The sequence below is a fragment of the Rhodopirellula europaea 6C genome, assembly GCF_000338295.1.
GTDB lineage: Bacteria > Planctomycetota > Planctomycetia > Pirellulales > Pirellulaceae > Rhodopirellula > Rhodopirellula europaea.
The window spans coordinates 288,358-346,028 of sequence record NZ_ANMO01000216.1 but is presented as its reverse complement, the minus strand read 5'-3'; the positions used below and the strand labels follow the sequence as shown (position 1 = coordinate 346,028).

The 57,671-nt window shown below is 56.0% G+C and carries 46 protein-coding genes (2 of these 46 only partly in view); 26 read left to right on the top strand and 20 right to left on the bottom strand.

Going from position 1 to position 57,671, the window contains the following annotated elements:
* Window positions 1-325: the 5' end (the start) of an LPS-assembly protein LptD gene (locus RE6C_RS23595; protein ID WP_008660672.1), read on the bottom strand. It extends 2,981 nt beyond the left edge of the window; 325 of the gene's 3,306 nt are visible here — the first part of the coding sequence; it begins with the start codon at window positions 323-325; the stop codon falls past the left edge of the window.
* A 432-nt stretch (window positions 326-757) separates the two neighbouring features.
* Here RE6C_RS23595 and RE6C_RS23590 point away from each other — a divergent pair, with 432 nt between their 5' ends.
* Window positions 758-2,065, top strand: a complete 1,308-nt coding sequence (locus tag RE6C_RS23590; RefSeq protein ID WP_008660670.1) for a sulfatase-like hydrolase/transferase — start codon at window positions 758-760, stop codon at window positions 2,063-2,065.
* A gap of 107 nt (window positions 2,066-2,172) precedes the next feature.
* Here RE6C_RS23590 and RE6C_RS23585 read toward each other — a convergent pair whose 3' ends face one another.
* Window positions 2,173-2,730 (bottom strand): PH domain-containing protein, encoded by a 558-nt coding sequence (locus tag RE6C_RS23585; protein ID WP_039963204.1) that lies wholly within the window; start codon window positions 2,728-2,730, stop codon window positions 2,173-2,175.
* 140 nt (window positions 2,731-2,870) lie between these two features.
* The gene (gene ruvB, locus RE6C_RS23580) at window positions 2,871-3,968 is read right to left on the bottom strand and encodes a Holliday junction branch migration DNA helicase RuvB (RefSeq protein ID WP_008660667.1); all 1,098 of its coding nucleotides are present in this window, start codon (window positions 3,966-3,968) and stop codon (window positions 2,871-2,873) included.
* Between the two features lie 112 nt (window positions 3,969-4,080).
* Here ruvB and RE6C_RS23575 point away from each other — a divergent pair, with 112 nt between their 5' ends.
* Entirely contained in the window at window positions 4,081-4,677 is a 597-nt protein-coding gene (locus tag RE6C_RS23575; RefSeq protein ID WP_008660666.1) for a sigma-70 family RNA polymerase sigma factor, read from the top strand.
* Window positions 4,670-5,548: an SMC-Scp complex subunit ScpB gene (locus RE6C_RS23570; RefSeq protein WP_052035030.1), complete on the top strand. Its 879-nt coding sequence runs from the start codon at window positions 4,670-4,672 to the stop codon at window positions 5,546-5,548. Before RE6C_RS23575 ends, RE6C_RS23570 begins: the two co-directional genes overlap by 8 nt.
* Here the strand turns inward: RE6C_RS23570 and rlmN are convergent.
* Window positions 5,483-6,622 carry a 23S rRNA (adenine(2503)-C(2))-methyltransferase RlmN gene (gene rlmN, locus RE6C_RS23565; protein ID WP_008660665.1) on the bottom strand — a complete coding sequence of 380 codons (1,140 nt, stop codon included), beginning with the start codon at window positions 6,620-6,622 and terminating at the stop codon, window positions 5,483-5,485. The two genes, RE6C_RS23570 and rlmN, sit on opposite strands and share 66 nt — an antisense overlap.
* A 149-nt stretch (window positions 6,623-6,771) precedes the next feature.
* Here rlmN and RE6C_RS23560 point away from each other — a divergent pair, with 149 nt between their 5' ends.
* From RE6C_RS23560 to RE6C_RS23550, 3 genes are all read left to right on the top strand, one after another.
* A complete protein-coding gene (locus RE6C_RS23560; RefSeq protein ID WP_008660663.1) occupies window positions 6,772-10,341 on the top strand; it encodes a PVC-type heme-binding CxxCH protein in 3,570 nt (1,189 codons plus the stop codon).
* 10 nt (window positions 10,342-10,351) lie between these two features.
* On the top strand, window positions 10,352-12,289 hold the full coding sequence (locus tag RE6C_RS23555; RefSeq protein WP_008660662.1) for an AI-2E family transporter: 1,938 nt from the start codon (window positions 10,352-10,354) through the stop codon (window positions 12,287-12,289).
* A 70-nt stretch (window positions 12,290-12,359) separates the two neighbouring features.
* On the top strand, window positions 12,360-14,042 hold the full coding sequence (locus tag RE6C_RS23550; RefSeq protein WP_008660660.1) for a serine repeat-containing antigen: 1,683 nt from the start codon (window positions 12,360-12,362) through the stop codon (window positions 14,040-14,042).
* 16 nt (window positions 14,043-14,058) lie between these two features.
* Here the strand turns inward: RE6C_RS23550 and RE6C_RS23545 are convergent, their stop codons facing one another.
* Window positions 14,059-15,408, bottom strand: coding sequence for a DUF1501 domain-containing protein (locus tag RE6C_RS23545; protein WP_008660658.1), 1,350 nt, complete (start codon window positions 15,406-15,408; stop codon window positions 14,059-14,061).
* A gap of 36 nt (window positions 15,409-15,444) precedes the next feature.
* Window positions 15,445-17,607 (bottom strand): DUF1549 domain-containing protein, encoded by a 2,163-nt coding sequence (locus tag RE6C_RS23540; protein WP_008660657.1) that lies wholly within the window; start codon window positions 17,605-17,607, stop codon window positions 15,445-15,447.
* An 81-nt stretch (window positions 17,608-17,688) separates the two neighbouring features.
* On the opposite strand from RE6C_RS23540, the gene RE6C_RS23535 reads away from it, so the two are divergent.
* The 6 genes from RE6C_RS23535 (at window position 17,689) to RE6C_RS23510 (ending at window position 25,908) form a co-directional block, all read left to right on the top strand.
* Window positions 17,689-18,444, top strand: coding sequence for a class I SAM-dependent methyltransferase (locus tag RE6C_RS23535; RefSeq protein ID WP_008660656.1), 756 nt, complete (start codon window positions 17,689-17,691; stop codon window positions 18,442-18,444).
* Between the two features lie 128 nt (window positions 18,445-18,572).
* Window positions 18,573-20,024, top strand: a complete 1,452-nt coding sequence (locus tag RE6C_RS23530; RefSeq protein WP_008660655.1) for a UTP--glucose-1-phosphate uridylyltransferase — start codon at window positions 18,573-18,575, stop codon at window positions 20,022-20,024.
* Between the two features lie 157 nt (window positions 20,025-20,181).
* Window positions 20,182-22,020, top strand: a complete 1,839-nt coding sequence (locus tag RE6C_RS23525; RefSeq protein ID WP_008660653.1) for an HlyD family secretion protein — start codon at window positions 20,182-20,184, stop codon at window positions 22,018-22,020.
* A complete protein-coding gene (locus tag RE6C_RS23520; RefSeq protein WP_039963145.1) occupies window positions 22,017-22,877 on the top strand; it encodes an ABC transporter ATP-binding protein in 861 nt (286 codons plus the stop codon). Before RE6C_RS23525 ends, RE6C_RS23520 begins: the two co-directional genes overlap by 4 nt.
* Window positions 22,874-24,205 (top strand): ABC transporter permease, encoded by a 1,332-nt coding sequence (locus RE6C_RS23515; protein WP_008660651.1) that lies wholly within the window; start codon window positions 22,874-22,876, stop codon window positions 24,203-24,205. The genes RE6C_RS23520 and RE6C_RS23515 overlap by 4 nt, the downstream gene beginning before the upstream one ends.
* A gap of 236 nt (window positions 24,206-24,441) precedes the next feature.
* Window positions 24,442-25,908: a Gfo/Idh/MocA family protein gene (locus tag RE6C_RS23510; protein ID WP_008660649.1), complete on the top strand. Its 1,467-nt coding sequence runs from the start codon at window positions 24,442-24,444 to the stop codon at window positions 25,906-25,908.
* A 253-nt stretch (window positions 25,909-26,161) separates the two neighbouring features.
* Here the strand turns inward: RE6C_RS23510 and RE6C_RS23505 are convergent, their stop codons facing one another.
* Complete coding sequence (locus tag RE6C_RS23505) at window positions 26,162-27,292, bottom strand: HEAT repeat domain-containing protein (RefSeq protein ID WP_039963199.1); 1,131 nt, start codon at window positions 27,290-27,292, stop codon at window positions 26,162-26,164.
* A gap of 328 nt (window positions 27,293-27,620) precedes the next feature.
* Here RE6C_RS23505 and RE6C_RS23500 point away from each other — a divergent pair, with 328 nt between their 5' ends.
* On the top strand, window positions 27,621-28,538 hold the full coding sequence (locus tag RE6C_RS23500; RefSeq protein ID WP_008660644.1) for a phosphoadenylyl-sulfate reductase: 918 nt from the start codon (window positions 27,621-27,623) through the stop codon (window positions 28,536-28,538).
* Between the two features lie 36 nt (window positions 28,539-28,574).
* A complete protein-coding gene (locus RE6C_RS23495; RefSeq protein ID WP_008660643.1) occupies window positions 28,575-29,000 on the top strand; it encodes an Rrf2 family transcriptional regulator in 426 nt (141 codons plus the stop codon).
* 268 nt (window positions 29,001-29,268) lie between these two features.
* Here RE6C_RS23495 and RE6C_RS23490 read toward each other — a convergent pair whose 3' ends face one another.
* Window positions 29,269-31,326, bottom strand: a complete 2,058-nt coding sequence (locus RE6C_RS23490; protein WP_008660642.1) for a flagellin family protein — start codon at window positions 31,324-31,326, stop codon at window positions 29,269-29,271.
* A 197-nt stretch (window positions 31,327-31,523) separates the two neighbouring features.
* Here RE6C_RS23490 and RE6C_RS23480 point away from each other — a divergent pair, with 197 nt between their 5' ends.
* Together RE6C_RS23480 and RE6C_RS23475 are read left to right on the top strand one after the other, a co-directional pair.
* Window positions 31,524-32,570 carry a GIY-YIG nuclease family protein gene (locus RE6C_RS23480; protein WP_008660641.1) on the top strand — a complete coding sequence of 349 codons (1,047 nt, stop codon included), beginning with the start codon at window positions 31,524-31,526 and terminating at the stop codon, window positions 32,568-32,570.
* Between the two features lie 127 nt (window positions 32,571-32,697).
* Complete coding sequence (locus tag RE6C_RS23475; RefSeq protein ID WP_039963197.1) at window positions 32,698-33,381, top strand: hypothetical protein; 684 nt, start codon at window positions 32,698-32,700, stop codon at window positions 33,379-33,381.
* 155 nt (window positions 33,382-33,536) lie between these two features.
* Here RE6C_RS23475 and RE6C_RS23470 read toward each other — a convergent pair whose 3' ends face one another.
* The 5 genes from RE6C_RS23470 to RE6C_RS23450 all read right to left on the bottom strand — a co-directional run bounded on the left by RE6C_RS23470 (window position 33,537) and on the right by RE6C_RS23450 (window position 39,225).
* A complete protein-coding gene (locus tag RE6C_RS23470; RefSeq protein WP_008660638.1) occupies window positions 33,537-34,352 on the bottom strand; it encodes an SDR family NAD(P)-dependent oxidoreductase in 816 nt (271 codons plus the stop codon).
* Window positions 34,353-34,354: 2 nt separating this feature from the next.
* Window positions 34,355-35,734, bottom strand: coding sequence for a GTPase HflX (hflX, locus tag RE6C_RS23465; RefSeq protein WP_008660637.1), 1,380 nt, complete (start codon window positions 35,732-35,734; stop codon window positions 34,355-34,357).
* A gap of 90 nt (window positions 35,735-35,824) precedes the next feature.
* On the bottom strand, window positions 35,825-37,249 hold the full coding sequence (locus RE6C_RS23460; RefSeq protein WP_008660636.1) for an excinuclease ABC subunit UvrC: 1,425 nt from the start codon (window positions 37,247-37,249) through the stop codon (window positions 35,825-35,827).
* A 266-nt stretch (window positions 37,250-37,515) separates the two neighbouring features.
* Complete coding sequence (locus tag RE6C_RS23455; RefSeq protein ID WP_008660635.1) at window positions 37,516-38,646, bottom strand: hypothetical protein; 1,131 nt, start codon at window positions 38,644-38,646, stop codon at window positions 37,516-37,518.
* 12 nt (window positions 38,647-38,658) lie between these two features.
* Window positions 38,659-39,225: a hypothetical protein gene (locus RE6C_RS23450; RefSeq protein WP_008660634.1), complete on the bottom strand. Its 567-nt coding sequence runs from the start codon at window positions 39,223-39,225 to the stop codon at window positions 38,659-38,661.
* A 186-nt stretch (window positions 39,226-39,411) separates the two neighbouring features.
* On the opposite strand from RE6C_RS23450, the gene RE6C_RS23440 reads away from it, so the two are divergent.
* On the top strand, window positions 39,412-40,122 hold the full coding sequence (locus RE6C_RS23440; protein WP_008660633.1) for a response regulator: 711 nt from the start codon (window positions 39,412-39,414) through the stop codon (window positions 40,120-40,122).
* 134 nt (window positions 40,123-40,256) lie between these two features.
* Here RE6C_RS23440 and RE6C_RS23435 read toward each other — a convergent pair whose 3' ends face one another.
* Window positions 40,257-40,571, bottom strand: coding sequence for a carboxymuconolactone decarboxylase family protein (locus RE6C_RS23435; protein WP_008660632.1), 315 nt, complete (start codon window positions 40,569-40,571; stop codon window positions 40,257-40,259).
* Window positions 40,568-42,100 carry a uroporphyrinogen-III C-methyltransferase gene (cobA, locus tag RE6C_RS23430; RefSeq protein ID WP_008660631.1) on the bottom strand — a complete coding sequence of 511 codons (1,533 nt, stop codon included), beginning with the start codon at window positions 42,098-42,100 and terminating at the stop codon, window positions 40,568-40,570. The genes RE6C_RS23435 and cobA overlap by 4 nt, the downstream gene beginning before the upstream one ends.
* Before the next feature lie 165 nt (window positions 42,101-42,265).
* Here cobA and rpsT point away from each other — a divergent pair, with 165 nt between their 5' ends.
* A complete protein-coding gene (gene rpsT, locus RE6C_RS23425; RefSeq protein WP_008660630.1) occupies window positions 42,266-42,538 on the top strand; it encodes a 30S ribosomal protein S20 in 273 nt (90 codons plus the stop codon).
* A 139-nt stretch (window positions 42,539-42,677) separates the two neighbouring features.
* Here the strand turns inward: rpsT and RE6C_RS23420 are convergent, their stop codons facing one another.
* From RE6C_RS23420 to RE6C_RS23410, 3 genes are read right to left on the bottom strand one after another with little or no spacing between them, the layout of a single operon-like run.
* Window positions 42,678-43,409: a VTT domain-containing protein gene (locus tag RE6C_RS23420; RefSeq protein WP_008660627.1), complete on the bottom strand. Its 732-nt coding sequence runs from the start codon at window positions 43,407-43,409 to the stop codon at window positions 42,678-42,680.
* Between the two features lie 20 nt (window positions 43,410-43,429).
* Complete coding sequence (locus RE6C_RS23415; protein WP_008660626.1) at window positions 43,430-44,818, bottom strand: DUF1552 domain-containing protein; 1,389 nt, start codon at window positions 44,816-44,818, stop codon at window positions 43,430-43,432.
* Entirely contained in the window at window positions 44,815-47,196 is a 2,382-nt protein-coding gene (locus tag RE6C_RS23410; protein WP_236618465.1) for a DUF1592 domain-containing protein, read from the bottom strand. The genes RE6C_RS23415 and RE6C_RS23410 overlap by 4 nt, the downstream gene beginning before the upstream one ends.
* A gap of 680 nt (window positions 47,197-47,876) precedes the next feature.
* Here RE6C_RS23410 and RE6C_RS23400 point away from each other — a divergent pair.
* The 8 genes from RE6C_RS23400 to RE6C_RS23360 all read left to right on the top strand — a co-directional run bounded on the left by RE6C_RS23400 (window position 47,877) and on the right by RE6C_RS23360 (window position 56,105).
* Entirely contained in the window at window positions 47,877-48,578 is a 702-nt protein-coding gene (locus tag RE6C_RS23400) for an SGNH/GDSL hydrolase family protein (protein WP_008660623.1), read from the top strand.
* A gap of 209 nt (window positions 48,579-48,787) precedes the next feature.
* Window positions 48,788-50,023, top strand: coding sequence for an FG-GAP and VCBS repeat-containing protein (locus RE6C_RS23395; RefSeq protein WP_236618464.1), 1,236 nt, complete (start codon window positions 48,788-48,790; stop codon window positions 50,021-50,023).
* Window positions 50,024-50,464: 441 nt separating this feature from the next.
* Window positions 50,465-51,043 (top strand): hypothetical protein, encoded by a 579-nt coding sequence (locus tag RE6C_RS23385; protein ID WP_236618463.1) that lies wholly within the window; start codon window positions 50,465-50,467, stop codon window positions 51,041-51,043.
* 115 nt (window positions 51,044-51,158) lie between these two features.
* On the top strand, window positions 51,159-51,665 hold the full coding sequence (locus tag RE6C_RS23380) for a hypothetical protein (protein WP_008660618.1): 507 nt from the start codon (window positions 51,159-51,161) through the stop codon (window positions 51,663-51,665).
* 195 nt (window positions 51,666-51,860) lie between these two features.
* Window positions 51,861-52,361, top strand: a complete 501-nt coding sequence (locus RE6C_RS33070) for a hypothetical protein (protein ID WP_236618462.1) — start codon at window positions 51,861-51,863, stop codon at window positions 52,359-52,361.
* Window positions 52,362-52,586: 225 nt separating this feature from the next.
* Window positions 52,587-53,522 (top strand): DUF1559 family PulG-like putative transporter, encoded by a 936-nt coding sequence (locus tag RE6C_RS23370; RefSeq protein ID WP_236618461.1) that lies wholly within the window; start codon window positions 52,587-52,589, stop codon window positions 53,520-53,522.
* Between the two features lie 63 nt (window positions 53,523-53,585).
* On the top strand, window positions 53,586-53,810 hold the full coding sequence (locus RE6C_RS23365; protein WP_039963131.1) for a hypothetical protein: 225 nt from the start codon (window positions 53,586-53,588) through the stop codon (window positions 53,808-53,810).
* Between the two features lie 54 nt (window positions 53,811-53,864).
* Complete coding sequence (locus RE6C_RS23360) at window positions 53,865-56,105, top strand: serine/threonine protein kinase (protein ID WP_008660612.1); 2,241 nt, start codon at window positions 53,865-53,867, stop codon at window positions 56,103-56,105.
* Window positions 56,106-56,474: 369 nt separating this feature from the next.
* Here the strand turns inward: RE6C_RS23360 and RE6C_RS23350 are convergent, their stop codons facing one another.
* A complete protein-coding gene (locus RE6C_RS23350; RefSeq protein ID WP_039963128.1) occupies window positions 56,475-56,966 on the bottom strand; it encodes a hypothetical protein in 492 nt (163 codons plus the stop codon).
* Between the two features lie 2 nt (window positions 56,967-56,968).
* Window positions 56,969-57,671, bottom strand: the 3' portion of a protein-coding gene (locus RE6C_RS23345; protein ID WP_008660608.1) for a hypothetical protein. 383 nt of this gene lie beyond the right edge of the window; only the last 703 of its 1,086 coding nucleotides appear in the window; the start codon falls outside the window, past its right edge; it ends in the stop codon at window positions 56,969-56,971.

Sequence of the window (57,671 nt, the reverse complement as noted above, 5' to 3'; positions counted from 1 at the left end):
TGAACTCTCGATCACCTTGATGCCAACGGTTCACGACATCTCCGGACAACTGCAACGTCCGTGAAACATCGGTGACTTCGTACACCGAAGGTTCCGCAACTTGCTGGGCCGACGCCGGCGAAAGGCTCAGCAACACGCAAATCACCGCACCAATCCATGCGGTGAGCACCGACCAATTCAGTCGACATGGCGCAGCAGCCAACCTCGCCACGGGTGAATGTGTTTCACGCGAAGGACGAGGCAATGTGTCGAAAGGTTGGAACCGATCAGCCAAGCGGGTATCAGCTCGAGCGGGAAATGCGGGAGGAACGACTTCACAGACCAACGCAAAACGAATTGCGCGATCCTGCCGCGACCCTACGAAAGCCGATTGCCCACACACAAGCCAAATTCAGTTGGAATTCACCCAACCCAACTCGCCTCAACCATTTGCGTGCTCGCTCTCGATGCCGGCGCCTATGTTCCTCGCATCCAACCACGCCAAACGTTCCCCTCCCGCAGACGCCCAATCCGTCGCCGTCACTTCGTTTAAGATGCGTTGGATGACCTCGCCCGGCACACCACAAACTGCCGCGTCCCCGCCTTCCTCCTATCCCGCCCAACTGCCATGCCAAGCAACCCTCCCCATCTTCCAACGTTTCCACACCGGTCCGCCCAACGGTCTTGGTCCACTGGACTGTTGCTCATCACTTCGATCCTGACTTTCGGTCAGCTCTCAGGCGAAGCCCACGCCCAGGCCCCTCGGCCGAACGTCGTCATGCTGCTCGCCGATGACTTGGGGTATCGCGATGTGGGCTGCTACGGCGGTCCCGTCGAGACACCGACGATCGACCACCTGGCTGCCGGCGGAACCCGATTTCAACAGTTCTATTCGGGATGCGCAGTTTGCTCACCTTCGCGAGCCACACTGATTACCGGTCGCCATCACATTCGCGCCGGTGTCTACAGCTGGATTCAGGACGAATCACAAAACTCCCACCTGCGTCTGCGAGAAACCACGCTGGCGGAAGTCCTCCGAGGCGCCGGATACGCAACCGCTCATGTTGGCAAATGGCATCTGGGACTGCCCACGGAAGAACGCGACAAACCAACACCCGATCAACACGGGTTCGATCACTGGTTTGCTACCTGGAACAACGCCCAACCCAGCCACCACAACCCGGACAACTTCATTCGCAATGGTGAACCGGTCGGTCAATTAGAAGGCTACTCCTGCCAACTCGTCGCGGACGAAGCGATCGGTTGGATGGACCGCCATCGTGAATCCCAGCCGGAGCAGCCATTCTTTTTGAACGTTTGGTTTCACGAACCGCACGCACCAATCGCGGCACCTGATGAAGTCACGCAGAAATACGGGAAGGTGAACGACAAAGCCGCGATCTACTCGGGAACCATCGACAACACCGATCAAGCCATCCAACGGCTGCTCGCGAAATTGGATGCATTGGGTGTTCGCGAAAACACACTGATCATCTATGCATCGGACAATGGCAGCTATCGAACCGATCGGGTCGGCAATCTTCGCGGACGAAAGGGAGCCAACTGGGAAGGCGGTATTCGCGTGCCGGGCATTTTCCACTGGCCGGGACACATTCCCGCGGGAGTCGTCTTGGATCAGCCTGCCGGTTTGGTCGACGTGCTGCCCACAATCTGTGGGATGTTGAAAATCGCACCACCCCGGGTTCACCTTGACGGCAGCGACCTCACGCCGCTGTTGACCGGGCACGCCGATTCATTCGAGCGTCACCAACCTTTGTTTTGGCATTTGCAAAGATCTCAACCCATCGTTGCAATGCGAGACGGCGACTACTCTCTGGTCGGCTTTCGGGACTACGAGATGTCGAACAAAAACCTGTTCGAAGAGAAGTGGATTCCCGCGATCAAGACCGGCACGTATCACAATTTCGAGTTGTACAACTTGAAGGATGATCCTGGCCAAACAAGGAATTTGGCTGCGGAACAACCCGAGCGGGTCGAAGCGATGAAGCGACAAATGCTTCAGATCAACGCCAGCATCATGAAGGACGCAATGGACTGGCACCTCGGCCCCGACAACCAGAAGTAAACCTACAGCTCAACCAAAACCTGTAACTCGGTGCTCCTCCACCGAGAACTTGTTGCCGAAACCATGATCGTCTCGGTGGAGACCACCGAGCTACAGGATTACGTCGTTTACAGCGACGTTGATCGAGCTTCGATCCGTTTCAAGATATCGCGGATCTCGGTCAGTGTCGTTTGAACGTTGGCATCCCGCGACAGTTCGGACTGCGTGGTGGGAGCGGTCAAACGAGCGGGCTCGCCACCGGTGACCATGTCACGCTGCTTCAACACCGCATCGCGAAAAGCTCGGCCGTTTCGGATGCCGGTCAGACGAACCAACGAGCCCGGTCCTGACTGGCCCGCGGTCTCCACACTGACCGCTTCCAACTCCAACGACCGCATGATCGGTCCTTGAACCAAACCCAAGTCCGTGATGCGGTCCAATGGCACCGTTTTTTCCTGCCGCACCAAAACACCACGACTGACTTTCAGAGTTCGCTCGGTCAGCGTGCAACGATGACTCTTCAGATACAGTCCCGAAATGTACCAAGCCAGTGGCGCAATCAGCGGCAATAACGGGATCAGAAAGATTGTCAGAAAAGTAGTCAGCACGGCACTGATCAACCAATACACTTTGACTTTGGGATTGAACTCCGCTTCCCAAAGGACGGTTTCGTCGGTGTCATTCATCGTTGCTGTCACAAATTGAAAGGGGCTGGTGTGATCACAAACTTTCTTCGTTAGTTGAGCCCCCATCTTGGCAATCTCTCGCAAAATCTCCGAGGAATCGTTGAGTCTTCATTTCCTCGGAGCAAGAGATCAGTCAGCCTTCAAAGAGGCCGATCAGGCATTGGCCGTTTCATGTGCTCAAACGCTTTCGGAGTTGCCAAGCGTCCTCGTCGGGTTCGAACCAACAACTCACTTCGCAGCAGAAACGGCTCGACCTCGTCTTCGAGCGTGTCTGAGCTGACATTCATCGTGTGGGCGATCGCGTCCAACCCGGCCGGCCCACCGAGGAAAACTCGCATCAGCGTGTCCAAGTAGTTGCGGTCTTGTTTATCGAGTCCCAGATGATCGATCCCGATCATATCCAAAGCCGCTTCGCAGACACTCGCTTCCACGTTGCCTTTCGTTTTGCTTTGGGCGTAGTCGCGAACCCACAACAATCGGTTGTTGGCCAATCGAGGTGTACTGCGACTTCGATCCGCGATCACTCCGGCCGATGTTGGGTCCACGTCGATGTTCAGCTTCTTCGAATTGCGAAGCACGATCTCCGCCAACTCTTTTCGCGTGTACCACCCCAAGTGCTCACGGATCTGGAATCGGTCTCGCAGCGGAGCGGTTAACATGCCGGCTCGCGTGGTCGCGCCGATCAACGTGAACGGTTCCAAACTCAGGTTCAGCGTTCGCGCATTGACGCCTTCGCCCAGGACGATGTCGATTCGAAAATCTTCCATCGCCGTGTAAAGATACTCTTCGATTGCCCGCGGGACCCGGTGAATTTCATCGATGAACAGCACCGATCCTCGCGAGACGTTCGTCAGGTACGGCAGCAGATCCCGCGGCGCTTTCAGCCCAGCACCGTTGGCCATTTGGACCGTCGTTTTCATTTCCGAAGGAATGACCGTCGCGAAAGTGGTCTTTCCCAATCCGGGCGGTCCATCGAACAGAATATGCCCCAGTGGTTCGCCACGCACTTGAGCCGCGTCGATCGCAATTCGCAACCGTTCGATCACGTCCTGCTGACCCACCATTTCCGCCATGCGTTGCGGGCGCAGGGTGACATCCGGATCGGGACCGCGATCGGGCTCCTCCCCGCCATCCGCGACGCCTTTTTCACTCGGAGGACCATCTTCCGGTGGATCCCCGCCAGGGTCTGGATTCGATTGTTGGTAAATTGCTTCGCGAGCCATCAGGCGATCAATCAAACGGTTTCAGGCAATGAAATGTGTCCGGAACGTCTCCAATCCGCCCGGAAAGTTCTGCTACTGTAACGGTCCGCTGGCAACCCGCGAAGCGACAAACCCGATCGAACCAACGATGACGTCCAACGATCCCTCCGAACCCGCCCCCTCCGAGCCCCACGAATCGCCCGCCCGAGCCGAAGAAATCGCTCGGTACGAGCCGTATTTGAGAATGTTGGCTCGAATGCAAATGCGAGCGAGCTACAAAGCCAAACTGGGCGCATCCGACATCGTTCAACAAACGATGATGCAAGCCGTTGCCGCCATCGATCAATATCGCGGCACAACGGAAGCCGAATGGCGGGCTTGGTTGCGGAAAATTTTGGTGCGGCAAATGTGTCACCTGGATCGCGATCTGCACCGCGACAAACGCGACATTCGCCGCGAACGATCGATGGAACAGCGGGTGGCACAATCCTCCATGCGGTTGGAAGGATTGCTCGCCGGCGATGTCGGCACGCCCAGCCAACACGCGATGGTGGGCGAATCGCTGGTGTCATTGGCCGAGGCGATCGAATCGTTGCCGGAAGCCCAGCGAGACGCGATCGCGATGCATTACCTCGAAGGATTGAAATTGTCCGAAGTCGCGGAGCGGATGGACAAGACCACCGGATCGGTCGCGGGACTGCTGCACCGAGGCATGAAACAATTGCGGCAAAACTTCCATGAATGAACCAACCGACTCGCCCGAAGATGAGCACGCTGAAACCGGGCAACCAGAAAACGAATTGCCTGAGAACGAAGGCGAACTCGACAACGAGTTCGATGACGACGAAGAAGGTTTCTCGCTGGAGCAACTCGGGGCCGCATACGCCCGCGTTGCCGCAATGTCAGAAAGTGGTGACGAAGCCCCGGCCGATCTGGATCCCGCCGAGTTATTGCGTTCCGAACCGGATCCCAAACCAAGCGAAAACGAATCCGCCGAAGAGTTCATCGAAGAAGATCCGGACAGCGACGAAGCACTGGCAGTCGCAGCACAAAGCTCCGCCGAATTGGACGCCTCCGCCGATCAGGCCGCGACTCCCGAAGCCATCGTGGAAGCGGCATTGTTCGTCGGGCATCCAGACAACCTGCCTCTGACACCGCCGCGTCTGGCCTCGATCATGCGTGGCTTTTCACCGGAGGAGGTCGTCGACATCATCGACCAACTCAATGCGTCCTATCGTGCCGAGCGACAGGGAATACGAATCGTCGAACAAGACGGTGGGTACCGCATGGTGGTCGCCCCCGAAGTGGAATCAGTTCGCGCGGCTTTCACCGGCAAAATTCGCGAAACGCGGTTGAACCAATCCGCGGTCGAAGTGCTGTCCTTGGTCGCTTACCAACCCGGCATCACGTCGGCCCGCGTCACCGATTTGCGAGGCCGCGACAGCGGTTCGCTGCTCAACCAAATGGTTCGTCGTCGCCTCGTGGAAGTGAAACGGGAGCCCGGCGACGGCACTGACAAACTGGTTTCGCGGTTTTATCCCGCCGAGCGATTACTTGTTCTTCTGGGACTCGAGACCATCGACGACTTGCCGCACGTCGAGGAAGCCAACATGTGAGTCGGAATCCGACTCCGCCCGCCGAGCCTGCATGGCCCGCTGACGGTTCTCTTGGCGAATCAACTGTCCGCACGCGGCTTCGATGTCATTGCCCAAACTGTATCGCACCGTGGTCTTCAAACCGGATGCTTTCAAGATGTCAGCGAACGATTCGATGACCGGTCGCGGTGATGCGTGCAGATGAGGGGACGCTTCGATCGTGTTGTATGGAATCAAATTCACATGCACTCGCAGATCGCCAATCCAGTCGATCAATCGATTCGCATCTTCCGTGGAATCATTCACATCGCGAAGCATCAGGTATTCGATCATGAATTCGCGATCTTGGATCGATTGGATCTCATCAATCGTGTCATGCAATTGCGTCAGCGATGCCTTCTTGCCCAATGGGATGATCTTTTCACGAGTGGTTTGATCAGCGGAATGCAGACTGAGAGCCAGATTCAAATTCGGAAACCTCTTTGCCAAACGAAGCATCCCTGCGGGAACGCCGACCGTCGAAACCAATACCGTCGACGGCGAACGAGCAAAGTGATCTGGTGCCGTCAGCAACTCAATCGCTTCGGTCACGTTCACCTCGTTGTGCAACGGTTCGCCCATTCCCATGAAGACGATGTTGCTCAGCCTCCGGTCTTCACCTCGTAGAATCTGCCCGGCTTGAACGACTTGGTCCAGAATCTCTTCGGTCGCCAGGTTCTTCGCGATTCCCATTTTGCCGGTCGCACAAAAGTCACACGCTGCGGCACATCCGATCTGGCTTGAAACGCACAGCGTCGTGCGTCCCGTCGCGATGCGAAGGATCACTGATTCGATCAACATGCCCGACTCGGTTTCGAACAGCAGCTTGGTCGCTCCGTCGATCTCAGAATCCATTCGCTGATAGAGGTTCAACGAGTGAAGTTCGATCCCCTCGGCCACCGGATACTTCATTGAAACCGCTTCGTCGGATTCAAACTTCTTCAGCAGATCGTTTCGCAGTTTCCGAAACACCTGAGGGTCCAACCGACGATCACGGCGCAATGACTCCATCTCGTGAGTCTGAAAGAGTCGAACGGATTCGGGTGCGGCGGTCATTCCGGGCTTACGGGTTCGCTAGGTAGGGGCACGCCAGATGGAGTGTCGCAGCATGGCAGTTTCGGGACGAAAACCTGATAGATTGTTAGCGTTCGTGTGGAAACTAGAAGAGCCCATCCTGATTTTCTGTCAAGAATTGAATCCCAAGAATGAATCTCCGGCGCCCCCCTCTTTCGCTTTGTTTTGCGGTTTGTCTCAGCTGTTTTGCAACCGTTGCAAACGCTCAACGAGACCTGACCGACATCCCGGAACCTGATCCGAACGCTGAAGCGGCGGCGATGAAGTTGGATCCCAAAGCGGCGATCAATCTTTTCGCGGCGGATCCCGCGATTCGTAAACCGATCCAAATGAACTTTGACTGCACGGGGGCTCTTTGGGTGGCCAGCAGCGAGTCCTACCCGCAAGTCAAACCGGGTGAGATCCCCAACGACCAAATTGTCGTGCTACGAGATTTGGACAAAGACGGCGTCGCCGAATCCAGCACCGTTTTCGCGGACGGGTTGTTGATTCCCACGGGTGTGATCCCCGACGGGCCCCACGCCGCCTACGTCGCGGCCAGCACCGAACTGCTGTACTTCAAAGACACCGACCACGATGGCGTCGCCGACGAACGACGCGTCGTGATGAGCGGGTTCGGTACCGAGGACACACACCACTTGGTGCACACACTTCGTTGGGGTCCCGACGGATGCTTGTACTTCAACCAATCCATCTACATTCACTCGCACATCGACACGCCCGATGGAACCAAACGTCTGGACGGAGGCGGGATCTGGCGTTATCGCCCCAGCACCGGACAACTGGATATTTTCTGTAAAGGGTTCATCAATCCTTGGGGGCACATCGTCAACCGCTCCGGCGAATCCTTCGTGACCGATGGAGCCGCCTTTGATGGCATCACCCACGCCTTCCCCGATGCCGTGTTCAAAACCTCTCCCGGTGCGACCCGATGGTTGCTGGGACTGAACCCCGGCAGCCCCAAACATTGCGGTTTGGAAGTGCTCTCCGGAACACACATTCCACCAGAATGGCAAGGCGACCTGGTCACCAATGACTTCCGCAGCCACCGCGTGTGCCGGTTCAGCGTGCGTCCTAATGGGGCCGATTACATCAGCCGCCAACAACCCGAACTGGTAACGACCGAACACGTTGCATTCCGTCCCATCGATGCTCGCATGGCTCCCGACGGAACCATGCTGATTGCCGACTGGTACAACCCCATCATTCAACACGGCGAAGTCGACTTTCGCGATCCGCGTCGCGACACTGAACATGGTCGTATCTGGCGACTGTCCTTTCCCGATCGACCGCTCGATCCATGGCCGGACTTCTTGTCCGCGACCACATCCGAACTGCTGGGCTACCTCGAAGACGAATCGCTTGCGGTCCGTCAATTCGCTCGTCAAACGTTATGGGATCACCTGGAAGATCCGGGCTTCTTCGACACGGTGGACGAATGGGTTAACCAAGGTGGCGACCAACTGGCGACTCGCACGCTGGAAGCACAGTGGCTTCGTGAAGCGGCTCTCCAAACGGTCGCTATGCCACTCGCGATGGCACGAATTGAATCGTGGAAGTCCAATCCAAGTTCGGTTCCGGACAACGCCGCAGCTTGGCTAAGAAGCCAATTCCGATCAGCCAATCAACTCACGACGCTGAACGCCCCCACCGCCAAACAAGCCATGGCCGATGCGGCCAAACTGGTCGGTGCCGCGACGGAGATCACCGACCTCGCGTTGACCCTGGAAGTCATCGTGCAATGCGGCCAATTGGACACCGAAGAATCAGCGGTTTGGCTCCACCAAATTCTCTCGCGTTTGCTCGCCTCCGACCAACCATTGTCGTCACAAAAATCGATCGACTTCGCTTTGTGGCAATCCATTCGCGAAACGGCGGAGCACTGGCAAGATGGAAACGACACGCTGCAAGAGATTTGGGAAAAATCCCCGCAAACGCTGGCGTGGGCAGTCCGAGCCGTTGGCAATGCCGACGCCGCGAAGCTGTTGATCGACCGCATCGAATGGGAAGAAATCTCTTCGGACGAAGCCGATGATCAGTGGCTTCAAGCTGTTGGCGAAGTCGCGACCGCAGAACAACTCGGCGGCGTCCTCAAGCGGTTGTTGTCCGGAAATCCAACTCACGTCGAACGCCGCATCAGCACATTGCTGGATGCGACGGCACCACGCAAGAACGTTGCTCCTGCCAAAGCAAACGCCAGCGTGAATCAATGGCTAGCCAAACAAGACGCCGGCCAACTGAAGGTGTCCACGATGCGATGGATTTCGCGAGCGACCCAGCAATGGAAATTGCAATCCACAGAAGCAACCTTGTTGTCCGCCATTCAAACTCGCTCGGACGCGGCTGCAGAGGACCGGCAAATTTGGATCAACGCGTTGGCATCGCTCTCGTCTCCCAAGGCCAATCAACAATTGATGAGCATCGCCAAAGAAGGGTCGATCGCTGATCGAACTGCGGCGATCGATGGCTTGGTCAACTCGCGTCCCGGTGCGGCGGTTCCATTGGTCTTGGACGCTTTGACCGAAGCCGAACTATCAAAAGCCGCCGAAAACTGGTTGGTTAGCTCGCTTTCCCGCCCCGATTTGGTGAAACGATACGCCGCGAAAATGAGCGACATGGAATTGCCTTCCGATACCGCTCGGACATTGCTGCGATCGGTCCGCTCCGCCGGAGGAAACGCCGAACTCGAACAAGCAATCCGCAAGTCCGGCAAGCTCGACGATGCGACCTGGGTCTTGTCGCCGGAGCTGAAAGATCGGTTGCTCAAACGAGTGCGGGAAACAGGTTCGGCCTCGCGAGGCGAGCTGGTTTACCGCCGCAATGAATTGCAATGCATTTCCTGCCACGCCATCGGACAAGGCGGAGGACTCGTTGGCCCCAACTTGGTCTCATTGGGCGGCAGCTCGCAGCCGGACTATGTCCTGGAATCGCTGCTCGACCCAAGTGCTCGGCTGAAAGAAGGCTATTCCACTCGCAAGATTTTGACCGAAGACGGAGAAGTCATCAGCGGAATTTCCATCGGCGAAACCGACGATGCGATCCGTTTGCGGTTGGCCAACAGCACCGTGCGAGAAATTGAAATCGATGCGATCTTGGATGATGCACCGGGCAAATCGTTGATGCCCGAAGGTTTGCTCGACAATCTGACCGAAGCAGAGCTGGTCGACCTCACGACGTTCCTTGCGGCTCTCGGACGCGATCCGCAATTCACCGTTTCGACGGAGAATCTGGTTCGAAGCCTCGAGACGATGAACTACACGCCCGCCGCGAACGGTCGACTGAACCGAACCAGCGTCGACACGGCGGCTCAAGACGATCCCGCCATGACTTGGCGAGCCCTCACGACGATGGTGGACGGCAAAGTTCGATTGGAGGAACTCGACAAATTCAAACAGCATCGTCACACGCCGCCGACCAGCTTCATTCGTTTCGACATCGAAGTCACGCCGGCTGATTCCGATGCGACGACCACCGACATCCAATTGAAATTGCAGTCGAAAACAGACGCCGCCGGTAGCGACAACGAGTGGGACGGCATCGAAGCCTGGGTCGACGGGAAACCCATGCCGACCTGGCAATTGAAGAATCTCCCCTTGTCGCGAGGTCGCCACCGCATCACGTTGTCCATCAATCGCGATGCCGTGACGTCGAACATTGGGATCGCTTTGGAAGGCGAAGCGATCGCAGCGACTCAAAATTGAAAGGGAGTTTGTGGGACGACGAAAAAAGAACCAGCCGAGCCGCCGGAACGGCAGTGACTCTGATCCGCCTGTCGACTCGAGTTCCACAAACGCAAGCGAACCTGAGTCACCGACTCAGGATGGCGAAACCGAGGCGACTGACTCACCGGAGAAACTCACCGCGGTGATCGGCGACTCCACTGATGAGAGTTCCGAGACGCCGGTTCAACCCGGCACCCGCAAACAAATCCTCTTTCCACAACTGCCATCGCTTTCGCGGATCATGTCCGTGGTGATGCTGGTGATCGGCATCTTGGCGGTCGGGGTATTGTTCTACCGATTGATGATCGGTTTCTTCGTCCCGCTCTTTTTGGCAGCCCTTTTGGTTGTCATTTTCCGCCCTGTCCATTTGTGGATTTTCGAAAAAGTCGGACGACGTCGTCGGTTGGCCGCGGGAACAACGACCGCGTTGATCCTGTTCATCGTCTTGCTGCCGCTGGGAGTTCTGGTCTCCGTCGCGACGACCCAGTTCACGATCCTGCTCAGCAAAATGAACCTGAGCAACATGTCAGTCGCGATGGAACGAGTCCGCTCGCAAGTCGGATTGTCTCTCCCACACCCCGAACACTTTCGGGAACTGGACCGAATCGTTGGCGACATCAACGTGCCAAGAGCGGATGATCCGCAAGCCGTCCGGGCCAAGATCAACGAGCTTCAGCAGGCTGCCGCGATCATCAACTACCTGCAATCCGAAGTTCCCAACGCTGGTATCGCCGAGACCGCCTCAGAAATCGCCATCAACAATTTGAACGAGTACGCGGAACTGCTGATTCTTTCCATCGACTCAGAAAACATTGATCGAGACATCGACATTTCGATCAGTGACAACCTTGTTCCCAAACCCTCCGGACCAGCGACATCATCGCTTGGCCAAATTGATCCCGATCAACTGGACGCCGATGCCGATCTAGTGAATGACGTTGAAGAATCAGCGGCCGCGGAAATGCCGGATCCACCTTTAACGGCCATCACGGTTGAACCCAGCGAGGACGAAACCGATTCAATCAATGCTCCATCATCCGATGCTGACTCACCGAGCGCAGCATCCGAAAACCCGCAGCCTCAATTGTTGGTTCAACTGAACAAGAACGAACGCTTCGAACAACCAGCGGTCAAGACCGCCGCCGCGGTCCGAAGTTGGATGAATCAGCTGCTGGGCGGCTCTCTTCGCAGCCAGCTCAGCCTGATCGCGAACCCCGATGAAAAAGACTTTTCGTCGCTCATTCGAATGGCCCGCGAATCTTTGCAGCCCAGGTTTGTGCGGCTGACAAGCGCGACCGGCAGCATTGTCGTTCAAGTCATCTTTGGTTTGGTGATCCTGGTCGTCTCGGTCTACTTCTTTTTGATCGATGGCCCGGTGATGATCCGAACGCTCATGCGTCTCTCACCGATGGACGATGCCTACGAACATCAACTGCTGATGGAGTTTGATCGCACCAGCCGAGCGGTGGTGTTGGCGAGTGTTGCCAGCGCCGTTGTCCAAGGGATCTTGGCAACCATTGGATTCTGGCTTTGCGGTTTCGATCAAATCGTGCTGCTGTTGTTCCTGACCAGTGTGATGGCCTTGGTTCCCTTTTTGGGAGCCGCGTCGGTTTGGGTTCCGTGTGCGTTGTGGTTGGGCTTGGTAGATCAACGCTGGATCGCCGCCGCGTTCCTTGCGGTCTATGGCGCAGCCGTCGTTTCATCGATTGATAATGTCATCAAGGTTTATGTGCTGCACGGTCGCAGCCAACTGCATCCACTGTTTGCTCTGCTCAGTGTGATCGGTGGAGTGTCCGTGTTTGGTCCGATCGGGATTTTAGTGGGCCCCATGGTGGTGGTGTTCCTGCAAACCCTGCTCGAGATCCTGAACCATGAACTGAAAACGAGCCACGCGGATGAAGAAATTGACCCGCAATCGGCGGGCTGAAATGCCCGCGAAGCGTAGTTACAATACCCGAGTCTCGTAACAAACAATTCCCGCCGGATTGGTCTCGCTCATGTTGGTCACCCCTTGTCCCCGTTGCCACGAATCAGTCCGGATCCCTGATCGTTTGCTTTCAGGACAGGTTGCAGCGACGGCTCAGGTTCAGTGCCCGTGGTGTTTGTCGACGCTAGATCAACAAGAAATTGAATCCGCGATGCCTCCCGCTTTGATCGTGGTGGGCGACGACCTGAACACCGGTGCAGACCCCCTCGCGGATTTGGAACCCGTCGATGGCGACGATGAAGAGCCTGCTGCGTCAGCTGGCTTTGCTCTCGCGGGTGCTGCTCCCGGTCTCGAAGCATCCAGCCTCGAAGCTCCCAGTCTCGCAACTCTCGAGCCAGAACCCGAGGCCGCTGACACGACCGAAGAAGTCGGCGAATTGGAAACGCTGGATTCGGATGTTTTCGAATCGCCGACCGACGAACCCGAACTCACATCGGTGGAACCATCTGCCGACGCCGACGATTTGGATGAGTTCACCATCCCAGAAGATCGAAGCGACTCAGCGGTCGAAGCCCAACCAGAAGTGGCTCCGATGGCGATCTACACCAGCGACAAAAAACGCCGCAAGAAAAAGTCGCTGATCAAAACCGTTGGATCACCCATTCTCGGTGCTCTGCTGGCGTTGCCCATCGGCGGTGGATTGCTGTGGTACCTCGACGCACTCCCCAACCTCGGGTTCTATCCGCTCGACGGAACCTACAGTTCATCCAACCAAGTCCAACGATCGGCCGCGGCACCAGTCAATCCCGGTGGATACGTTCCACCGATCATGGACGACGCGCCCGAAGGCCGTTCGCTCGGAGAAGAACTGAACAACGACTCGAGCGACGACACCTCAACACCGCCCCCCGTCGAACTCGACACATCGGAAGCGGACATGGTCCCCGCAACCGACCCCGCCACGGATGCTTTGGCTGAACTGAGCGACATGACGACGAGCAGCAACAAGCCTGCTGCGGAAGACGATCTTGAAACGCCGCCGGAAGATCTTCAGCCATTGCCCTCCGACGAACCATCGGTCACCGAAGTGGCAAAACCGCCTGTGGAATCGATCGCGACCTCCGAGGAGGAAGCTCCCATGGACGCGCCAGCAACAACCGATGAAGCTCCAACCGCCGAAGAGCCTCAGGATCGCCTGCCTGGATTGCCGCCAGCGATCGATGAAGTGGCCTCCGACGACACGGAAATGCCAGCCACTCCAGAAGCCACCGCGTCCGATGACAGCAATGCTGACATGACCGCTGCCATCGACGAGATCGACATGGTGCTGAATCAACTCGAGGGCATCGATGCAGCGGATCCCAAATACGGCCAAGCGGTGATCTTCGCCTATGGAATGCTCTCTCGTTTGTCTGCCGAAACTTCGCCCGGCAATTACGACCAATTGCAACCTTTGGTGGATCGCATCAAATCCAACAAGAACCTGTTCATTTCCTTTGCCAAGCAGGTACCAGCTTGGATCGACACACCGCAGGAAGATCGCCAAACCGACGGAGCGTTCATCCTCGGTAAATTTGTCGACGCGGAAGAATCCGACGGTTACCAAGTTCGACTTATGAACGGCAAAGCTTATCCGGTCACGTTCGCCGATTCAGTGGATGCCCAAACAGTCACCGCGGTTGCCTTTGGAAACCTCGATGTTGCCCAGGAACCCGCATCATTCGAAATCAACTGGATGCAACCCGCACAGTGACCTTGGTCACCTCGTTCTAGGCGATGATCGACTCGATGACTTCGCCTTCGCTGCGTTTCATTGGACGCCCAATCGGAGTGTCCAATTCTTCGGTCGGATCCAGCCCCAGAGTGGACAAGATCGTGGCATGCAGATCCGGGATTGTGACCGGACTTTCCACATGAGCATCTGGTTTGTCGGCGTTGGGCTCTGGTCCCGTCGCACCGTGAACATGCCCACGACGAATACCGCCACCGGCCAACAATGTGCTGAATCCGTGGATCCAATGATCACGTCCACCTGCCGGATTGATCTGTGGCGTGCGTCCAAACTCACCGCCGCAAACGACGAGCGTGGACTCCAACAAACCGCGTTCTTCCAATCGTTTCAACAGAGCAGCAATGCCTTCGTCCAAGGTTCCCGCCGCACTTGATTGCAAACTGTGATTGTTGATGTGGCTGTCCCATCCACTCAGTGTCACTTCGACGCAACGAACGCCGACCTCCACCAATCGAGACGCAGCCAAACAACTTCGGCCAAACGGGTGATCGCCGAACGCGTCTAACTCAGCTTGCGGTTCTTCTTTCACATCAAATGCCGTCAATTGGTCGCTCGACATCATCTTCCGAGCGGCTTGTGTGCCAGCCAAATGCAATGTTCGGTTCTCTTGCAAATTGCGAATGCGACCTCGTGTGAACTGAGGTTCCAGCACGTTGTTCAGCGCATCCAGCCGACGTTGATAACGCGACTCATCGACTCTTGCGCGAACATCAGGAACCGGTTCGAGCGGGTCCCCGGTCTTGAACGCATCGAACTGCGGCCCGAGATATCCGCCCGTCGCAGCGGTACGGCCAGCCAGGATCGCGATATGCCTCGGGATGTCAGCTCCCGCATCGTCGGCGTGACAAAGAATGCTGCCGATCGACGGATGCTCCAGCGTTGGATCGGGGCGATATCCTGACTTCATCGCATAGATCGCTCGCTCGTGATCGCCCTCCTTCCCAACCACGCTCCGTACCAGCGAACAAAGGTGCATCTGCTCGGCCAATCGCGGCATCGTGTCCGCGATTCGCACGTCCTTCAATGTGGTGGCGACATCGCCGACATCACCACCGAACTTTGTGCCCGGATGAGGATCGAAGGTTTCCAACTGACTCGGGCCGCCTTCCATCCACAGCAAAATCACACTCTTCGGTGGCTTGCCCGAATCCGCTTTTTGCTCCGCAGCCAACGTCAACCGACGTGCCAGTGAAGACATCATCAATGCGGAGCCTGCTCCCAACAGTCGTCGGCGAGACAGGTGAACCTGAGCACTACACAAACCGCTCCGCAGTCCCTCGCCCAGTCGACCGATGGATCCGTGGTGGTCGTTGAATGAGATGCTCATGAAAGGCTCCGGTTGGTTTCAAACAAGGTTCTGGCCTCAATGGTTCCAGGCAAACTCACTGCTGTTGAGCAGAATCCACGTCAGATCCGTGATCTCTTGTTTGCGTGATGTCGGCGGATCATTCTTCTCGCGACTCTCTTTGGTGAGACGTTCGACAAAGTGTTCCAGTTCCCGCTCACTGGGTTCACGATTCAACACTGTCAAATACAACGTTCGAACCACATCCTCATCGTCTCTCGCAAACATCTCGATATGCGAGGAGGCATTCAGGATGGGGTTGGGGCTCGCCGTTTCGTTGATCAGCTTTCCGTTCAACATCACCAATCGTTGGGTGATCGTGACGGGTTGTTGAGTGAACTCGTCTTCACCCAGATCGCCGTACCGTTTCAGGAAGTCATTCAAGTTTCCGAACTGCTGCAACTGAACAAAGAACGATGAATCACGATTGATTGTTTTGACACGTCCGGCCTGAATCGCCGCACCGGCAACCTGCTCGCTTCGCAGATGAGTCACCGGGAACACCGCCATCGCCAGCTCATGCTGCTCGGTCACATCGAAGTCCGCACGACTGCTGACGCGAAAAGCGGGGGAATCGGTGATGCAACGGATCAGTTTCCGAATATCGAAACCACTTTCGATGAACGCTTCGGTCAGGGTTTCGATCATCGGCGATGGTGGTGAATCCAATGGCAAGTTATCGACTTCGCCAACCTGGAATCCATAGTCCGTCTCAATAGCTGGTGGCTGCCCGAACAATAAAGTCCACACACGAGTCACCGCGGCCCGCGCGGCTGGTTTGTTTTCCGGATGAGTCAACCAGTACGCCAACCGTTCCCGGTCACTCAGGTATCGAGGCAAATCGCCAAACTCCGGCGCAGCGTCTGGTTCATCCGCGACAACTTCTTGGGTCGCAACTTCCTCCGCTGTTTCTTCGACGTCGGCCTCATCGGAATCGTCTTGTTGATTCGTCGGACGCGGAGGCAACAATTCACGCAGGAATGGAACGCTTGGCTCAACCGGCACCGTCTCATCCGCGTACAAGTACTGATACTCGTAGTTCGCTCGTTTGTCTTTCAATCCTTGAACACCTTCGCTGGTCGCCGCCGTGAAAAATGCCGCGAGCGAGTGAAAATCTTCCTGGGTTCCTTCCCGCAAGACATATTTCGCGTCTCCCTCCGACGCAGCTTGGATCGTCGCGTCGTCCGCCCCGCACGACATGATCCAGGACGCATCACCGAGCGAAACGTTTCCTAGAAAATCATCGTGGCATTGCAGGCAATCAATCCGCACGCCCAAAAAAGCTCGCGTCGTTCGTGCAGCCAAGCGAATTGGATCCGGAGCGTTGTCTCCGCTATCAAAGGTGACGGTGTGGAAATTGACTTCCGGCCGATCCGTCCAGACTCCTTCGGCCGTGATCAACATCCGAACCAATTCGTCGTAGCGAGTGTTCTTCGCGTACTGTTCAGCCAGCCAAGTGCGGAACCGCCGCCCGCGGTAGAAGATGAATGGCCCTTCATCGGCACCCACCAGATAACGAGCGGTTCGTTCGGCCCAGTAATGATGAAAGCGTTCACTGCTTAGCAATCTCTCACGATGCGTCTCGACGCGATCGGCTTCGGGCAATCGCTGCAGCGACCGGATCTCTTCCAACGACAACCCGGTGCCCGCCAATGCCAACGATAAACGGCGGCACACGGTTAACCAGTCCGCCATGGGTGCCGCTTCCAATCCGCGAGAATCCAACTCCGCCCGCCATTGTTCGGCAATCTTTCCTGTAACCAACGCGAGTTCCGAATCGCTCTTTTTCGAGTTGGTTTTACCCGGCGGTTGCGACTCAGTCGAACGCAGGCTGACCGGTTCGATTGCGGTCGCTGGATTGTCATTCAACGCGATTGCGACGGCCTCGGCACCGATGTCGTTGACGTTTTCATCTTGAGCGACAGCGGACTTGGCGTTGTCTTCATCAAAGATCGCGGATGGGTCGGGGCTCAAACCGGAGGACAGAAACCCGAAGGTCATCAACGCCAAAATCAGCAACAAACTCCAGCGACCAACTGAAGCCAGAGCACGTTTCCAGCGGGGGACAAGTTCAGCATCAACGACCGGATCAGACACCAATTCGGCCGTCACCAGCGAACTTTTCGCGAAAGAGTCAGGGGACTCGTCGCTGCTGTCGATCGTGGTTTCAATGGGTGGCATGTGTGTGTTTCGCTTTCCGGCGGGCTATCTTGCCAAGGACAACTCAATTTTATCCGATTTCTTCAGACAGTCTGTATCAGCGTGAATCGAGTCACCGACGACCCATCCAACGACTTCTTCTTCGAAGCCTACGACCGTGAAAACATCGCATACGGCATGCAACCGTCGCCGGAATTGGCTGCTTACTTGAGCCAAACCGGCGCGAAGGCATCGACCTACACCCAACGGCCGAAAGCGATCGATTTGGGTGCTGGGGCCGGTCGAGACACGCTGGCTCTCGCCGCGGCGGGTTACGACGTCACATCGGTTGACGTCAGCGAGCGAGGGCTCGACCGGATCCGCGAACGAGCTGAACGTGCAGATCTGTCCGAACGGATTCAGACCGTCGTCTGCGACGTTCGCGAGTTGTCGATGGAAGCGAATGTGTACTCCGCCGTTATCGCGACAACGGTTCTGGATCACATTCCCGAGTCCGACGCACCGGCCGTTTGGAACAAAATGAGTGCCTCCTTGACCGACCACGGCATGCTGTACGCCCAAGTTCACACAACCGAAGATCCGGGCAGCAACCAATCACCAGGCAAGGAAAGCGACCAACCCGTCAGCGAAACGGCGGGTGCGGTCATCAATTATTTCCGCCCGAATCAATTGGTCGGCTGGGCATGTGACCCGAAATCAAAGCTGCGAGTACTGCGTTATGAAGAACGCCTCGAGTGGGACACCACCCACGGCGCCCCGCACCAACACGGTAAGGCGGTTCTGTTAGCCGTTCGCCAGGGGTTCCATCCGGAATGGTTTGGCCAACCCGCAGCATTCCCGCGTCCCGAACAGGATTGACGAAGTTTTCGCGAATCTCTCCAACGGGTGGCTGGAATGGGTACGGAACAGAATATGCTGTTCTGAGCTGCCGTCTTTGCTTGCAATTCAATGCATTCACCTTTCCTCAAAGAATCCACCAGTTGCCAATGTCTGCCGCCCAGTCGTCCGCTCAAAGCCAGCCCACTCTTTCGTTCGATGAGCTGAAATCTCGCTTGGAGCCCTTCGAACAAACACACTTGCTGCGTTTCTGGGACTCGCTTGATTCCGACCAGCAATCTCGCTTGAGCGAGCAGATCGCGCAGGTCGACTTCGCTCGTCTCAAAACGCTGATCGAAGGCAAAGACAAATCAGTCGACTTCGGTGAACTGGCCGCGCGAGCGACAATGCCTCAAGCGGTCGCCAGCGACGGAAGCGGTTGCGACTGGACCCTCGACGATGCCCAGAAACGCGGCGAAGAAGCCTTGCGAGCCGGTGAGATCGCGACGGTGTTGGTCGCCGGAGGGCAGGGCACTCGACTGGGCTTCGATCAACCCAAAGGCATGTTCCCCGTCGGCCCCGTCAGCGAGCGAACACTGTTTCAGTTTTTCGCGGACCGTCTGATCGCGGCGGGAGAGAAGTACGGCGTCGACGTGCCTCTGTATCTGATGACCAGCGAAGCAACCCACGCCGAAACACGTCGCTACTTTGAAGAGAACAACTACTTGGGATTGAAACCCGAGCAGGTCACGATCTTCCAGCAAGGCACCATGCCAGCGGTCGATGCCGAGACCGGACAAGTGTTGTTGGCCGAAAAAGGTTCGCTCGCGCTCAGCCCTGACGGACATGGCGGAACGCTCCGCGCTCTTTCGCGAAACGGTTGCATGGAAGAGATGCGGAAGAACGGACGCAAACACTTGTTCTACTTCCAAGTCGACAATCCATTGGTCGGTCTGTGCGATCCCGTTTTCATCGGCCACCATTTGTTGGCCAACAGCGAGATGACCACGCAGGTGATCCGCAAACGTTACCCAACCGAAAAAGTAGGGAACATCGTCGAGATCGACGGTCAGACACAAATCATCGAATACAGCGATCTGCCAGACTCGGCCGCCGAAATGACCAACGCCGATGGCAGCCTGAAACTTTGGGCCGGCAACATTGCGGTCCATCTGTTCGACCTCGACTTCCTGGAACGGATGCTGGAGCTGGACACTTCCCTTCCAATTCACCGGGCCAATAAAAAGGTTGCTCACGTGGACGCGGACGGCCAATTGGTGACTCCGGAAAGTCCCAATGCCATCAAATTCGAGCAATTCATTTTTGACCTGCTCCCTAATGCAAAAAATACGATTGTTTGTGAAGCAAATCCGGCCGAGGCCTTTGCACCGGTGAAGAATGCTAACGGTGCGGCGACAGACACCCCCGAATTGGCCCAACAAGCGATTTGCGATCTCCACCGAGGCTGGCTGAGATCGTGCGGCGTGACGGTGGACGATTCGGTCAAAGTCGAAATCAACCCCCGATTCGCGATGAATCAGGACGAGCTGTGCGAAAAATTACGTGAATCGGGCGACTCCGATAGCGAACAATCGATCTCCTCGGATCGATATTTTTCGTAAAAACGGTTGGGGGATCGGTTGGGTCAAGTAACATATTGGCCCGACTGGTGAACTCGCCGTGTTCACCTTCCCCACAAAAACCACGCGAAACCTTCGCTGATTTTTGGGGTTCAAATGTTAGCCCTCCGTTCTCTCCCCACGGCCCCGCCTGAAAATCATGCGATCATCCAAATTCAGCCCGCACCGGCAACAAGCCGGAGCGGAGCGACGTCGCTTTCGTACGGCTCGCCCAATCATTGGCGATTCCCTCCATTCCGCTGTGGCGAGGAAAACCCTGCCTGTCGCGGCGGATCAGCCGCGAACGGGAGGGATCTTGGTCGGACTGTTGATTTGTTTGGTCCTGCTCGGCGTCGGAGGCTACTTCGGCTACCAGCAATACATCGCCAAACAATCCACGATCAGTGCAGACGATTTGATCGTTTCCGAAGTCGTCAAAAAAGCTTTCGATCACACGGTGGTCGAACAGGGCGAGATCGAGAGCAGCAGCAACACTGAAATCATCTGCCAGATTGAATCTCGAGGCGGATCAGGCACTTCGATCCTGTGGGTCATCGACGAAGGCTCGCGAGTCCGGAAGGGCGACAAATTGGTGGAACTGGATTCGTCGAACCTAGAGGTGGAGCTGAAAGAGAACCGCATCAAGCTCCTGACTGCCGAAGCGAACGTGGCCACCGCATCGGCACTGGTCGAACAAGCCAAAATCGCTCGCGAAGAGTATCTCGAAGGCGTCTACAAGACCGACGAGAAGGCGATCCTGAGCGAGATCGCCGTGGCTGAGCAGGAACTTCGCAAGGCGCAGCTGGCCATCGGCAGTACTGAACGCTTGGTTGCGAAGGGATTGGTCAAATCGCTGCAACTGGAAGCCGACAAATTCGCACTCGCAAACGCTCGAAACCAACTCGAATCGGCACAAGCCCGCTTGAAGGTGCTGCAGAACCTGACTCGACGAAAAATGCTCGTCCAATTCGATAGTGACATTGATGCGGCCGAGGCCACGCTGTCCGCCGCCCGATCGGAATTGCTTGAAGAACAACAAGAGCTTGCTGAAGTGGAACAGCAAATCGAATTGTGTGTGATGTATGCTCCGACCGATGGCGTCGTTGTGCACGCCAACCGATACAGTTCGCGTGGTGGGAACGCCGAATTCGTCGTCGAAGCCGGTGCACAAGTCCGAGAACGTCAGGCTCTCATCGAGCTCCCCGATCCCACCAAGATGCAGGTTAAATGCAAGGTCAATGAGTCTCGCATCACGCTACTTCGAAAGGGAATGCCCGCGAAAATCCGCTTGGACGCGTTGCCTGATGTGACACTGAAGGGACGTGTTACCAAGGTGAATCGTTATGCCGAGCCAGGCAGTTGGTACAGCTCTTCGGTCAAGGAATATGCCACTACGATTGAAATCATCGATCCGCCCGAGATCATCCGAACCGGCATGACCGCGGCGGTGGAAGTGTTCATCCAACAACTTCCCGATGCGACCCAAGTCCCGATTCAGGGGCTGTATGAACACGGTGGCGAAATGTACTCGCTCGTGCAAACGGGATCGCAAAGCTTCGAAACTCGTGAAGTAAAAGCGGGTGCAATCAACGACACCATGGCGAACATTGTTTCGGGTTTGGAACCTGGCGAAACAGTCGTTCTAAACCTGCGAGAACATTTGAATTTGCTGGATCTGCCGGACATCGTTGCGGTGGACAACAGTGAAATGCGCGACCTTCGCGAAACCGCACCCGCGGAAGGCGCGGGGGAAGACGCACCCGGCGTGGGACCTCCCGGCGGTCGTAAACCCGGCATGGGTCGACCTCAAGGTGGCCCACCCAAGGGCAATGGTGGGGCTGCTGGCGGCGGTGCAAGTCGCCCGGGTGTTAATAAACAAACCGCGACAGAGACATCCGATGAGGATGTTTCGGACTCCGCTGGTGAGGCTGATGAAGCCAAGGTGGAGCCAGCGAAGGCGATCACGAAGGTCACTGACACGATTCCGGCCGCGTCATGAGTGTCCCCAACGCCTATGACCCGCAGATGTCAGACATTTCTTCTAGTGGAACCGCTGTGGCAGACAACAAATCGGAGTCCAGCGTTAAAGGAAAGCGTCTGGCGACGAGTATCAAAAACTTAACGAAAGAATACGTTCTGAAGAGCGAGACCGTACGTGCTCTTCGTGGGGTTTCATTTGACGTGCCTGAAGGCGACTTTGTCGCAATCATGGGTCCATCGGGCAGCGGCAAAAGTACGTTGCTCAATTTGCTGGGATGTTTGGACCAACCCACATCGGGTCACTTGATGTTGGGCGACGATGACATCGGGACCATGTCCGATGATGAACTCGCCGACATCCGCAGTCGCCGAATTGGTTTTGTCTTCCAATCGTACAACCTGATCCAACAGCTCAGTGTTACCGAGAACATTCAGGTTCCGCTGTACTACCAAGGCAAACTCGGCCCTGAGCAACACAAACGCGTTGCCGAACTCGCCGACCGAGTGGGGTTGGGCGACCGGCTTGATCACCGCCCCAATCAACTTTCCGGTGGACAGCAACAACGTGTTGCGATTGCTCGATCACTGGTCAATGATCCATTCTTCATTCTCGCTGACGAACCAACCGGTAACCTCGACTCGGTCACGACCGAAGAAATCTTGACATTGTTCGATGTCCTGAACAGCGAAGGTCGAACGATTATCTTGGTGACGCACGAAGATGATGTTGCAGACCGAGCCAAACGAGTCGTGCGGCTTAAAGACGGCATGCTGCACAGCGATGAATTGGTCCCCGAGGCACAGCGAGAACAAGCTCGCAACGCACAACGAGATGCTGCCAGAGCAATCCTCGCAAAACAGGGCCTCGAATCATGATGTGGCTTCGTACCTTCTCGCTCGGCGTCAAAAGTCTGACCCTTCACCCGCTTCGAACCGGGCTGACGATGCTGGGGATTTTGATCGGTGTTTGGGCCGTGATTGTGTTGACCGCGATCAGCCAAGGCGCCAGCGATCAAGTTCAGAAACAAATTGAATCGCTCGGTGCAACGACCATCATCGTCCGAACGGTCAAACCGCCCGAAGAGAAACTCGCGGAGCGATCCGCCTCCAAATACGGGCTGTTGCGTTCCGAGCTCGATCAAATTCTGGCGACACTGCCAACGATTCAAAAGGCAGTCCCGATCCGTGAAATTCGCCGCCAGTTCACTTACCGAGACAATTTGTGCGACGGACGTTTGGTCGGTTGCACACCGGGCTACGCCACCGTCAATCAACTAAAAATTCGCGAACGCGGCGGACGCTTTTTGACGGACGCGGATGGACTGAACAACGAAAACGTTTGTGTCATCTCAACGGGTGTTGTCGAGCGTTTGTTCCCTTATGAGGAACCACTCGGCAAACGGATTTACATTCCCGAACACACGGATTTCTATCGTGTCGTCGGCGTCTTGGAAGCTCGCAATCCATCCGCGGCCATCGGTGGCTCATTGGATTCGCAAGACTTTTCGAAGGACGTTTACATCCCCATTCAAACGATGCAGAAACGCATCGGCGACACGATTGTGACCCGTCGCAGTGGCCAGTTCCAAATCGAGATGATGGAACTGAACCAAATCACGCTGCAGGTCGAAAAGGTTTCGCAGGTCCGCACGACCGCTGCTGTCATCGAAAACATCCTGGCTCCCAAGCACGGTGAAGTCGGCGATGTCGCCGTCGTGGTCCCGCTGGAGTTGTTGGAACAAGCCCGTAATTTGCGATTGATGTTCCTTGGCATTGGGATCCTGATCGCCTGCATCTCACTTCTGGTGGGCGGCATTGGAATCATGAATATCATGCTCGCCAGCGTCACCGAACGAACACGCGAGATCGGGATTCGCCGCGCACTCGGTGCGAAACGAGCCGACATCGTCCGTCAATTCTTGGTCGAAACGATCGTGCTCAGCTTCGCCGGTGCGTTCCTGGGCATTTTGCTGGGATTTGCCGGCCCACCGATGTACCGACTATTCATTGGATTGGTTGCCACTGGATTCCCTGAACAGTTCGAGGCGTTGCCCAGTGCTATTCGTGATTCGCAACCCGCGATTGTCTACGAAACCATCCCATTGGCAGTGATCATTGCCGTCATGGTTGGTTTGGTTAGCGGACTTTACCCCGCAATTCGTGCTGCTCGGATGAATCCGATCGAAGCCCTGCGTCACGAATAAAAATCGGTCTTAAAAAAAGCATCGAAGACTCTTCGGCGAAACGGCCACCTAGGCGTTTCGCTTGAGGAGTCCTCGATCAGGAATCCTCGACCATGACTAAGGTCTTTTGGCGTGCGACGGACGATCTCCCGCTAACAAAGCCTCACGGGTGCTTTGCTTTTCTTAAAGGGCCTTCGTATCTTAGATAGGCCGCTCATTCACGGTTCCCCGTCTCTTTACTTCATAGGATCAACAACATGCGTGAAGTCTCGACTTCAAATTTCGGAAGGCGTCAATTTCTAGCTGGTGTAGCGGCTGGTGTTGGCACCGTCACTCTAAGCAGCCCCCTCCGTGCGGCGGCCAACGAAGAAGTCCGCATCGCCGTTTTGGGCGCCGGCGGACGCGGTGGCGAATTGGCCCGAACCGTTGACTCGGTCTCCGGCGCCAAACTAGTCGCTGTTGCTGATCCAGATGAAAAACGCGCCGCGTCGATGGCCAAAAAGTACGGTGCAAAGGCTTACACCGATCTGAGAGAAGCACTGGATTCGGATGATGTGGACGCTGTTGTCATCACGACTTGCAACCACTGGCACTGCTTGGCTGCTCTGTGGGCAATCGACGCTGGCAAAGATGTCTACGTCGAGAAGCCTCTCTCGCACTCGCAGTGGGAAGGTCGTCAAGTTGTCGAAGCTGCGAAGAAGTCCGGTGCGATCGTCCAACTGGGGACCCAACAGCGCAGCGATCCCATTCAAATGGAAGCTCGCAAGTTCTTGCACGATGAGAAAGGACTCGGCGCGATCAAATATGTCCAAGCCAATCGGCTCGGCGTTCGCGGGCCAATCGGCAAACGCGACAAACCACTGGAGATCCCAAGTGAAGTGAATTACGACTTGTGGCTTGGCCCTGCTCAGGACCAACCCATCATGCGAAACAACCTCCACTACGATTGGCACTGGGATTGGAACACCGGCAGCGGAGAAATGGGCAACTGGGGTGTCCACATCCTGGATGACATTCGCAACGTCGCCTACCAAGACAAAGTTTCGACGCCATCCAAGATGATCGCCGCTGGCGGTCGAATGGGCTGGGGCGATGCAGGCGAGACTCCAAACGTGCACTTCGCATTGTTCGAAACCGAAATGTTCCCGACCGTGATTGCACTGAGCAACATGTCGATCAAGCCGGGTGAAAAGGGCAGCTGGAAAGTTCCCGGTGGCAAGCCGATGACCGGACCAGGCAGCGGTTACGTCGTCGTCTGCGAAGGCGGCTACTACCTCGGTCAACGCGGCAGCGGCAAAGCAGTCGACCTGGACGGCAAAACCATCCGAAGCTTCAAGGCCGACGTAAGCACCGTTCCTGCTCACGTCAGCAACTTCGTCGAAGCGGTCAAGAGTCGCAAAGCGGAGTCATTGGCAGCACCGATCGAAAACGGCCACTACAGCACTGGCTGGTGCAATTTGGCCAACGTCGCAATGCGTTGTGCTGGCAACTACAGCGATGAACAGGTGCGTTCCGCATCGGAACTTCCCGCTTGGTCAGCCGTCCTAGATGACATGCACGAATCGTTGAAGCGATATGGCGTCGACATGTCCGAGCTGAAATCGGGCCCAATGCTGACGCACGATCCCAAGACGGAACGATTTGTTGGCGAAAATGCCGACGCAGCCAACCCGTTCCTTCGTCGCGAATACCGACCGGGTTACGAAGTCAAACCCGTCGCCTGATTGGCGAACGACACTGGACAGAACCGGGGCAATCGCCCGGCGGCTGATGCGGAGCGTGACCAATCCCATCAGCAACAACGCGAGAGCGTCCGGTTCTGAATCCCTGGTCACGGGGCTCTACGGAAAGTGCCAGCCACTTTCCGTAGAGCCCCGTCGCCTTGTTCCGTCCGGAGAGACCTTCGCTTGTTGCGATGGGTTGTGCTCATGCCGACGAAGAGGCTCCACCGGCTACCGGCACCATCCCTGACAAGCGTCAACTGTCGCGTCGCAAATCGTATCGTGGCGGCGATCGCAGTTCGGCAAAGTAGTTCTTCCACGCTGACTTGTCGTAACCAAAGTCGACGTCCGGCGCGATCGAGCGAAGCAACTGCAACACTTCGGGATGTCGATGCGGCGTGTTGATGACAACCTGCTTGCTTCCTTGCGAAAACCCGCCACCACCGGCGTTGTCAAAACCAGCTCTCGAACCACCACCGACCTGCTGCGTTTTCTTCTCGATCGTGACCAACGCGTCGATGTAGGCAAACGCTGCTTCTGGATTGGGGAAGTATGCGAGAGCACGGGCTGCGGCTTTGACTTGCTGCGGGTTGTTGCTTTTCAACCACGGCATGTAGGTCGCAATTGCCGAACTGGTCTCATTGGATTGCAACCAAGCCAAAGCATCTTCCCGAACCACATCATCGGAATCCAACAATCCCGTTTTGACGATTGCTTCCACGGCGGCACCAGTTCGAAACTCCTTCAACTTATTGAGCCAAACCATTCGGACCGGCCGCCAATTCGAACCACGCTTTTGCGAATCAACCAATTCTTTCGCGATTGCTTGCGAGGCCAACGGATCATCGATCGCCGCCATCTCGGCCATCGCTTCCGCGTCGCCTCGCAAGATTTTGGACAGCAACTGTTTAATAGTCTTGATCCAACGTTTCGCGACTTTGTCGTTCACGTCCGCGTTTTCTCGCCAAGCGACGACCTCCGGCAAAATCCATTGGCCCTTGCGATCTTTCACCAACCCTTGGTTCCGTCGCCAGACTTCCGTGAGAATCCACTTCCCGTCTTTGCGGGTGTAGCCCAGCGCGGCCCTGGCGTTGGGATGATCGGGCAGCAAGTCAATGGTTCGCAGCAAGTGATACTGCCGTTGCTGCAGCAGGTTGTTTTGCCTGCACCAAGTCGCCAGCTCGTAGTGAGCTTGCCCGTCCTGGCCTGCTTCGACGACGCGGCGTCGGTATTCCTGAAGCTTTTCATCGCCAACAATCATTCGCGAATTCGCTTTCGCGATCGCGACGGAAAGGTCCTGATCGATCTGCACCAAGACGTAGGGCGTCTTCTTCGAATCGACTTCGCGAACCTTGCCAGTCAGTTGCCCACCGGTGCTGAGCAACAAAGTGTCCGCCGTCGCTGCCCGAATCGGCAGACAAGCCACCCCCGTCGCAAATGCCACTCCGCCGATCAATCGCATTTGCCGGCGAAGAAATGACCGAGGTGTCGGTTGAAAGTGGCGAAAAATGTTCATGGCTCGGTTCTTTGGCTCATCAGACGAAAAGCAGCGACTTTCCCAATTATACGTCAAAGTCGTGACGATCCAGTTTGATCGGCTCAAGCGGACCGCTTCGGCGGCCGATGGGGATACTTGACCATTCAGATCATGTTTGTAAGGTTTCACACTTCCAAAGTCATTCAGACCGCTTTTTTGCGGCTGGAGATGAGTCGCAATGCCCATTCGCCTGAACGAGACAGCCGTGGTGAACCCCACTTATGTCCCCTCTGAATCCGAATCCACGCCTGTCTCGGCTGAGTCAGCATCCAAACCGTCGCTGCGTGTCCTCACGCCGGCTGAGATCGCTCACAACGAGGCTGCTGCGGGCCCGGACGTCGATGCGCAGGGGATTCCAACCAAACGCGGCGCCCTGGCAGCAGATCCTCCGCTGGCTCCCACAGACGAATTCTTGGCCGAACTGAAGCGAGACAGCGACTCGCTGGAATCAGCGACTCCTCAAGAAGTGTTGAAATGGGCGGTGGATCGGTTTGCTCCGAAATTCACCATGGCGACCGCCTTCGGCCCCGAAGGCATGACGATCATCCACATGCTTTCCGAAATTGCTCCCGAGACACCAATTTTCAATTTGGAAACCGGATACCAATTTCAAGAAACCCTCGATCTTCGCGAAAAGGTCAAGGAACGCTACGGAATCGAAGTCCAATACAAATATCCGTCGACCACGGTCGAGGAATTCGAAACGCTTCACGGCGGACCACTCTACAAGACCGATCCCAATCGCTGCTGCTTTGAACGCAAACTGCGAGTGCTGCATCGCGCGGCCAGTGGTTGGCACGCTTGGGCGAGCGCCATCCGTCGCGACCAAAGCGAAGATCGGGCGAAGGCTCCAATCGTTGGCTGGGACAAAAAATTTCAGCTCGTGAAAATCAGCCCCTTGGCGAACTGGACCAAGAAAGATGTGTGGTCGCTGATCTCGAAAGAGAACATCCCATACAACCCGCTGCACGACCAAGGCTATCCGAGCATCGGATGCCAAGCCTGCACACGTCCTGTCCAACTTGGTGAAGACGAGAGAGCAGGTCGCTGGAGTGGATTCCAAAAGACCGAATGCGGATTGCACACCTCGGAATGACCTTGGTCGGTTGAACCTAGTTCGGAGAAATTTGCGATGGTGATCAATGCTGCCGTACATTACGCCTGCTTGGCGATGATGGATTTGGCCATGCACAGCAACGACGGGCAACCGGTCCGTACGTCCGAGATCACTTCGCGCCATGACATTCCCGGACCGTATCTGGTGCAGATCCTTCGCACGTTGAAATCGACCGGATGGGTTCGTGCGGTGCGAGGTTCCCAGGGCGGATACGTTTTGGCCGTCGACCCCGATTCGATCACGTTACTCGACATCGCCGAAGCGATTGGTTGCACGGAATCCACCGATCGTGGTGATCAACCCATGTCCGATGCCCAGCGTGCTCTTCAACGACGATGGAACGAAGCGTCCGAAGAATCTCGAAAGCGTCTCGCTCGCGTTCGTCTTGGCGATGTCATCCGAGAATGCCAAGACGTCGCCGCTCCGATGTTTTACATCTGAGCGAGCCCTCTGATGCAATCAAGCGATTGGTCTTCTATGACGCAATTGCTCAGCTTCTAAACAAGAACGACTGATTGCACACAGCGGATCCAGTCCGTTCACACGCGGCTTCGCGCCTGCATCGCGGGAATACCGGCCTCGCGAGCCGATCGAGACCGCGGCCACTTCAAGATTGTGCCCGCTTCATCCAACGAAGAACGCCACCGATCCCATGATTTGGAATCGGTGGCGTTCGTTCTTAAATGTTTGCCTGGACCAAGAAGTCAGATTACCCGAGCAACGACAGCACGTTCTGCGGGTTTTGGTTTGCGAGCGAAAGAACGTTCGTTCCCGACTGAACCAAGATCTGAGCCCGTGTCAGGTTAGCCGACTCTTGTGCAAAGTCAGCATCGCGGATCGAGCTCTCCGCTTCCTCCAGGTTGGCGAGCGTTTCGTTCAAGCTGACCAAGTTGCTCTCCAAGCTCGTCGCTTGGAATGCACCGAGTCGACCACGAAGGCTGGTGACTTTGTCGATCACTTCGTCGATCACCGATGCGGCACCGTTGACATCATTCGTCAAGCTTTTTGCTTGGCCACTACCCAGTTCATACAGACGACCGTTGGCACCACCGAGTTGACCGGTGCTCAAACTGCCGATGCCCAAACGGGCTTGCTGGTTGCTGGTGACGTCTGGCCCCAACTGGAACAACGCCCCGCCACCAGTGATCGAGAATGAGAAGTTCGCGGAACTTCCATCGTCGACGGTGACTTCCAAATCCAACGATGACGTGTTGATCGACAACGTGTTGGCACGACCGTTGGCTTCCACACCATTGACTGTCGCAACGATGTCTTGTCCGGTTGCCCGTGTTTCGGCAAGAGATGATTCGAAGGTCCCCGAAGTTCCTTCATTGATCACATCAATGTTGATCAATGCTTCGGAACCGTAAGCGGTGGACGTGAACTGCAATTGACCTGTTGCAGTGCTCGCGGAGATTCCAGTGCTATCGCTAACCAAGTTGATTGCGGCCGCGATTTGGTCTTGTCCTGTACCGCCAGCAAAGTTGAACGTTTCGGCACCGGAGGCACCATTCAACTGGAACACCAAATCGTCCAGCAACACTTCTCCACCGGTGTTCGCGGTTGTCAGTGGTGATTCAGGAGCGACAAACGCGTTCGAGCCGGAGTTGTTGGTGCTCGTGAATAGGTTGGTGCCTTCGTCGTCTTGAACGGCATCGATGGCCGTCGCGATGGCGGCGTAATCTCGATTGGTTGGCGTCGCGGCCTGCGAGTTGAAAGTCACGGTCAGAATTTTCTGCTCTTCGTCGAATGAAGCTGTCGCGGCATCATCGGCCGTCGCATCGTTCAAGTCGACAAACTCGATCTGAACGTTGTTGAATTCCGAGCCTTCTGCGATCGCATCGATTTGGAACGCGACATCAGCGGTGACATCGGTGGGCAATGCCGCAGGAGTACCAGTGACCGCTGTTCCGGAAGCCGAAAATCCATCTTCCGCGCTGATCAGGTTTTGGATGGCAACCGCACTTGCATCCGCGTCCGCTTCACCAGGGTTCGCTGAATCACCAGTGAAGTTCCCCGTGACGGTCAGCACGCCAGTTGTGTCGTCGTACGATACTGCACCCGTGTTCGAATTATTTGGATCATCCACGAAAGCAACGCTGGTGAACCCTTCCGGCCCAACGATATCAATTGATTCACCGTTGATGTCCGCCGTCGTCGAGCTACCAAAGCTGGCGGAAGCCTGTGCCGCTGGGCTGAATCCGCCCGTCGTCACAGTTGCTTGAGTGGCCTCGGACTGAACGACGACTTCAACGTCGATCTGCCCCGTGATACCCAAGTTCGCTTGATCAATGTTGACGTCACGAATCGAGTCCACACTGCCCGCCGTGGATACGAAGTCCAACGATCCGTCCAGCAACTTGCGACCTTGGAAAGTCGTGGTCTGGGCAATTCGGTTGATCGCTTCGAGCGATGAGTCGATCTGCAACTGGTTTGCAGCGATCTCTTCTTTGGACAACGCCCCATTGTTGGCCGCTTCGACGACCAAACCGCGGACGTCATTGAGCAGGTTGCTGACCTGACCAAGAGCACTGTCGGCGGTGCTAATGATTTGGCTGGCCCGCCGCGTGTTGCTGATCGCTCGACCAAGGCTGGTCACTTCGCTTCGCAACGCTTCACTCGCAATCAAACCGGCTGGGTCATCCGCCCCGCTATTAATCCGCAAACCCGTGCTCAATCGAGTCAATGCCGTTTGCAAGTCTTCGTTGCTTGCCTGCAAGCGGTTTTGTGCAACGAGCGACGAAACGTTGGTATTGATTCTTGTCATGGGTGGCGAACTCCGTTTCCGATTGACTTCAATCTAAGTCAGGAAAGGCCGCAGATCCGCGGTCGTGACTCAGAAGCAAAAAGTGGGGCAGCGGCCTCATGCCGCAAACCGGTGTTTGATTTCTTCGTTCCTATCGTCCGGCTCACCCCGGTGATGGCAATCAAACCGCCTGAATAACCGCCCATCGCGGTCGCAGCATGTTGCACCAGGAATCATTGGTAGAATCGACACAACGTGAACAACTTGCCCGACTGGAATCCTTTGACATGCCAGCCTTCTCTCAAGCCTCTCCCGACCGTTCCTGCATCCACTGCACGCCCGTGCGATGCCAACGACTTCTGTTCATCGCCGCGTTCTGCTCGACCATATTGGCAATCTGCCTCTGCCAGGACTCGGTCGCTCAGGAAGCAGGCGAAAACGCCGTTTCTTCTTCGCCTGTCGTCAATTCGACCGACTTCACCGCAGGCAAAATTCGCGAAGCTCACCGCAAATCTCACCAAGGTTTCAGCAGCGACGAGCTGATTCTGCAGGACGAGCTTCGTGAAGCATTCCTTCAAGAACTGGACATCGCCCCAAACGACGAATCCCAATTCGATCGACAGCGGGCCGCCTTGCGTGCATTGCTGCAACTTCGCAAACGAGGTGACCTGAACGTCCCCACCACTCGGCGCTCATCCGAATCCACCGAGTCGATCAACACCGCCATCCCAACCGCCGAGATCGCGATTCGCACCGTATTGGATCGTCACGACGCGATGATTGACGATGTTCTGTGCGATCCCAGGATGAGAAACGAATTGCAGGAAGAAGCCGAGCGTTTGTCCAAAGGAATCTCCCCCGAAACCGTTCGCCGAGCCGTCCTGCGGCTTCGCAAATCCAGACGCCTTCGCCCCGAACTCGTCCTTCGAGTTGCCGACTGGGACCGAACCGTGACCACGCACCCGATGAAAGAGCTGGATTTGGAATCACTCCCCAACACCCCAGGCGTCTATCTCTTTCGCGATTCAACCGGCTACCTCTACATCGGTGAGGCAATTCGATTGCGAGACCGTATCGGTGATCACTTACGAGGCAGCCACAACGCTGGACTGGCAAGTATCCTGGGCGATGATGCTTCCAACCCCGTGACCTTGGAATTGCACGCGTTCCCGAAGGATTCGCCAGCGAAGAAATTGACGGTCCGACGAGCCTATGAAAGCGAACTGATTCGCAGTCGGCATCCCCGATTCAACCTTCAACCATAGCCCGCAGATGGCGATCGCTGCGGGTTGTATCGATTGAACCGATCAGGGGACCTTGGAAAGACAATCCGCCGGCCAATTCGTTTTGAATTGCCGACCTAAATGCCAAACGCGAACTACGTTGGCGTTTATGAAATCGCTCGTCCCAGCCGTTCTGTGTCTCACCGCGATCACACTCGCATGCGAATCGCCTTCTGCGTCAGCAGATTGGTTGACGATGCCGAGCACCTACACGCACGACGTCGCATCCGGACAACGCGTCACTCAGTTCGCACCGATTGACGCACCCACAACTGCGATCACTCAACCGCTTCGAACCAGTGGCTACACCCACTTCCGCAGCACGATCGCGTACGGTCAATCGGCCGACAACTACCACCGAGTCGAAGAGTGGGGTGACCCGGTGCGACCGTATGGCGAATGGCGATTTCCCTACCGCCCTTACAGCACTCCCTATCCCAATTGGGGCCAACCCTATGGTGGCCTGAACATCGGACTGGGTGGCGGCTACGGATGGGCGGCACCGACGCAGTACGGACCTCAGCCCAATCCGTTTGGATACGGTCCCGGACACAACGGACCGCAACCTGGTCAACGAAATCCCGGTGGCCCCAACGGTCCCGGCGACGCAAACGATCCAGGCCCCAATCCCGGAACCAACCCTGGACACGGACATCACCATGGACGTGGACGCGGTCGCAATCCAAACCCTGCCGCCGGCACCAACCAGTTCGCACCTTACCCATCCGGGCGAGGCACTCCGTATCCGGTTGCTCCCTACTACGACGGCTACTACCCCAACTACGGCGACTGATCAAAGTCCTTCCCAACACCAACCGTTGGTTTCGTCGACTTTCAATTCTTTGTGTGAGCCGTTTGGATATTGCCCCCGGTCCTGTTGTGATGGAACCGAGGGAATGTCCAAACCGGCTCATTAGATCATCAGCCCGATCAGCGTGAGCAACCCGCTCAGCGTCCACGCTTCGCCAGCAAACCGTTCATCACCGGTGGCGAGACACGGTCAGCGTAAACCAACGCTTTGCCACCGAGACTCAAGATCACTTCGCCTCGGCCGCGTTTGATCGCCAACAAAGTCGCTTGAGCAACTCGCCTCGGTGGCCAACTTCCGATGCTGTTGGATTTTTGATCTGGTTCCGTCTCAACCAATGAATCAAAGAACTCACTGCGAGTTGTGCTGGGACTGACCAACGTCACGCCGATCCCATCGCCCACCAATTCGGCTCGCAACGAATCGTTCCAACCATGCAGTGCAAACTTGCTGGCGCAGTACTCGCTCTTGTCCGGAACTGCTCGGTGGCCCAAGACACTGCCGATGTTGCAGATCACCGGCCGCCGCCCATTGTGAGCAACCGATCGCAGGCGAGGCAACGCATCCCGAGTCCAATCGACCGGAGCGAAGAAATTCACTTCCATCACCCGCCGCATGCGTTCCGGTGAAGCATCCGCGAAAGGACCGATCGCACCCACGCCGGCGTTGTTGACCAATAGATCCAATCCACCATCGCCGAGTGAATCCGCGGCGTTCAACGCGGCCTCGCGAGTCGAAGCCTCCGTCACATCACCTGCGACGCAGTGCACCCGCTCGGGCCGCGATGTCGAATCGGCAAGCTCAGTCAATCGTTCGCGGCGGCGAGCCACCGCGACAACATGAGCCCCTTCCTCCACTAACATTCGCGTCAGTTCGAACCCGATGCCGCTGCTCGCACCGGTGACGATTGTCACGGCGTCCTGAGGATCCCAAACCTGCTGAAACGGCAGCGGCATGCTTAAGCCACGTCGCTTGAACGTTCAACGGATTCTTCTGCAGAATCCTCGCTGGAGTCTTCGAGTTCTTCTTCCGAAGCGGTTTGTTTCCACATCTCAAGCGTCGTTGGCGTGACACTCAACGCGCTGCGGTTCACGGTTCCCATCGCCGAGGCTGGCATGCGAACTCGCACGATGACATGGTCGTTGCCAAACTCGCGAGATTCGATCTTACCGGTGGCGGAAAGGAACGAAAGCAACTTGCCATCGTGATGAGCCACACCGATCTCAACATCCAAAAACTCGCGAGACAAAGCTTCGCCGACCGCTTGAGCCAAAGGCTTCAAACCCGAACGCGACCGTGCACTGACGGGAATAGCATTGGGATAACGATCCAAAACTCGATTCAAAACTCGTGGGCTGGTGATCGCATCAATCTTGTTGAGCACCAACAAAGTGTCTTTCGCTTCGATGCCCAGTTCCTCCAGCACTTGATACACCGCGCTGATCTGTTCAAAGACCTGCGGGCTGCTCGCATCAGCAACATGCAACAACAACTCGGCTTGGCGTGTTTCTTCAAGCGTCGATTTAAAACTGGCGACCAACGAGTGAGGAAGATCGCGAATGAAGCCGACCGTGTCGCTCAGCAACACGTGTCCCCATTCAGGCAAATGCCAACGTCGGGTTCGAGTATCAAGCGTTGCAAACAGTTTGTCTTGTGCCATCACGCCTGCATCGGTCAGCGCGTTCATCAACGTGCTCTTACCCGCGTTGGTGTAACCGACCAAAGACACCGTCGGCGAATCCGAGCGGGCCGCGACTTGTCGTTCACGTCGCAACTCAACGCTCTTTAACTCGGTCTTCAAATCGTGAATGCGTTTTTGAGCCAACCGGCGGTCAACTTCCAATTGCTTTTCACCAGGACCACGCATCCCCACGCCCATCGACTGACGCGACAGGTGAGTCCACATGCGTTTGAGGCGTGGCAGTGAGTATTCCAGTTGAGCCAACTCGACGGCCAAACGCGATTCGTGCGTTCGTGCTCCCGCGGCAAAGATGTCCAGAATCAACTCGGTTCGGTCGATCACCTTCGCATTGGTTTTCTTTTCCAAGTTGCGAATCTGCGCCGGGCTCAGATCGTTGTCAAAGATCACCACGTCGGCTTCATGGCGTTCCACCATCAAACGCAGTTCTTCGACTTTGCCTTTGCCCAAGTAAGTTGAGTGATCGGGCGTGGAGCGACGTTGAATCAACTCATCGACCACTTCGGTTCCTGACGTGGTCGCCAACCCATGCAATTCTTCCAACGGATCTTCTTCGACCACGGTGTCGGGCAAGATCAAACGAGCCAAAATGCTACGCTCGGGAGCGTCGTCGTGCAGGGTGATGTGTTTATCTGACACGAGGTGGAAAAAGCCTTGGTCTAAAAGGTTGGAAGCAGAGTCAACGACTCCATTTTACTCTCAATACGGACCCTTCGCACTCGGAAAGGTTCACCGCTCGAGACTGGATTTACTACGCAAAATGTGGTGATAGTGTTGTGCAAACCGGTGCGATTCATCGCGAACATACTGCAGCAAACGCAGCGCAAACGCGTTTTTACTCAGTTTCAGAGGCTCTGAAATTCCCGGTCGAAAAATCTCTTCGTCGCGTTTCGCGAGGCTAATCACGGTTGGCGGCTGGATGTCCTGATCCCGAAATGCCGCCATCGCCGCGTTCAGCTGGCCTTTGCCGCCATCGATCAACAGGACGTCCGGAAACGCTTCCTGTCGATCCGATAACCCTCGAAAACGTCGCGACACAACTTCGTATATGCTACGAAAGTCATCGATGCCTTTGACTTCCTGAATCCGAAATCTTCTGTATCCAGGTTTGAACGGCAACCCGTCGATGAATTGGACGAGGCTGGCAACGGTTTCGTTCCCTCCCAAGTGAGCGATGTCAACGCCTTCGATCACGCGAGGCGTTTCCGACAATCCCAACACCTTCTTCAATCCCGCTAGTCCCTTTTGCGGATCGATGTAGAAGACCTCGGGCTGAGCATGGGTATCCAGCTCGCCGCGTTCTTCCAGACGCTCGATCATGTTGATTTCGTCACGAAGAACCGCGGCTCGCTCGAAATCCAAAGCCTTGCTAGCGGTCTTCATTTCACCCCGCATCTCTCGCAGCAACTTCGTTTTTCCACCATCCAAAAACGTTTGCAGACGTTTGATGTCGCGGCGGTAATCTTCTTTGCTGATTCGAAAGTTGCAGGGCGCGGTGCATTGATTGATGCTCGCCAGCAAACACGGACGGAACCACTGCCAACGTTCATCGGACTCGCTGATGTCGAGCGAGCACGTTCGAAACTTGAAAATCCGCTGCATCACCTGGATCGCTCCGCGAAGCGCACCGGCACTGGTAAACGGACCGTATAGCTTCACACCTTTGGACGGTGGTTCTCGCGTCACTTCCACCCGCGGAAATTCCTCTCGCGTGGTGATCATCAAATACGGAAACGACTTGTCGTCTTTCAGCTCTTTGTTGTTCCGCGGCTGAATGTCCTTGATCAACCGTGATTCCATCAACAACGCGTCGACTTCGCTTTCTGTTTCCACAAAGTCAATGTCGGCGATGTCGCCAATCCAGTCGGCCGTGCGAGCGTCCTCGCTGGCTGCCTTCAAAAAATAGCTGCTCGCGCGGGAACGAAGGTTCTTCGCCTTGCCGACATAGATCACCACGCCGGCGGAATCTTTCATCAGATACACGCCCGGCGATTGCGGGAATGTTTTGACCTTTCGGTTGGCTTGCCGAAATCCTTGGCTGAAATCCTGCAACACTTTGGACGGAACCGCAGAATCAGACGACGCCTCGGCATCCGAGGCAGCAGCCCCATCGTCGACGGGCTCTTCATTGATTTCGGTTTCGCGGTCGTTCATTCGTCCCTGTTCTGGGCCACACCATGGTTACGAAGATGGAACTTGCATTGGACCGTGTGCATGCCCATTTGGCAACAATCAGGTCGATCCTCGACAAGAGCGAATGCTGGGCCATTGAACGCACGTTTCGATTCGCCACGTTCTCAATTGCCCAAACCGCAACCACCCGAACCAACGTTCGCGGCGTGCCGTTTTGCGAGAATCGTTGGCTGCACGGCATGATCCATCATCGGACACCCCCAATTGCTATCAATTGGGATCGATGTCTAGCGAAGTCCTCGGAGCGGAGGCCCGGTGGGAGCATTGGCGGAATAGGCCGCCGGCCCAGCGACACCGTATCCCTGAATCCCCGCTGACTGATTCACTGACGATTGGGTCCAAGAGGATTCCGACGCGGGCACGATTTGCCCCGTCGACGCGGAACTGAATCCGATCGCACCCGTCGCGGTGCTACCGAATCCTCCCGGCGAAGCCATGCCTGACATCTGGACCAAGTTCACTTGGTTCGGGTTTGTCGTTGGCATCGTGAACAATTCGGGATCGCCGGACAGCAATTGGTTGACGGTGTAAGAAGCGACTTCCAACTGCATCGCGAGCGGTGGACCGGCGGCGGGGAACAGTTCCATTTTGACTCGGTGTGGCAAAACGACATTGGCGGCTTCGTTAAACCGATGATCCGAAGAAACACTTTTCGCGACTTGGCGACCATCCGGCGAATACAAGAACAGGTTCGTCACGTATCCCGCCGATGGTTCGATGAAGATCACGCGTTGATACATGCCCGAGGATGTGTGCACGGACGTCCGCACTTCGATCAATCCATCGCTGCGAAGCACCGGAACTCCGATCACCGAACTTGGGTCCAAACGAGCCAAGCCGATCGCCTCGATCAACCAACTCGGATCAACGGGCAAAATCGAACGGTTGAGCTGTTTCGCGTATTGCTCATGATTGGCGTAGTACAACGTTTTGGAAGTCATGTTCTCCGGGACTTCGAACCAGAACTCGTTGTCGTTGCTACCCAAATCGATGCCGGCTCCCATGATGACAGGAACGCTGGCCTTCAAACGAAAGCGTTTCTCTCGCTGCAGATTGACGGTTGCGTTGAGTTTGGGAACCGCAGGCATCGACAACACATCCAACTTGGCGGAGTTGGTCGATAGCTGCTGAACCACGTCAGTTCGATTGACCGCCGCGGCAAGCTGGTGAATGTCAGGTGACTCATGCAGAACCACGGGCGGAGCCGGAAAGGGCGTGTTCGATACCGCCCGAACGCATCCGGTCGTCAGCAACAGCAAGCCAAGCATCGCGATCACACCGAACGACGCGGCGTGTCGATCAATCATGCGAATCGCTGCGGGCAACGAGAACGTTGGCAATGAGAAGGTGGAAAGCATCGGCGTCAATTCTCATTCAGGGAGTTCGTCGACGTCACGGTAAATCAAATCAATCAATTCATCTTGGAGCTTGCCAGCTTCGGACGGGCCGATCGCCACCACTTCCACTTCCATCGTCGATTGGTCCAAATTGGACATCAGCATCATCGTTTCGCGAGACGTTGGTTGCGGTGCAGCCACGTCGCCATCATCGCGTGGATCTTGTTCAGGAGCGCCCATCGGCGAACCGGTTGCGGTGGGCTCGATCGTTTTCAAATGTCGTTTGCGCAGCAACAACAAAGCGAGAAGGAACCGACTTTTCGCGGCTGCGGGTTGGTCCGCCATCGATCGCAGCAACTCGATCAGAACTTCGGGCGGTGCAACTTCGCGTTTCTTTTCTTCCGCTTTCGGCACGCGGTTCTTCCACCAACCGATTGCGTCTTCTGGTGGTCCCTTCCAAGCGTCCCCGGCGATGTCGATTCGTTTGAAATCTTCATCGGCTTCGCAAACGACGGAGTAATAGACCTCGCCTGGCTCCAGAGGGCGATCGCCGACGCTGCAGCGACGGGTGGTTCGGTTGATCTTGTATTCACCAATCATGATTCGACCCTAGCAAAGCAAACTTCCCCACCGAAAGGCAGCTTCTGAGCTTGCAGAAGGGGCCTTCAATGGCGTATTTCGAACTCATCTCGCCACCGCCTTCACGCGTGTCGGACACCAAGTCCGTCAAAAGCCGTCGGCACCGACGAACTTGGAAGTCCAGCGTACGATCGCCCAACGAACAAGATGCGTGCGGACGCACTCGTTTCGTCAAAGACCGTTCTCATTGATACTTCTGGCCGTCTGATGACAACCAATCCTGCCAACGACGCCGCACCGAGCAGTTCTGAGAATTCAAACACGCCTGAAAATCCGATCAGTCCAGAGAATTTGCCCACTCCTGAGAAGAAGTCGACAACGTCCACCGTCGTGGTCGCGGACCCAAAACCGCTCTCCCTTTTGGCCACCGCGGGTGTTTTGCATCACGAGGGAATGCGTTGCATTTGTGCTCGCAGCACCGACGCCGTTTTAAAAGCCTTTGAACTGGAACAGACCGACGAGGCCTCCGCGTTGCCAAAGCTTCAGATTCGGGTCGACGACGGCCATCCGCTTCCGGGCCATTCTGAAAATTCGCATCCGTCGGCCACCAAGTTCGCAATCGACCTGCTGATCTGGGACGTAGCCGACGATCCCATGAGCGTGCTGACGATCATCCAGCAGATCCGCCAATTCTCGCCGTTTCAAAATCTGCCCGTTGTGCTTTTGGCTGATTCCAAATGGGCGGGACTCGAAAAGAAAACCGAAGGCGAGATCGCTCCCACACATTGCCTCTTCAAACCGATCGATCCGAAGTCACTGATCACGATCGCTCAGCACCTGCTTTGGATGCCATCGCTCCAAGCCACCCACCGCCAACGCGGCAGTCGCCCGACCAGGCCAGGCTGGGTCACTCTCTAGGGAACCGAGTAACATTGGCCGCCGTGCGTTAGCACCGGTTCCAGGACGCAACCGGGCCTAACGGCCATCGGCTAAGTGGTGCAGTTTGCAAAAGTGGTTTGTCCTGCGTGTGAGAAACGTGCCGCCACCAGCGATCACTCAGGTTTGGGGGCGATCACGTCTTCCACCCACGACTTCGCTCGCATCATTGTGGGAAAACCGATCGTTGGTGCGGACAGCATTGCCACGTGCCGCAGGTCATCCGGCGTGCAGCCCGCCTCGAGTGCTTTGCGACAATGAGAATGTGCTGCACCTTCCAACCCGGCTCCCAGTGAAATCGCCAGCTTGACCAGCGCCACCTCGCGGTCGTTCAACGGCCCCGACTCTCGAGCGGCCTTCCCCAAGTCCTCGTAAGCACGCATGTACTCCGGATGATCAGCATGCATCTGGCGGTAACGTTTCGGAATCATGTTGTCTCCGCGTCAAGAATCGCTTGGGTCAAAGATTGCATTGTGGCAGACTCAGCAACCGCGTGGACACGCCATCCCAATTCGCGAACGGTTTGGGCGGTCAGTGGACTGATCACCGCGACTTTGGTCTCGCCTATCGAATCACCCAGCCAACGGTGAACGTTCCTCGCCGTCGCGGGACTGGTCAACGTGATCCAGTCCAATGGTTGCTCGTCGAGTTTGGCACGCGTCGCCGGATCCATCTCGGGCACGTCCCGGTTTTCATACGCGACCACCTCACGCACTTGGGTGCCTGAATCACGCAAACCATCCGAAACGACATCGCGACCACGCTGCGTTCGCACAACCAAGGTCGACTTCAATGATGGTTCGGCATTTTGCAAAGTCGTCAGCAATGCGTCCGCATCAAACGTTTCGGGAATCCAATCCGCTCGCAGATGATAAGTCGCCAAGACGTTCGCCGTCGCGTCACCAACAACCGCGATCTTCAGTCCGCCCAAGCAACGCATGTCACGACCAACTTCGAGCAATCGATCCAGAAAACTCTTCACTCCATTGCGACTCGTGAAGACCAACGAATCAAAGGTCTCGATCTGATCAATCGCGGCGTCCACTACCGCCCAATCATCCGGTCCGGAAATCTCGATCGCCGGTTGCACGATCACATTGGCCCCCAATTCTTCCAGCGGCTTTGCCAACTGGTCCGCTTGGTCCTTCGGACGTGTGACCAAGACGTTCTTTCCCGAGAGCGGTCGACGACTGAACCAATCCATCGACTCGGCCAATCCAGTGACCTCGCCGACAATCGTGATCACTGGCGGACGAAACTTGCTGGCGGGAGTCAGGTGACCGGCGACCTCGTCCAACCGGCACTGAATCTTTTGCTGGTCCGGCAAACTGCACCGCCGCAGAATCGCACAGGGTGTCTTCGGATCTTTGCCGCTGCCAATCAACGCGTCGGTCCATTGCTTCGCCGTCGTGACTCCCATGTAGATCACCAACGTGCCGGGGAATCTCGCCAATGCAGGCCAATCTAAATCCGACTTTGCCTTGCCCGGTTCCTCATGCCCGGTCACCAAAGCCACCGCCGAAGCGATTCCGCGATGAGTGATCGGAATGCCCGCGTACGATCCCGCCGCCAATGCCGCGGTGATCCCCGGAACGATCTCAAACGGAATCCGCTCCGCCTTCAACGCGTTGACCTCTTCGCTGGTCCTGGCGAAAACGGCCGGGTCGCCGCCTTTCAGCCGCACGACACGTTTGCCGTCTTTGGCATGCCGGATCATCTCGGCGACGATTTCATCCTGCTTCCAAATACGAGATTGACCGTGCTTGCCGACGCATTGATGAACCGCCTGCGGAGCGTGGATCAGCATTTCGACATTGCTCAGTCCATCGTAAAGGACGACGTCGCAGTCCTGCAGGCATTCGCGTCCGCGGAGGGTCAGCAGTCCGGGGTGGCCGGGTCCTGCCCCCACCAATGCGACGAATCCCGGCGTTGTTTCAGAAAGAGCAAGTTCAGAATTCAAGGAGATGGAGCTTTTTCGCGATAAATACGGTTGGAAAACAAGATTATGGAACTTCTCCGTTGACCTGGACAGTCGGCTGAATGGACGTCATACTCCTCGATTCCAAATTTTGACCAATTTGATCCGTTCCCTACCAATGCGTGTCCGCCGGACACTCCGAGCGAAATGCCAAACACTTCAAGCGCCTCGAAACGTCTGCGTCAAAACGAAAAACGTCGTTTGCTCAATCGTGCCACTCGTAGCAACATGCGATCGACGATTCGCCGTGTTCGTGAAGCTGTCGAAAACAACGATCTGGAAACCGCCAAGAACGAGTTCAAGGCTGCCCAAAAGAAGTTGGACCGTGCCGCAGCAAACAACTTGATCCACAAGAACGCTGCCGCTCGCACCAAGAGCCGTCTGAACACCCTGATCAAGAACGCAGCTCAAACTGCCTGATTCAGGCCCATTTGGTATCCTGCGTCGCGATTCCCGCTGACCGGCCACCAAATTTGAGACCACCAAATCAACAAAAGGTCCTGTTTCGTCAGGACCTTTTTCGATGCGCGGTCAGAATCTGACCGAAACACCGCCCAGTTCAAGCGTTCTGGCCGGCCGCCAATTCCGCCGCGGCCATTTCTCTCGCTCGCTGCCGCCAAATGTGCCTGGGCACCAATACCGACAGCAACACGGCGGCGACCACCGACGTGACCAAACCCAACCAGCGGGTCAGACTCGAGTTGGTCGCCCCGGACATCCCCGCTTCAGCGACCGAGCTCATCGTCTCCGTCGCCACCGCTCCGCAATGAACCCACAGCAATTGAGGCCCGGCCGCTAACAACGCCGCAGCCAAGTACGGGACCTGACGAGCCCCGGAGGCTCCCATCGTGTAGCTGATGATCGTCGTGGGAATCGGCGACAGACGGACCAGCAGATGCATTCCCAAATGCGCATCGCGAGCCCCCAACCGGATGATCCGCAGGGTTTCCCGCCAGGACGCGTCGGACGCTTCCGCCTCAATATCGATCGGTGAATGCCCCAGCGACCACCGGCCCAAGTGGTAGTTCACCCAAGCCGACACGACCGCGGTGACCGCAAGCGTTGGTCCGCCAACCATCAAACCAAAGACCGATCCCGCCGCGATGGACACAAACGTTTTGGGAACGAACAGGCACATCGCCAACGTCCCCAAAATCACAAACGCCGCCGGTCCTGCATCGCGACCTACGGCCAACCAATCACCGGCCACCTCAACCCCGACACCGCTGACCAGCCCACACACGCCGACGATGACCAACACCATCGGCAGCAGACGTCTCGCGATCTGCACTGAACCTTTCAAACCTTCGCCTATCCCAATCCTTGCAAAACCCCGCTGCTATCGCCAAAGCGATCCGCGTTCGCCCCCATCTGCTTCATCATCCACAGATAAAGATTGCACAGCGGCGTGCCATTTTTATAACGCACATGCTGACCAGCACGAATGCGTCCGCCACCGCCACCAGCCAACAGGATCGGCAAATCATCGTGGTTGTGCCGATCCCCATCACTGATCCCGCTGCCATACACGATCATGCAGTGATCCAACAATGAGCCATCGCCCTCGCGAATCAGCTTCAACCGAGACAACAGGTAATTGAATCGCTCCGCATGAAACGAATTGATCTTCGCAATCTCAGCCTGCTTGTGCTCGCTTTTGCCGTGGTGCGAAAGCTCATGGTGCCCTTCGTTGACCCCGATCTCTTTGTAAGCCCGATTGCTTCCCGCGTTGGTGAACATGAACGACAAAATTCGCGTGCTGTCGGTTTGGTAAGCCAACGCCACCATGTCCATCATCAAATCGCTGTGCCGCGACAACTCCTGAGGCACACCGCTGGGTCGCGACAACTCCTGAGGCACACCGCTGGGTCGTGGATAATCCGGTACGCCTTCCTCGGTCAGCCCCAATTTTTCGGCGCCGTCCAATCGCTTTTCAACATCACGAATGGAATACAGGTATTCGTCCAACTTGCGCCGATCGACGATCGGCAAATGAGCATGCAAACGCTTCGCATCGCTGGCGACAAAATCCAGGATGCTCTTTCGATACTTCTCTCGTTCGCTCTTGGCCCGGCGAGTTTCCTTGACGGTTTGCCCCGCGAACAATCGATCAAACAAAGCCCGCGGGTCGGTCTCTTTCGCCATCGGATTGGTCGGCCCACGCCATGACATGTTCGATGCGTACGCGCAACTGTAGCCACTGTCACAATTGCCAGCCTGGCTGCTCGCTTCCAACCCCAGTTCCAAGGAAGCAAACCGCGTTCGATCGCCCACGTACTGAGCCGCGACCTGATCGACCGACACTCCGTTTTGAATGTCAGCCCCGTTGGTCTTTCGAGGGTGAGCCCCCGTCAAGAAAGCCGCCACGCTGCGTGCGTGATCGCCGCCTCCATCGCCATGCGCCCGAGCCCCATCCAGGGTCAGCCCCGACAACACACTGATCGAATCCTTGTTCTCAGCCAGCTTCTGCAACGTCGGCGTCAGCTCAAATTCGCGACCATCTTTCTGCGGCGTCCAGGCTGGCATGTGCATGCCATTGGGCACATAGAAAAATCCCATCCGCAACGGCGGCGGCCCACCATCCGAAGTGGCCGCCAGCAATCGGGTCGGACTCATCACATCCAACAAAGGCAATGCCACCGCGGTCCCCAACCCACGAAGCAGAAAACGTCGCGACAAAGTACGAGGCGAATGACTCATGGTTCTCGGTACCCTTGCTTCTGAAAAGGATCGCTCTGAATGATCGCTGCGATCAAGTAAGCAAATTTGTAGTCGTGCGCACGAACATCTGCCGTGATCTTGTCGAGCGCACACTTGTCATAATATTCCGTTCCACGCCCCAACGCGTAGATCAACATCTTCTCAGCCAAACATCGAACAAACTGTTCGCTTCGCTGCGTCGTCAACAAATCTCGCAACCCATTGATACCATCAAACGAAGTCCCGTCGGGCATCGAACCGCTGGCGTCAATCTCATCGCGCCCATCACGAGTTCGCCAACGCCCCACGGCGTCAAAGTTCTCGAGTGCAAACCCGAGCGGATCCATCATGTTGTGACACGCCGCGCACGCTGGGTTGGACCGGTGCTGCTCCATGCGTTCGCGAAGAGTCCCCACCAACTTCCCCTTCTCAAGCTCGGGAATGTTTGGCGGTGCCGGCGGAGGAGGTGTGTTGAGCAAATTGTCCAGGATCCACTTCCCACGTTTCACTGGGCTGGTCCGTGTCGGATTGCTGGTCACCGTCAAAACGCTGGCGTGGGTCAGCAACCCGCCTCGCGGTGTCCCCGACAACGACACCTTGCGGAATTCACTTCCGCGAACGTCATTGATTCCATAAAATTTCGCGAGCGTTTCGTTCATGTAAGTGAAGTCGGCACTCAACAATTCCGTGACCGGCAAATTGTTTCGCATCACTTCGGAAAAGAACATCAGCGTTTCCACCCGCATCGCCTCGCGAACTTCATCGTCGAAACCACGATAGATGCGTGTGTCCGGCTGAACGATTTCCAAGTTGCGAAGCTGCAACCACTGCGAAGCAAAGTTGTCAACGAAGCGACTCGCCTTGGGACTCTTGATCATCCGCCCGACTTTCTCCAGCAACATCCGGCGATCACGAAGCTGACCGCGATGCGCCATTCGCAACAGCTCATCGTCCGGCATGCTGCTCCACAAAAAGTACGAAATTCGGGTCGCCAACTCATACTGATTGATCAGCGGCATCACACCATCTGGGCCTGGCTTCCGTGGGCGTTCGACTCGAAACAGGAAGTACGGCGAGACCAAAACGGCTTGCATCGCGACTTGCATGCTCTCTTCAAATGAACCTCCGTTCTCATGCACTTGAGAAGCCAATCCAACCAATCGCGCGAGTTCTGATTGACCAATTGGCCGGCGATAAGCCCGGCTCGCAAATCGCCCCAACACCGCTTTCGCAGCCCGTTCAAACTCCCGGTCATTGCCCGGGGTTTCAAACAACAGCACTCGATGAGTCACCGGCAAATCAGGCGAAGAAACAAATTGACTGCGTTGCTCAACGCCACTCACCTTCACATGGTGAACGTGCAGGTTGCGATCGATCTTGTCTTTGACGTAGTAGTCATTCAAAAACGAGATATCGATTTGGCGGGTGCCTTTCCCCAATCGAAACGCGACCGTCTTGTCCGTTGGCTCGCTTTCTTTCACCTCCACGGGAATCGCTCGTCGCCCGTCCGTGACTTCCACTCGAACCGGTTCATCGCCGCCTTGGTCTCCACTCAGACTCAGCACCAACGTGTAGGTCCCGCTGAACGGAGCATCGAACTGCAGCGTGACCGTGCCATTCGATGACATCACCAAGTGACTCCGGACGTTGAATTTGTCCGCCCCAATCAAGGTCGCCGGAGAACGTTCCAACTCAAACAGTTCTGGGGGTGGCGGCGTGTAGATCGCTTCGCCCATGATCGTCTCCGCCGCATCAAGGTACTTCTCCATCAGCAACGGAGGCAACGAAAGCACATCACCAATGTTGTCGAATCCGTAGCCAACATCGTCGCCGGGAAAATCATCTGCCGGAGCGTAATCAACTCCCACCAAATCGCGAATCGTGTTGCGATACTCAGCCCGATTCAGCCGCCGCAGAGTGACTTTGCCGGCGTTGGGATTCTGCACGCAATCGATCGCATTGGCCAATTCATCGATCAGTTCGATCATCCGAGTCCGACTGGACAGATCCATCACATCCGAATCGGCCGGTGGCATGGTACCCAAACGCACCTGCGCCAAAGCCCGCATCCAATGGTCACGACCTTGGACCAACTTCGCCGCCGTGTCGTCCGCTTCCAACGACACGCCGCCTTCACCATCCTCGGCACCATGACAGTCGTAGCAGTAAGTCCGCAACAGCGGCAACAACTGCTCACGGAATTTGACTTCACTGGCAAGTTCATCCGCCACCAGGACGCTACCGCCGACGAAACAAACGATCAACGCAGCAACGCAGGCGAGCAAGCCACGTTGCGCGAATCTCGCGGCTCGAGGCAGCCGAACAAAAAGAAGTCGCGAGACACGATGATCAACAGGATGAATGGACACACTTTGCATCCCACCATTTTACCAAGCCACACCTGGTGAGCGTGCACAATCCACAGGCGAATTGCTCACCCCGCTATCGGCAGAGTCGCCACAACCCGGCCATCCAATACAACCACCCACTACAGTAACAAGTGGCATAGGTTTCCAGCCTGTGATTGCCCTGAACACTACCCGAAAGCCAATGCAATTCAACGAACCAAGCAAGCCGGCGGGGCCCGGCAGAGCCATCAGAGCCGACAGAGCAACGGGGATGGCCTACATGGGATGCATTGAACCTGATAAGCCCGGAAGCTGGCTGGCACTTTCCGGAAATGCATCGACCCGTTTGTACGTCGATGGCGATTTCGACGGTACTGTCTCGGCTCACGATTCCCCTTCGCTCTTCTCTCTGTGCGTGTCGGGGTTCGCGCGTCACGAATCAATCCATTCAATTTCTTCGATTGGTTACACTTTATTTGACGCTGGCATAGGCAGAAGCGACGTACCGGCGGAACTTTACTCGGACGGTACCGAGCGACGAGTGACGAAGAAGGGCAATAGTTACAGTCGATGGTGCGTCCTCCAGCAGCAATAGGCGGCCCATACGATGAACCGAAATCTCGGAGTCGCTGTTCCCTAGCAACGGAAAATCAATCGCCGCGTCGCAGTTATCGCGGCCGTTTTTTGGAGAGAGGTAAAACGGACAAGAGATGAAAACTTTGCTGACCATATCGCTATTGCTCACCGGCATTCTTTGCCCGACGCTTCCTGCCCAAGACGAAGCGAAAGAAGCCGACTTGCCGAAGGTGCTGATCATAGGCGACTCAATATCCCTGGCATTCACTCCTCATGTCGCGCGGCAGCTAGACGGAAAGGCTACCGTCAAACACAACCAAGGAAACGCTCAACACTCGGGCACAGGTTTGGCAAAGTTAGATCAGTGGATTGGCGATACCCATTGGGACGTCATTCATTTCAACTGGGGTTTATGGGATCTCTGTTACCGCCACCCGAAATCGAAGGTGCAAGGACGCAGAGACAAAGTCAATGGCACGCTCACCACCACGTTGGAGCAGTACGAGAAGAATCTTGATGAACTCGTCTCCCGCCTTAAGAAAACAGACGCGAAACTGATCTGGGCAAATACGACCGTTGTTCCGGAAAAGGAAGCAGGTCGCGTCAGGGGCGACGACGTGAAATACAATGAAGCCGCGGCAAGAATCATGAACAAGCATGGCATCACCACGAATGATCTTCACTCTCTCACCAAGACGTTTCCTGCCGACCAATTCGATGGCCCAGGCAATGTCCACTATACACAGCAGGGTTATCAAAAGATTGGACAACAGGTGGCGGAGCATATTTTGACAGTTCTGGAGAGCGAACAAAGAGAGTCGGCCAACAAGCAATAGCCGCATCCTCGTGTAGGTCCCAACAGCCTTTTGCGCAGAATATAGTTTCGGTTCTCGGTTGCCCATCGAGACCTCCCCAATACGGAATTCTCTTGGTCACTCGAGAACAAGTGATCAGTCCCGCCAAAGTGCTTGATCTACCTCCGCTCTTTCTTCCGGTTCAGATTCGAATTCACCGCGTTTGCCCTGAGCAGGAGTTTTCCAAGACCATGAAGACGACACTGGGTTTCGTTATCGCTGCCATCTTTTGGGCAGGGACGCTGCTGGGTCAAGAGAAGCAACAAGCTGACTTTGTTACCTGGAAACAACATGTCGGAATCCCTGGTCCGAGTGGCTGGCGCGTCAACGTGATTCAGCCTGACCCGAAGGACCACGGTCCCGACGGTTTCAACCACCACGATTGGGATGCTGATGGTGACCTGGATGTCTTGGTGCACTTCGAAGAGGGAGGATACAGCCGGTTGTATTTCAATCCCGGCAAGGACCGCATCCGCGAACTTTGGACCGACTACATTCAGCTGGAGAGGCACGGCAAGTGCGAGGACTCAGGCATCGGTGACCTGGATGCCGATGGTGACATCGACTACATCGCCAATGGCGGGCACGTCTATTTCAACCCTGGTGCGAAAGACCTGAGCGATTCAAAGAAATGGATCAAGATGACACTCTTCAAGAGTGAAGCACGCACTCCCGTCGTCAGTGACGTCGATGGCGACGGCCTGAATGACCTCATCGTCGGAGCCAAGGCTTGGTACCGGCAACCGACTGAGAACAAACACGATGCTACCCAATGGAAACGCTACGAACTTGGCGAAGCCAACTGGCCGATGAGCTGCATCATCAACGACATCGATGGCGACGGGGACGATGACATCATCGTTCAGGAACGCAAAAACCAAGGGACCTTTTATTACGAGAACCCTGGTCAAGAGAAGGTCAGCGAACCTTGGCCGGTCACGATGATCGATGCTGAAAAGAATGGCATGTTCATGGCCCTCGGCGATGTCAACGGCGACGGGCGTCTCGATTTGGTGAAAGCCAGCGGCTTGGGTGCAGTGCACATCTACCTGCGCACGAACGACATGGGTGCCCCGGTCTACAAGAAGATCGAGGTGCCTCCGCCAGCCCAACCGGGCAGCGTCAAGGTAAAGCCCAAACCCAAGGGAGTTGCGATCCTTGAACTCAACGGCGATCCGACGCATCCTGAAATTGCAATCATCCCCGAGTATGAGGCGCAGTTGTGGTACTTGACGATGTCCGGCGACGGAATGTCGCCGAAGGATTGGACCAACACTCTGATGGATATGCCGAGTCCAGAGTCACGCAAGAAGATGGACAATGCCTTCCTGGTCGATCTCGACGGGGATGGCGATCTGGACATCGCGACGACGGAAGAGAACGGAGGCTGGGGCGTCATCTGGTTCGAAAATCCAGCGAAGAATTAACGAGGCCCTGACGGCGGAGAACCGATCACGACAATGATCTTTCAAACTCCAGCATCAAATCGCAAGTCAAATCGGGACAGGGGTCCGGTTGCCTGGCGTTCTTCCGCACCACTTTGCATGCGGGACCGCACGAAGCGGTTCGCTGCGAAGCCCCAAACGCTTGCCGGCGTTGTGCCAGGTCCTACAAGCCCTCGGCGGTCCGGCACTCGATCGTTACCCCCGCCGTCATGGAGAGACGCTCCATCAGCCAGGCAAAACTAGCCCATTGCAGCTCATGGCAAAGCCCCGAGCGAAAGGGCAGGAGGGTATAAAGTTCCGGCCACCTTCCTAATTCCGACGCTTGAGTGAGGAACGGCAACACATCCCCACGCTTGCACATCCGAGGCGGAGGCGGGAAAACGGAGCCGGAACAATCTCATCCCAACCCCATCGCAAGGACGCATGACAATGCAACGATTGGCCATCTACACCACCGCGGTGGCAGCTTGCCTGCTTGTGACCCCAACAGTGCTCGCACTCACGGTTGCCTATGGTCAACGAGACATGCAGAAGGCCGGCCCCGGCTGGGTTGGAGGTTGGCTATCCGCCCACGGCAACACCGCCTACTTCTGTGGCGACACGGAACGACTCAACCACCAATTGGCAGCAATCGCCCAGTCAAATTTGGGGCATTCCGCTGCAAAGGTCGTGTTGCATGCCGGCAAAAATTCAATTGACGACCCGATTGAGCAGCCCCTGACAGGCTTCGGTGAAAGAGCGCCCGATCGACTGCCGATCGACTGGTCTGTTCGCAGATCATGTCCCTCTTCTGATGTTCTGCGTGGACGTTGCCAATGCAACCGGCGATCGGTCACGGTTGATATTTGGATTGCCAATGACGTCGAGCTCGACTCGCTCTCCATCCCACCCCAATTCATCGTCGAATCCGGTGGTGAAATCGATGCGTTCGTCGATCGACAGGAAATCAATAAACGACAAAAAAGCGAGCAACCAAACGTTGCACCGAAGACACACCATTGAGGTTTCGTAAAAAGACAGTCGAAACCCCTGGCCCCATGGCGGGTGAACTTTCCAGCTGAAATCTTCCCAAGATCGACCGTCACCGGCCGAATGGTACTTCATCCGATCCCTCCGGTTGGTCGATAAACTGTTCGATCGCAATCCCGAACGCAAGGAAGACACCGTGAAACTTCGCAAAGCAATCTGCATCGCACTTGTTGCATCTTCTTTCGCTCTGGTCATCGTCGTTGCCGGAATTCGGGACGCTCGCGATGAAACTGCTTCCATGCAAATGGCGGCGGCGAGCATGACTGTCTCGCCCGCAGAGCCTGCGACCTATTTCGTGACGCGGCCAATCCGAGAACAGCGTGAGAAAACGGTCAACTACACCGTGACCAAGCCCGTTTACGAACAACGCACCAAAACCGTGCGCTACACGCAAATGACGCCAGTGCGTGAAACCCGAACCAAACGGGATGATGTGACGGGGCAAACCACCGAATACGCTGTCTGCAAGATGGTGCCGAAAACAAAGGAAAAGACGGTCAACTACACGGTCTGCAAAATGGTTCCCGAACAACGCACCAAGAACATCTTGTACACCGTCACTCGAATGGTGCGAGAAGAACGAATCCTGGACTAAGCAGCTACGCAGGTGCTTTCGGGAATGTTAGCCGATTAGCGTTAACAATGGTTCCTACGCGCAAACGGCTCCCAAAATGAAACCCAATCAGCACTGCCCAGATGCCTAAAACGCAATTCAGGGCTCGCTGACCGTGGGGCTGGCACCCAGGGCGACTGCGTCTTTCTCCCAATTCCATACAACCTGGAAACTTCAATGGATGACAGTTTACTTTTCGCCTTCAAAATGCTTGGAGGGTTGGTGGGCTTTGCACTCGGCGCCGGGATTGGAAGCTTGGTAGGTGCGATCTGGCTCAGACTCGCTGCAACATGGCTCAATTTTGCAGACATACCTTATTGGACAGCCTTTCGTTGCTCGCTCGTTTCCGGTTTAGTCGTTGCGTCAATCAACCTGGCAGTGGGCTTCAACCACGGACTGTCATTCCGACTTCTGGCAGACGATTCTTTTCAGATGAACAGTTTACCATTTCAGTATGGCCCAACATTCTTCCTATACAGCATCATCCTTGGTTTGATGCTGACGGCAGTGATTTTTCGAAGAATCATTCAAGCAAAGAGCGACAATCAGCTCATGGCATTTGGCGACGCGGTATCGCTGGCTTCGTTGTATTACACGATTTCGTTCCTCGCTTTCGTCATTTGTGGTGCTGTTGTTTTCCTTGCAATCGCAATCCTTCTTTCGTTCATAGGTGGCTAGCTCCACTACGGACCAAGACAGAATCATGATCGAGACCGGGCCTGTTTGCTCGGGCATCCCTTACACCTTCATTCACATGGCGTTTGAGTGCAGGTCGATGCCGCAGTAGAATGAATTGTTCGCAGCGTACAGATTCACCTTGGGTGAAACATGCGTGCACGCTCGAAGGGTCAGGGCCAACTGTCAGCATGCTGGAGTCTTTCGATGCGACAACCGAAACACGGCGTGAGCGTTGAACTCCCTGCCGCGTTCACCGATTTCATGCGTGATGTGCATCAGCGTGTTGCCGATGGCGACAAAGCTGCCACCACAATCGAATCCAGCGATCTTCTGCAGTGTGATCGCGTCTACGGCGGCCTCTATGACAGCGCCAAACGGAGATATGGTTTTCGCTACTTTCACACGGATGAACACACTCGGGATTTTGACCTCCACCTGGACGATATCTCTGCGATCGCAACCGGATCAACAACGCACTTGAACCTCTGGCAATGCAAAAAGGGCTGCGGGTGTTTACACGCGTCCGAAAATTCCTACTGCACTCATTGCGATTCGATTCGCCACTTTGACGACTACGAATCTCGGTTGCGAATTCACGAACCGCATGCCGACGACAATACACGCAAACTGATGGCGAACCTTCGCAAAGTTGGATTAGCGATCCTCGACTACCACCACGAGCACGATCACTTCCCACCCCATACCACCCATGATGATTCCGGTAGTCGACTTCATAGTTGGCGGTCTCTCATCCTTCCGCATCTTGGCGAAGACGCAATCTTTGACATGATTGCTTTTGACCAACCTTGGGATTCCGAATGCAACAGAAAGGTCTGGAACCATCGACCGTCAGCTTATTCCTCAGACGATCGCGACGTGCCGCTGACGCAGATAGTGGCGGTTGTCGGCTCAGAGACGATCTGGCCAAATTCTCAGCACCGTGCATGGTCCGAAATCAAAACTGGCACGTCACACACGATCGCTGCTGTGAGATCGAATCGATTGACTACAAACTGGATGCAACCATTGGACTCAGACATTGACGCAACGGTGAACGACTTCCAGGAAAACGATCAAATGTTAGCCGTGTTTGTAGACGGCCACGTAGAAACTTTTCGAGACGTATCGAAAGAACGATTCCGCGAACTATTTTTCATTTAGAACGCCAACACAGCCGGGTCAGGCGACGGGATTCAATGCCCTTGAGTCGCGAAACCGGGTGTTGTGACGCTGAACAAACTCTCGCGATCGGCTGATCTCAAACGCTACCGGACCGAAGTTCTAACTGACCTGTTGCTTTTTTCTGATACAAGGGCAGTGAAAAAATCAGGGCTTCATCTGGCCGGGCGTGCCCTGCCAGATGAAGCGAAATCTTTGGGGGCACTCCAACCCAAAGCGGTCGAACAAAGCATTTCCTGGGCGAAACCGGATTTCTATGATTCGCTGTGATTTCGATTAGGCTACGGTTCGCAAATTGCGAAGTTTCCTCCCTAGCTTTCCAGCATGAATCCACTGAAACGGCTGAACCGGTCCCGAAATTCACGGGTGCATCCCGATGCCCACATCACGTGGGCCTCGCGGAGCATTTCCACGACGGTCACCCGAACCGGCCTGTACCTTCAAAAGCGGCTTTGGATCTGGCCGATCGTTGCCGTCATCGTGTTGTCGACCATCGGCTATTTCATGGGCAATGCGATTGAATCAACGATCAAAGGCAACGTCAGCTCAGGGATGCAAACGATGGTCGATCTGGAAGCCGAAATGCTGACCAAATGGTTCAGCGTGCAAGAGTCCGCGGCCGAGGCGTTGGCCAATGACGCCACCGTGCGACGAACGGTCTACCAGTTGTTTCAAACGGATCAGCCTGCTTCGCCCCCCGCGTCGCCCGGCGACCCACACAAGGAACTGGCGGCCGAACTGGGCCCCGCGATGTCGGCTCATGACTTCGATAGTTTTCTCTTGATTGACAAGTCCAAACGAATCGTCTCGGCAACCCATGCCGCTTTGGTGGGTGAGCAAGGTATTTCGGAATACGAACCATTCATTGACCGGGCACTGGCAGGCGAAGCGTTCGTCTCCCCTCCGTTCCCCAGCGTCGTGATGATGAAGGACGCGGATGGACGATCCCGTATGGGCGTGCCAACCATGTATGTCTGCGCCCCGATTCGCGATCCTTCCTTTCAGGTGGTGGGAGTGCTTGCGCTGCAGATTCGTCCCGAACGCGAGTTCATTCCGATCCTTCAGCTTGGTCGGACGGGTGCCTCGGGTGAGACCTATGCCTTCAATGAAGACGGCATCATGATCAGCAACAGCCGCTTCGACGAAGAGCTCATCCTGCTGGGTCTGTTACCGGACCAACCTCATTCGCATTCGATCCTGCAGATGTCCGTGCGTGACCCTGGTGCCGATATGACGCGAGGTTTCCGCCCCGACCGTCGCCGGTCTCAGTTGCCGCTGACGACCATGGCAGCCGATGCAGTCGCGGGCAATTCAGGCCTGAATGTGGACGGCTATCGTGACTACCGAGGGGTGAACGTGATCGGGGCATGGCGGTGGTTGCCGAAGTATCAAATGGGCGTTGCGATTGAAGTCGATGCCGATCAAGCGTTCCGCCCAATTGTGATCTTGAAACGAACGTTCTTGACGATCTTCATCTTATTGCTGTTGTGCGCGATCGTAATTTTCGCGTTCACACTGATCGTCGCTCGACTGCAACGTCAATCGCGGGAAGCAGTGATCGAAGCCCAGCAATTGGGCCAATACACACTGGATCAAAAACTCGGCGAAGGCGCGATGGGCGTTGTGTACAAAGGCCACCACTCGATGCTGCGGCGTCCCACCGCGATCAAGCTGTTGCATGCCGACAAAGTGAACGACACCTCGATCGCTCGGTTCGAACGGGAGGTCCAAATCACCTGCCAATTGAACCACGCCAACACAATCGCCATCTACGATTACGGTCGCACTCCCGAGGGAGTGTTCTACTATGCGATGGAATACCTCGACGGAATCGACCTTCAAGACCTCGTCAACAAGTACGGGACTCAATCCGAGGCCCGCGTGATTCATATTCTGCTGCAGATCTGCGGGTCTCTGTTCGAAGCCCATTCGCAAGGCTTGGTCCATCGCGACATCAAACCTGCCAATGTGATGTTGAATCGGCGCGGTTGTGAACCTGATGTGGTCAAGGTCTTGGACTTTGGTTTGGTCAAAGCCGTCGACCGCACCGAAGGATCACCCGCGAACGAAGGGAGCTCGATGTCGGGGACGCCGTTGTACATGTCACCTGAGGCCATCCAGGCACCGATGACCGTTGACGCTTGCAGCGACATCTACGCCGTCGGTGCCGTCGGCTATTTCCTGCTGACGGGCAAGCCAGTGTTTGAAGCAGCCAATTTGGTCGACCTATGTCAAAAACACATTGAAGAAACGCCTGTCCCGCCGTCGCAGCGTGGCAACGCCAAAGTATCCAGCCAACTCGAAGACGCGATCATGGCATGCCTGGAAAAGTCACGTGCGAAGCGACCGCAAACAGCACGTGACCTTGGGATCCTGATCTCGAAATGTGAAGCCGCGAGCGAATGGACGATCGAGGAGGCCGATCGATGGTGGGGGCGGCACGAACGCGGATCCGAAAACAAAGTCTCCGCAACATCGAAATCTGAACCGTCGCCCACCGAATCGGTTGCGATGGACGTCACGATGGACCAGTCTTCCAATGAATCACCAAACGACAATTTCTAGTCGAAGGATTAGGACCGAAGTGTCGCCGCATGAACGTCAATGGTGGAAGCGAAGCCAACACCTTTCTGATTTGTTTTTCTAGGCGAAGTTGATTCCATGCAGCTCTACCGTGCCTTTGCTGAGATGGAAGTTCGCAACGGAAAATCCATGCTGGAAAACTGCCTCAATAAGAAGATTGATCGATCGGCAAGCCAAACACACCGCCCAATACTCAGACCTGCAACTTGCCGCCACTTCGCTGTTTGACGATTGCAGCCTGAATGTGCCTCGACGGCTTCCGAAGGTTGGCACCACACTCGCTGAGGGCCCCGGAATCAGCAGCAAAACAGAATCGACTTGGTGTTGCCGTCCCCTTACTGCGACGAGCCGCTAGGACCGCGAGCGACGGCCGCGTAGCCGTGAGATGACCGACGGAAGTTTCGCTGCGAGCGATTTTCGCTGAGGTGCATCATGACGCTGCTCGAGCGGAACCGGGTCGGTGATCAATTCCTGATTCAACTCCGGCTGGTGCGTGACCAGATAAAACGGTTGCTCGGCGACGATCTCGCGACCGTCGGCCAAGAACACTCGCACGCGAATTTTCCAGTGGATCTGCATCAGGTGGCCCTGATAGCTGAGCGGCGAGGCAGGCAGCACACACTGGATCTCGTGACGGTCGTTTAGCGGGAGTCGCTCAAGATCCGAACGGTCGTATCGCTGGAAGTGATGGACTCCAAGGTCCTCGTCGCCTTTTCCCTCGGTGTGCCAAAGCACCGAGATCTCGACGCTCTGCAATTCCTCGAGTTCGACCCGACTGATACGCCAGCCTGCTTTCAACTGGCAGCCGGCCGCATAAGATCCGTCATCACGACAGACCGACACATTCACCGCGGGCTGTCGGGAGGCGACATGAGCGGCGGATGGACGAGCAGCGGGAAACTTCGGCAGAACGATGGCCACGGACGGGACTCTCCGGAAACTAGCAGTCGCCACCTGACGACGTTGTTGGTTGCAGCAAATGAATGCATCACGTTTTCAGGCAGCTCGAATGACAATTGTTGCTCCCAGGGCCCGCGGGGGTCAACACGGACCGTTTTTTCCTTCAGCAATTCTTGCCGCAGTGCCACATGATGATCACTGCGAACGTCCGTGCCCTGGCGAAAAAACGACTCTTCTTCGCAAACCAACTCGATTTTCAGCCATTTTAGGTGCATCTTGCCCATTTGCGAGACAAACAGCTCGTACTGGCCACCGGGCTGCAGCGGGTGGTCACTGATTTCCACGACCGTCGCCCCGACCCCGGCGACCTGCCGGACCTGCTTCAAAAACACCCGCAGAGACCAAACCGCAACACACGAAAACGGCACCATCAGCACCGCCAAAATGGGCCGAGGCATGTCGTACCACCAACCGGACACCACCACCGCCAACAGCACCAAACACAGGCAATTCCAGCCCAATGCCAGCGCCGCGGAACCAAACACGCTCATCCGTCCAGTCGAGATCGAGGCCAACCGAAAGCGAAGCCGCTCGCCGGGACTCTCATTCATTCCCTGGCGACGGGGAACCGTTGGTAATTCGGGAAAT

Coding starts and splice junctions, on each gene's coding strand:
- RE6C_RS23395 (WP_236618464.1), top strand. CDS start 48,788: ATGAAGACGACACTGGGTTTCGTTATCGCTGCCATCTTTTGGGCAGGG.
- RE6C_RS23490 (WP_008660642.1), bottom strand. CDS start 31,326: ATGACAAGAATCAATACCAACGTTTCGTCGCTCGTTGCACAAAACCGC.
- RE6C_RS23530 (WP_008660655.1), top strand. CDS start 18,573: ATGTCTGCCGCCCAGTCGTCCGCTCAAAGCCAGCCCACTCTTTCGTTC.
- RE6C_RS33070 (WP_236618462.1), top strand. CDS start 51,861: ATGGATGACAGTTTACTTTTCGCCTTCAAAATGCTTGGAGGGTTGGTG.
- RE6C_RS23590 (WP_008660670.1), top strand. CDS start 758: ATGCTGCTCGCCGATGACTTGGGGTATCGCGATGTGGGCTGCTACGGC.
- RE6C_RS23585 (WP_039963204.1), bottom strand. CDS start 2,730: ATGAATGACACCGACGAAACCGTCCTTTGGGAAGCGGAGTTCAATCCC.
- RE6C_RS23385 (WP_236618463.1), top strand. CDS start 50,465: ATGACAATGCAACGATTGGCCATCTACACCACCGCGGTGGCAGCTTGC.
- RE6C_RS23400 (WP_008660623.1), top strand. CDS start 47,877: ATGAAAACTTTGCTGACCATATCGCTATTGCTCACCGGCATTCTTTGC.
- RE6C_RS23415 (WP_008660626.1), bottom strand. CDS start 44,818: ATGAGTCATTCGCCTCGTACTTTGTCGCGACGTTTTCTGCTTCGTGGG.
- RE6C_RS23410 (WP_236618465.1), bottom strand. CDS start 47,196: ATGCAAAGTGTGTCCATTCATCCTGTTGATCATCGTGTCTCGCGACTT.
- RE6C_RS23520 (WP_039963145.1), top strand. CDS start 22,017: ATGAGTGTCCCCAACGCCTATGACCCGCAGATGTCAGACATTTCTTCT.
- rpsT (WP_008660630.1), top strand. CDS start 42,266: ATGCCAAACACTTCAAGCGCCTCGAAACGTCTGCGTCAAAACGAAAAA.
- rlmN (WP_008660665.1), bottom strand. CDS start 6,622: ATGACCGCCGCACCCGAATCCGTTCGACTCTTTCAGACTCACGAGATG.
- RE6C_RS23515 (WP_008660651.1), top strand. CDS start 22,874: ATGATGTGGCTTCGTACCTTCTCGCTCGGCGTCAAAAGTCTGACCCTT.
- RE6C_RS23460 (WP_008660636.1), bottom strand. CDS start 37,249: ATGAACGACCGCGAAACCGAAATCAATGAAGAGCCCGTCGACGATGGG.
- RE6C_RS23440 (WP_008660633.1), top strand. CDS start 39,412: ATGCGTGCGGACGCACTCGTTTCGTCAAAGACCGTTCTCATTGATACT.
- RE6C_RS23500 (WP_008660644.1), top strand. CDS start 27,621: ATGCCCATTCGCCTGAACGAGACAGCCGTGGTGAACCCCACTTATGTC.
- RE6C_RS23360 (WP_008660612.1), top strand. CDS start 53,865: ATGAATCCACTGAAACGGCTGAACCGGTCCCGAAATTCACGGGTGCAT.
- RE6C_RS23455 (WP_008660635.1), bottom strand. CDS start 38,646: ATGCTTTCCACCTTCTCATTGCCAACGTTCTCGTTGCCCGCAGCGATT.
- RE6C_RS23495 (WP_008660643.1), top strand. CDS start 28,575: ATGGTGATCAATGCTGCCGTACATTACGCCTGCTTGGCGATGATGGAT.
- RE6C_RS23570 (WP_052035030.1), top strand. CDS start 4,670: ATGAATGAACCAACCGACTCGCCCGAAGATGAGCACGCTGAAACCGGG.
- RE6C_RS23525 (WP_008660653.1), top strand. CDS start 20,182: ATGCGATCATCCAAATTCAGCCCGCACCGGCAACAAGCCGGAGCGGAG.
- RE6C_RS23540 (WP_008660657.1), bottom strand. CDS start 17,607: ATGCCACCCATTGAAACCACGATCGACAGCAGCGACGAGTCCCCTGAC.
- RE6C_RS23545 (WP_008660658.1), bottom strand. CDS start 15,408: ATGAGCATCTCATTCAACGACCACCACGGATCCATCGGTCGACTGGGC.
- RE6C_RS23550 (WP_008660660.1), top strand. CDS start 12,360: ATGTTGGTCACCCCTTGTCCCCGTTGCCACGAATCAGTCCGGATCCCT.
- RE6C_RS23560 (WP_008660663.1), top strand. CDS start 6,772: ATGAATCTCCGGCGCCCCCCTCTTTCGCTTTGTTTTGCGGTTTGTCTC.
- RE6C_RS23575 (WP_008660666.1), top strand. CDS start 4,081: ATGACGTCCAACGATCCCTCCGAACCCGCCCCCTCCGAGCCCCACGAA.
- RE6C_RS23450 (WP_008660634.1), bottom strand. CDS start 39,225: ATGATTGGTGAATACAAGATCAACCGAACCACCCGTCGCTGCAGCGTC.
- RE6C_RS23480 (WP_008660641.1), top strand. CDS start 31,524: ATGTTGCACCAGGAATCATTGGTAGAATCGACACAACGTGAACAACTT.
- RE6C_RS23435 (WP_008660632.1), bottom strand. CDS start 40,571: ATGATTCCGAAACGTTACCGCCAGATGCATGCTGATCATCCGGAGTAC.
- RE6C_RS23475 (WP_039963197.1), top strand. CDS start 32,698: ATGAAATCGCTCGTCCCAGCCGTTCTGTGTCTCACCGCGATCACACTC.
- RE6C_RS23470 (WP_008660638.1), bottom strand. CDS start 34,352: ATGCCGCTGCCGTTTCAGCAGGTTTGGGATCCTCAGGACGCCGTGACA.
- RE6C_RS23510 (WP_008660649.1), top strand. CDS start 24,442: ATGCGTGAAGTCTCGACTTCAAATTTCGGAAGGCGTCAATTTCTAGCT.